Here is a 56951-nt window from a genome sequence, read left to right as displayed (position 1 = left end):
GGGCTTGCTGGAGCCGACGCCACGCGGATCGAAGCCGATCCAGTCGTAGGAGTCGCCCGCATGGTTGGGCACGTCCTTGCCCAGTACCGAAAGCCCGAGCCCGGAACCGCCGGGCCCGCCCGGGTTCACCAGCATGACGCCCTGCGACTGCGGCGTGGTGTGCTGCACGCGCGATACGGCGAGGGAGACCTTGGCGCCGGCGGGATCGGCGTAGTCCATCGGCACTTCGAGGAAGCCGCACTGGGCGCCGGCCTTCTGCAGGCTCGGGGAAGCGCAGGCGCCCCAGGCGATCGGTGCCGGCTGGAAATCGGGCGCGGCCGGGGCGGCGGCCGCCGACGGCACGGCCACCAGGCACCCGGCGAGCACGCCCGCCGACGCGATCGTGGAGAAGAGTTTGTTCACTTCGGTCCTTTTCGTCGACATTTCCACCGACTCCCGGTGGAAGCGAGCAACGGTTCGGACCAACCTCTCCGATCCCGGCGGTTTTCGCCACCCGACTTTCGTCTTCTCTTCCGGTTAGGCTCGCGAGGTGGACACCGTGGCGGATTTCGTGCGGACAGTGCGGACCGGACTGGCTTCGGCCGGGGATCCGGTGAAGGCGCCGGAAATGCGCCGCTACATGAAATCCGAGCTGCCGTTCCACGGGGTTCCGAAACCGGCGCGCGCCCGGCTCACGCGCCGCTGGTTCGCCGATTTCCCGTTGCCGGACAAGGAATCCTTCGTTTCCGCCGTCCGGGAACTGTGGCGGGAGGCCGGTTTTCGGGAGGAGCGGTACGTCGCGATCGACCTCACGGGCCACCGCCTCTATCAGCGCTGGCAGGACAGTTCCTTGCTGCCGTTGTACGAGGAGCTCATCGTGACCGGTGCCTGGTGGGATTACGTGGACGAGGTGGCCGTCCGCCGGGTGGGCCCGTTGTTGCGCGCGGAGCCGGAAATCCTGTTGCCGCAGCTGCGCCGCTGGGCGGTGGACGAAGACCACTGGCGCCGCCGCACGGCGATCATCTGCCAGCTCGGCGCGAAGCAGGACATCGACATCGGGTTGCTGGCCTTCGCGATCGAAGCCAGCATCGGCGAGCGGGATTTCTTCCTGCGCAAGGGAATCGGCTGGGCACTGCGGCAGCACGCCCGGATCGATCCCGCCTGGGTGCTGCGGTTCGTGGACGAGCACCCTGGGCTTTCCCCGCTGTCGGTCCGCGAGGCGCTCAAGCACGTGAAGGGCTGAAAGCAGGCTGCCGCGCCGTCCACTCAGGACGGCGCGGCAGACCGGAGAACTCAGCCGCGGAGCACGGCCCCGAACCGGGAAGCGGCCTCGGCGACGGCCTCGTCACGGGCCTTGGTGGCCTCTTCGACGGTGAGCGTGCGATCCGGCGCGCGGAAACGCAGCTTGTAGGCCAGCGAACGCTTGCCCTCGCCCACCTGGTCACCGGTGTAGGCGTCGAACAGGGCCACGTCCTCCAGCAGCTCACCGCCGCCGGCGGTGATCGCCTCGGCGAGATCGGCCGCCGGCACCTTGGCGTCCACCACCAGCGCCACGTCGAGCAGCACCGGCGGGTACGGCGACACCGACGGAGCCGGGCGCTTGTCCGGCAACGGGATGGCGTCGAGGTCCAGCTCCATCACGACCGTGCGCTTGGGCAGGCCGAGCGCTTCCACCACCTTCGGGTGCAGCTCACCGGCGTGCCCGACCGGCCAGTCACCGACGAGCAGCTCGGCGCAGCGGCCGGGGTGCCACGGCGGCAGGTCCGCGGCGCGCACCCGCAGCTCGACACCGGCGGCGGCGCCCACGGTGCGGGCCGCCTGGACGGCGTCGGCCCAGCCGGCCTGCCGGCCCTGGCCCCACCAGCCGGAGCGCTCACGCTCACCGGCGAGCACCACGGCCACGTGCAGCGGCTGCGGGGGCACCGCGGCCTCCAGTTTGCCCAGCTCTTCTTCGCTGGGCCGGTGCTCGACGCCCAGCTCGGGCACCGGCAGCGGGTTCGCCCCCGGCAGCACGACCTGTCCGATGTGGAACAGAGCGACGTCCTTGAACCCGCGGGAAACGTTGCGCTGCAACGTGTCCAGCAGACCGGGCAGCAGCGAGCTCGCCATCTGGTCCTTGTCCGCCTCGAGCGGGTTCTGTACCCGCACGGTCCGCCGGCGGACGTCGTCCTCGGCGAGGCCGAACGCGTCCCACGTGGACGCGGACATGAACGGGAAGGGCAGTACCTCGACGTACCCGGCGTCGGCGAGCGCGCGGGAAACGGTGCGGCGGCGGCGCTGGTGCTCGGTCAGCCCGGTGCCGGGCGGGGCGGGCGGCAGCGTGGACGGGATGCTTTCGTACCCCTCCAGCCGCAGCACCTCCTCCACCAGGTCCGCGGGCTGCAGCAGATCCCCGCGCCAGCTCGGCGGGGTCGCGATGACCTGGGCCGTGCCCTCGTCGGAGGTGCCGACACTGACCTTGCAGCCGATCTGGCCGAGCCGCCGCACGGTGACGCCGCGCTCGTAGCGCACGCCCGCGAACCGGTCCGGCAGGTCGATCGGCATGGTCACCGGCGCCATCGGCTCGACGTGCCCGACGTCGGTGCGGCCGGGCTGGATGCTGCCGTCGCCGTAGCGGCGCAGCAGCCGAGCGGCCAGCTCGACGGCGGCCGGGCACAGCTGCGGGTCGGTGAACCGCTCGAACCGCTTGGCGGCCTCGGAGAACAGCTTGTGCCTGCGGGCGGTGCGGCTGATCGAGGGCGGGTCCCAGTGGGCCGCTTCGAGCAGCACGTCGGTGCTCTCGGTGTTGATCTCGGTGCCGGCGCCACCCATCGTGCCCGCCAGCGAGATGACCCCGGAGTCGTCGGCGATCACCATGTCGTCCGGGTCCAGCTCGCGCTCGACGTCGTCCAAAGTGGACAGCTTCTCGCCCGGCTTCGCGCGCCGGACCACGAGGTCGCCCTTCACCGAGGAGGTGTCGAAGGCGTGCAGCGGATGCCCGAGCTCGAGCATCACGTAGTTGGTCACGTCCACGGCCAGCGAGATCGACCGGATCCCGGACAGCAGCAGCCTGCGCCGCATCCACCAGGGGGTGGGCGCGCCCGCGTCCAGCCCGGTGACCCGGCGCAGCACGAAGCGGGAGCAGCCCGTCTCGTCCTCGATGTGCACCGGCCACGCCTCGCCCTCTGGCTCCGGCAGCTCCAGCGAGGCCGGGTCGCCGAAGGGCACGTCGAGCGCGCACGCCAGCTCACGGGCGAGCCCGCGCACCGACAGCGCGTAGCCGCGGTCCGGCGTGGGGGCGAGCTCGAGCACCGTGTCGTCCAGGCCGAGGATCGCCAGCGCATCATCGCCGGGAGAGGCGGTGGCGGGCGGGAGCACGAGGATGCCGGTGTGGTCGTCCCCGAGGCCGAGCTCGCGGGCGGAGCAGATCATGCCGTCACTGACGCGGCCGTAGGTCTTGCGCTGCGCGATGGCGAACCCGCCGGGCAGCTCGGCGCCCGGCAGCGCCACCACCACGAGGTCGCCCTCGGCGAAGTTCGTGGCGCCGCAGACGATGCCGCGCGTCTTGATGCCGTGCGGGCCACTGTCCTCTTCGGACTCTTCGTCCTCGGGGGTGACCTCCTCGCCGGTTTCCACGCGGCAGTAGCGGATCGGCTTCTTGAAACCGGTCAGCTCCTCGATCTCGGCGACGCGGCCGACCACGACCGGCCCGGTCACCTCGCCGAGCCGGTGGATGCCGTCGACCTCGATCCCGATGCGGACGAAGGCGTCGGCCAGCTCCTGCGGTCCGACCTCGCCGGCGTCGAGATGCTCGGTGAGCCAGCTTACGGGGACTCGCACTATGCCTCCGTTCCGAAGGGAAGGGTGAACCGCACGTCGCCCTCGACCATGTCGCGCATGTCGGGGATGCCGTTGCGGAACTGCAGGGTCCGTTCCAGGCCCATGCCGAACGCGAAGCCCGAATACACTTCGGGATCCACGCCGCAGGCGCGCAGCACGTTGGGGTTGACCATGCCGCAGCCGCCCCATTCGACCCAGCCGGCACCGCCCTTCTTCTCCTCGAACCACACGTCGACCTCCGCCGAGGGCTCGGTGAAGGGGAAGAAGTGCGGGCGCAGCCTGGTCTTCGACTTGCTCCCGAACATCGCGCGGGCGAACGCGTCGAGGGTGCCCTTGAGGTGGGCCATGGTGATGCCCTTGTCCACCGCGAGGCCTTCGACCTGGGAGAACACGGGGGTGTGCGTGGAGTCCAGCTCGTCGGTGCGGTAGGTGCGGCCCGGGCACACGACGTACACCGGCAGGTCACGGTGCAGCAGCGTGCGGGCCTGCACCGGGGAGGTGTGCGTGCGCAGGACCAGGCCGGAGCCGGGCTCGCCGACGTAGAACGTGTCCTGCATCTGGCGGGCCGGGTGGTCCTTGCCGAAGTTCAGCGCGTCGAAGTTGAACCACTCCGCCTCGAGCTCGGGGCCTTCGGCGACCTCCCAGCCCATCGCCACGAAGACGTCGGCGACCCGCTCGCTGACCGTGGTGATCGGATGCCGCGCGCCGCGGGGCACGCGGTCCCACGGCAGCGTGACGTCGACAGCCTCTTCGCGGAGCACGCGCTCGTCCCGCTCCGCCTGGAGCGTGGCGCGGCGGGCGTCGAAAGCGCCCTGGATCGCCTGGCGCGCTTCGTTGACCCGCTTGCCCGCGTCGGCCTTCTCGGCCTTGGGCAGCGCGCCGATGGCCCGGCGGGCCACCAGCAGCGGCGAGTGGTCACCGAGGTGGGCCGGCTTGACCGCGGCCAGCTCGTCGAGGTCCTTGGCCTGCTCGAACTCCGTCTCGGCGCTCTTGACGGCGGCCTGCAGGGTTTCGGCCGTGAGGGCCTCGGCCGGCTTCGGGTCCTGCTTGTCGTTGGCTCCGGACATAACTCCTCAGCGTCCGCTGGAACGGTCCGCGGCTCGGCGCGAGCACACGTAGACGATTACCGGAGGATTCTAGGCGACAGCCCTCGGGTGAGGGCCGGTCACCCTCCGTTCGACCTGCGGGAGGCCATCGCGCTGGCGTACAGGCAGACCGCCGCGGCCGTGGCCAGGTTGAGGCTTTCCGCGGCGCCGTAGATCGGGATGCGGACGGCCTCGTCGACCGACTCCAGCACCTCCGGGGAAAGCCCGTGCGCCTCGTTGCCGAACACCCAGGCCACCGGCCTGTCCAGCGGCATCGAGTCCAGCTCCGTTTCGGCGTAGCCGTGCGCGCCCAGCAGCCGCAGGCCCGCGGCGCGGCACGCTTCGAGCGCCGCCGCGGTGTCACGCACGCGCGCCAGGGGCGGGTGGAACAGGCTGCCCGCGGACGCGCGCACGCACTTGCCGTTGTGCGGATCCACACTGTCCCCGGCGAGGATCACCGCGTCGGCGCCGGCGGCGTCCGCGACCCGGATGACCGTGCCCGCGTTGCCCGGGTCGGCGACGTCGGCCAGCACCGCGACGAGCCGCGCGCCGGGCGCCAGCAGGCCTTCGAGCGGGCGGTCGAGCAGGTCACAGACGGCCACGATCCCTTGCGGGGTCACGGTTTCCGACAGGCCGTCGGCCGCGCGCTCGGTGATCGCCGAGACGCGGATGCCCTGCTCCAGCGCGGCCGTGACGAGGCCGGGATGGGCCTGCGCGGCGCGCTCGGTGACGAACAGCTCCCGCGCGGCCTCGCGCTCCAGCGCGGCGCCGACGGCGTTCGCGCCCTCGGCCAGGAAGCGGCCCGCCTTCTCGCGTTCCGGACGGCGCGTCAGCCGCCGGGCAGCAACAACCCGGGGGGACCGCTGGGTGAACGGTTCCGCCCCGGGCTGCGAGTACTCGGCGCTCAGGCCGACTTCTTCTCTTCGCCGGTGCTCACGTGCTGCTTGGCGACCTCGGCCAGCGCGGTGAACGCGGCGGCGTCGTTGACGGCGAGGTCGGCCAGCACCTTGCGGTCGACCTCGACGCCGGCGGCCTTCAGACCCTGGATGAACCGGTTGTAGGTGACGCCGTTCTGGCGGGCGGCCGCGTTGATGCGGGTGATCCACAGCTGGCGGAAGTCACCCTTGCGGGCGCGGCGGTCCCGGTAGGCGTAGTTGAGCGAGTGGAGCGTCTGCTCCTTGGCCTTGCGGTACAGCCGCGAACGCTGGCCGCGGTAGCCGCTGGCCAGTTCGAGAGTTGCGCGACGCTTCTTCTGGGCGTTGACCGCCCGCTTGACGCGTGCCACGGGTCCATCCTGTCGATCTCAGGGGGCGCGATCTTCCGCCCCGGGGGGTTTACAAAGTCTGGGAGCGGCTCAGCGGCCGAGGAGGCGCTTCACGCGGCCGACGTCGTTCTTGGCGACCTCGGTGGTGCCCTCCAGGCGGCGGGTGACCTTGCTGGCCTTCTTCTCCATCAGGTGGCGGCGGCCGGCCTTCTGGCGGCGCAGCTTGCCGGTGCCGGTGACCCGGATCCGCTTGGAGGTCCCGCTGTGCGTCTTCATCTTGGGCATTGCTTGCTCTCTTTCATGGTGCAGCACACCGGATTCCCCGGTGTGCTGCGGACTTGCGTCGTCGGCTCGGCCTAGGACTCGACCGGCTCCCTGGCCGCCTTCTGCTTGGCCTTCGCGTTCTTGTGCGGCGCCAGCACCATGATCATGTTGCGGCCGTCCTGCTTCGGCGACGACTCGACGTAGCCGAGCTCCTGCACGTCGTCGGCGAGCTTCTGCAGCAGCCGGAAGCCGAGCTCCGGCCGGGACTGCTCGCGGCCACGGAACATGATGGTGACCTTGACCTTGTTGCCGGCGGAGAGGAAGCGGGACACGTGGCCCTTCTTCGTCTCGTAGTCGTGCTGGTCGATCTTCGGCCGCAGCTTCTGCTCTTTGATGACCGTCAGATGCTGGTTGCGACGTGAGTCGCGGGCCTTCTGCGCGCTCTCGTACTTGAACTTTCCGAAGTCCATGAGCTTGCAGACCGGTGGGCGCGCCTGCGGCGCGACCTCGACGAGGTCGAGATCCGCCTCCTGGGCGAGCCTGAGCGCATCCTCGATCCGGACGATCCCGACCTGCTCACCGTTGGGTCCGACCAGGCGGACCTCGGGAACGCGGATGCGGTCGTTGATGCGTGTCTCGGAGCTGATGTGGCCTCCTTGGTCCGAGTTCAGTTCTTCTGGCTTCTCGACCTGGTGCCCACATACCGAAGGCCCCGGCTCCGGTGCGAAACTCACCGGTACGCGGGGCCCTGCTTTCCGATCGCGCCCCATAAGCACGGACGCTTCGCCACGCTGTGGCGAGACCGGACCCGGCCACCTGAGGCGGCGACGCGGGTGGGAGCGGGGCTCCACTTGCGGCCCCCGATCGCTCGGAGGCTGGTCGCACGTGGAAGGGTACCAGACGTGCTTTCCAACGCTTCTGACCAGCCCGAAAATTCCCCCGGCGTCCGCGAGCTGCAGGACATCCCGAGCGTCGAGGTGATCAGCCGCGCCGCGGTCATGCTGATGTCGGCGGCGGCGGAGCGGCTCGGCCTCGCCGACGAGGACCCGGACTCCAGCCCCCGCCGCGACCTGGACGAAGCCCGCAGGCTGATCACCGCGCTGGCCGGGCTGATCACCGCCTCGGCGGAGTACCTCGGCATGCACGCGGCCCCGATGCGCGACGGGCTGCAGTCCCTGCAGAAGGCCTTCCGCGAGGCCTCGGCCGTGCCCGACGCGCCAGGCCAGGGCCCCGGCGAGAAGTACACCGGCCCGGTGCACTGACCCCGTCGTCAGTCGAGCACGGCGAGCGCGTCGATCTCCACGAGGAGCCCGGCGGGCAGGCCGACGTACACCGTGGTGCGGGCCGCGTAGGGCTCTTTCACCAGCTCGTTGTACACCTCGTTGAACTCCGCGAAGTGCGCCGTGTCGGTCAGGTAGACGCGCACCATGATCACGTCGTCGAAGCCGGAGCCGCCCTCCGCGAGGATCGCCTCCACGTTCGCGAACGCCTGGCGCGCCTGCTCGGCGACCGTCGGGCCCGCGGGCTTTCCGGTCGCCGGGTCGATGCCGACCTGGCCCGCGACCTGGAGCAGGTTGCCCTTGCGCACCCCCGGCGAGTAATGGGCGGCCGGTTTCGGCGCCTTCGCGGTGGTGATCGCGACCTTCGCCATCGACACTCCTTCATTCCACTGTGGACGGACACTTCCGCGCGGCGGCCGTTGACCCCGCACGGAAGCGATGCTACGGAGGGCTGGTGACCTTCTCCACCTGCTCCCTCGACCGCGCGGCGGTGGCCGCGCTCGGCGAAGAACGGCTCGACTGGCGGTTCAAGGCCGTGCCGTCCGATCTCTTCGGGCTCTCCCTCGCCGATGCCGCCGCGCGCCGACCGGACCTGTTCGCCGACGGCTTCCTCGGGCCGGTCGTCGTACTGGAGGCCGGCCCGCTCGAGCACAACCTCCGGACCATGGCCGCCTGGTGCGCCGAACGCGGGCTTCACCTTGCGCCGCACGGGAAAACGACGATGGCCCCGCAGCTGTTCGCCCGGCAGATCGCGCACGGCGCCTGGGGCATGACGGCCGCCAACGCCGGTCAGCTGCGCGTGTACCGGGCTTTCGGCGTCTCGCGCGTGCTGCTCGCGAACCAGCTCGTCGATCCCGCCGCGCTGCGCTGGCTGGGCGCGGAGCTGGACGCCGACCCGGGTTTCGAGTTCAGCTGCTGGGTGGACACCGTCCGTTCGGTCGAGCTGATGACGGACGCGCTTCGCGGCGCGTCGAGGCCGGTCGACGTGCTGGTCGAGCTGGGCGGCGAGCCGGGCCGCACCGGCGCGCGCGACGACGCCGCCGCGCTCGCTGTGGCCGAGGCCGTTCGCGACAGTCCGGCGTTGCGGCTGGCCGGTGTCAGCGGCTACGAGGGCGCGCTGGCGCACGACGCCACCGAACGCTCACGAGAGATCGTCGAGGCGTACCTGCGGCGGCTTCGCGAGTTCACGATCACTTTGGCGCACAAGGGTTTCTTCGCCGATGTGGACGAGGTGATCGTCACCGCGGGCGGCAGCGCCTACTTCGACCAGGTCGCCGACGCCCTCACCGGCTGGCCCGGCGAGCTGAGCGTGGCGCCGGTGCTGCGCAGTGGCTCGTACGTCACGCACGACGACGGCTTCTACCGCGGCATCTCCCCGCTGGGCGAGCGGCCGCGGATCACCGGCGCCCCTCCCCTGCGCTCCGCGTTGCGCGCGTGGGCGCAGGTCACCTCGAAGCCCACCGGCGAGCTGGCGCTGCTGACACTCGGAAAGCGGGACGCCTCCTTCGACGAGGGGATGCCCGAGCCGCAGCTGCACCGCCGGGACGGGGTCACCACGGAGCTGACCGGGCACCGCGCGACCGCGATGAACGACCAGCACACGTTCCTCGCGCTGCCGCCGGGCTCGCCGCTGGAGGTCGGCGACTGGGTCGGGCTCGGGCTCTCGCATCCGTGCACCGTGTTCGACAAATGGTCACTGCTTCCCGTGGTGGACGGGGAAACCGTGGTCGAGTTCGTCCGGACCTTCTTCTGATGGACGTCGTCCTCCGCGGCGCCCGGATCGCGGACGGCACCGGCCGCCCGCCGTTCCGCGCCGACGCCGGGATCCGCGACGGCCGGATCGTGCTCGGCGAGTCGCTCACCGGGCGCCGGGTGATCGACGCCGGGGATCTGGTGCTGGCGCCCGGGTTCGTCGACATGCACTCGCATTCGGATCTGCAGCTGCTGGCCGCGCCGGACCATCTGGCGAAGGTCTCCCAGGGCGTCACGACCGAAGTGCTCGGCCAGGACGGCCTGTCCTACGCCCCGGTCGACGACGCCACTCTCGCCGCGATGCGCCGTCAGCTCGCGGGATGGAACGACGACCCCGCCGGGTTCGACTGGAACTGGCGCTCGGTCGGCGAGTACCTCGACCGCCTCGACGCCGGGATCGCCGTCAACGCCGCGTATCTCGTGCCGCAGGGCACGGTGCGGATGCTGGCCGTCGGCGCGGACGACCGGCCGGCGACGGAGTCCGAAGTGGACACCATGCGCGACCTCGTCGCCACCGGACTCGCCGAGGGTGCCGCCGGGATGTCCTCGGGCCTCACCTACACGCCGGGGATGTACGCCGACGACGACGAACTGGTCGCGCTGTGCGAAGTCGTCGGCGCGCACGGCGGCTACTACAGCCCGCACCACCGCAGCTACGGCGCCGGCGCGCTGGAGGCGTTCGCGGAGATGGTCGACGTGTGCCGACGCGCCCGCTGCCCGCTGCACCTCGCGCACGCGACGCTGAACTTCCCGGTCAACAAAGGGCGCGCGCCGGAGCTGCTGGCCTTGCTCGACGAAGCGCTCGACAACGGCGCGGACATCACGCTCGACACATACCCGTACCTGCCCGGCGCCACGTACCTGTCGGCGCTGCTGCCCAGCTGGGCCGCTTCGGGCGGGCTCGACGAGACGCTACGACGGCTGTCCGATGTGGACGAACGGGAGCGGATCAGGGAGGCACTGGAGGAAACGGGGTCCGACGGCGCGCACGGCGTGGTGGTGGACTGGTCGGCCATCGAGATCAACGGCGTGCGGCGACGGGAGAACGCACACCTCGTCGGGCGCAGCGTCGCGGATTCCGCGCGGGACAAGGGAATCCGGCCCGTGGACCTGTTCTTCGACACCCTCGTCTCCGAACAGCTGGGCACGTCGTGCCTGATGCACGTCGGCAACGAGGAGAACGTGCGGGCGATCATGCGGCACCGTACGCACACCGGCGGCAGTGACGGACTGCTCGTCGGGGACCGGCCGCATCCGCGCGCCTGGGGCACTTTCCCGCGCTACCTCGGGCATTACGTGCGAGAGCTCGGCGTGCTCGGCCTCGCCGAGTGTGTGGCCCATCTGACCGGGCGCGCGGCGGCCCGGCTGCGCCTGCCGGACCGGGGTCTCGTCAAGGACGGCTACGCCGCGGACCTGGTGCTGTTCGATCCGGAGACCGTGGCCGACACGGCGACCTTCGACGACCCGCGGCAGCAGGCCGCGGGCATTCCGTACGTCTTCGTCAACGGGGTGGCCGCCCTCGACGACGGCCGCCCGACCGGGGCGCTCGCCGGGCGTTCGCTCCGCTGACACCACCTGGTCCGGGAAGGCCTCCCCCTCCCCGGACCGGGCGGCTCACTGCTGCGGGTAGCCCTGCTGCGGGGGCTGAAACTGCTGCTGTTGTTGCTGCTGCTGGTACTGCGCGGCCTGTTGCTGCTGCGCGGCGGCCTGCTGCTGTTGCTGCTGGATGCCCTCCTGGCCTTCGGGCACCACGTACACAGCGGTGCCGTAGGCGGCGATCTCGCTGGCGGTCTGGGCGATCTCGTTGCAGTCGAAGCGCAGCGCGAGCACCGCGTTCGCGCCGTGCTGCATCGCCTCCTGGGCGAGCCGGCCGAGGGCTTCGTACCGGGAGTCGGAGAGCAGTTTGGACAGACCCTTGAGCTCACCGCCCGCCATCGCCTTGAAACCGGCGCCCATCGTGGAGAACATGTTCCGGCTTCGCACGGTGAGGCCGAAGACCTCGCCGAACACGCGGACCACCTTGTAGCCCGGCAAATCGTTCATTGTGGACAGCATGATCGGGAACTGCTGAGGGTATGGCTGGCTCATGCGCCGGATGGTAACGGTCTCAGGTGGCCGCGTGGTACCAAACCTCCGGTCTGCCCACCTGTCCGTATCGAGGCTCACGCCGGACCAGGCCCGCGTCGGCCAGATGTTCCAGGTAGCGGCGCGCCGTCACCCGCGAAACGCCGGTGGCTTCGGCGGCCGCGCCCGCCGAAAGCGGCTGCTCACGCAGGGCGCGCACGATCGCGTCCCGCGTCTCGCCGCTCAGCCCTTTCGGCAGCGCGGGCGAGGGCGTGCGCAGCGCGGCGAGCGCGCGGTCGACGTCGCTCTGGTCGGCCGCCTCGCCTTCGCTGCCCCGGAACTGCGCGTAGCGGTCCAGCTTTTCTTTGAGTGAAGCGAAGGTGAACGGTTTGAGCAGATACTGCACAACCCCTGCGGACACGGCGGCCTTCACCACGGTGAGGTCGCGCGCGGAGGTCACCGCGATGACGTCGGCGGTGCTGCCCGCCGCGCGCAGGGCGCGGCAGACCGCGAGGCCGTGCGTGTCGGGAAGGTAGAAGTCGAGCAGGATCAGGTCGACGTGGTGCCGTTCGCAGAACCGCAGCGCCTCCGCGCCGGAATGCACCACCCCGGCGACGGTGAACCCGGCGACGCGCTCGACGTACTGCCGGTGCGCCTCGGCGGCCACCGGCTCGTCCTCGACGACGAGCACCAGGATCACGGCTTCTCCTCCCGCGGCAGGCGGACGGTGAACACGGCGCCACCGTCGTTGGCGACCTCGATTGTGCCGTGGTAGCGGCGGACGGCCTGATCCACCAGCGCCAGCCCGAGGCCGTGCCCGTCCTGCGGTTTGGTCGACCAGCCGCGGCGGAACACCTCGCTGTCGCGCACGCCCGGCCCGCTGTCGGCCACGCGCAGCAGCAGCCCGCCGTCCTCTTCCCGCGCGGTGACGGTGACCTTCGGCCTGGCGTGCGCCGCGTTGCCGATCGCCGCGTCGAGCGCGTTGTCGATCAGGTTGCCCAGGATCGTGACGAGGTCCCGGGGCGCGATGTCGAGCTCGTCCAACGCGGTGTCGGCGGTCAGCACGAACTCCGCCCCGCGCTCGCTCGCCTCGGCCGCTTTGCCCAGCAGCAGCGCGGACAACACCGGTTCGGACACCGCGCCGACGACGTGGTCTGTGAGCCGTTGCGCGATCTCCAGCTCCGCCGTCGCGAACTCGACGGCCTCCTCGGGTTTGCCGATTTCGACCAGCGACACCACGGTGTGCAGCCGGTTCGCCGCCTCGTGCGCCTGCGACCGAAGCGACTCCGCGAGCCCGCGCACGGTGTCGAGCTCACCGGTGAGCTGTTGCAGATCGGTGTGGTCCCGCAACGTGACGACCGTGCCCTGGGCCCGCTGCCCGGAGTGCACCGGGGCGGTGTTCACGACGAGCACGCGGGAGTCGGTCAGGTGGATCTCGTCGGTGCGGATCTCCTTGGTACGAAACGATTCCGCCAGGGTGTCCGGCAGGCCGAGGTCGTCGACGGCCCGGCCGGCAGGGTCGCCTTCGAGGCCGAGCAGGTCCCGCGCGCCCTTGTTGCACAACGCGATCCGGCCGTCGTCGTCGACGAGCACGAGCCCTTCCCGCACCGCGCGCAGCGTGGCCTCGTAGTAGGCGAACACGCTGCCCAGCTCGGCCGGGGCGAGGCCGCGGGTCTGTTTGTCGAGCCGCCTGCTGATCAGCACGCTGCCGGTGATCCCGACGGCGAGCACGGCGACGGCGGCGATGAACACCGGGACGAGGCGTTCGGTCAGTTCCGCCGAGATCGCCTGCACCGTGATGCCGACCGCGACGAGCGCGACCACGTGACCGCCGTCGAACACCGGGACCACGGCGCGGATCGACGGCCCGAGCGTGCCGGTGTAGGTCTCGGTGTACGTGCGGCCCTGGCGGGGCTCTTCGATCGTGCCGAGGTACCGGCGGCCGATCAGCTCCGGGTTCGGGTGGGTGTAGCGGATGCCGTCCGGGGTCATGATCGTGATGAAATCGACCCTGGTGTCCCCGCGCACGTCCTCGGCGAAGGGCTGCAGCTCGGCACTCGGGTCCGATGTGGACAGTGCACTGCGGACGGTCGGCGCGTCCGCGATCGTGCCCGCCACGGCGAGGACCTCTTCGGTGGCCCGGTCGTCGGCGGCGTGCGAGGCGTCCAGGTACGCCAGCCCGGTGCCGACCCCGACGAGGACGACCAGCATCGCCACCTGCAACAGCAGCAGCTGCCGGGCGAGGCTCCACCGCCGGTTCTTCATGCGTCGACGATAAGGCGCACACGCCGGACGGCCCCCGCTCGGGTCCGCGAACTCAATGACCACAACCTTTCCCACGACCGGGTGACGCCGGATAGTCCCCCTGAACCACTCCGCCGCCCCGTGCGCGGCGACACACACAGTTCAGGAGGCAAAGGTGCCGACCAACTCTGCCGCCGACACCGGCAAACGGCGTCGCGACGGGATGCACTACCTGTACCTCGCGGTGATAGCCGCGGTGGTACTCGGCGTGATCGTCGGATTCGCCGCCCCGGGCTTCGCCAAGGGGCTCGCCCCGCTGGGCACCGGGTTCGTGAACCTGATCAAGATGATGATCTCGCCGATCATCTTCTGCACCATCGTGCTGGGCATCGGCTCGGTCGCCAAGGCCGCCAAGGTCGGCAAGGTGGGCCTGCTGGCGATCGGCTACTTCCTCGCCATGTCCACGATCGCGCTCGTGATCGGGCTCGTGGTGGGCAACCTGCTGCACCCTGGCTCGGGCCTGCACCTCAACCCGGCCGACGCGGCCAAGGCACACCAGCAGGCCACCGGCGGCGAGGGCAGCACGGACTTCCTGCTCGGCATCATCCCCGAGTCACTGCTCTCGGCGTTCACCGAAGGCTCGGTGCTGCAGACGCTGCTGGTCGCCCTCCTGGCCGGGTTCGCGCTGCAGAAGCTCGGCCCCGCGGGCAAACCGGTCCTGCGCGGGATCGAGCACATCCAGAAGCTCGTGTTCCGCATCCTGTCGATGATCATGTGGGCCGCCCCGGTCGGCGCGTTCGGCGCGATCGCGGCGGTCGTCGGCGCCACCGGCTGGTCGGCGCTGCGCAGCCTGCTGGTCGTGATGCTCGGCTTCTACATCACCTGCGTGCTGTTCGTGTTCGTGGTACTCGGCGCGATCCTCTGGTTCGGCGCGCGGATCAGCGTGTTCAGCCTGATGCGCTACCTCGCGCGGGAGTTCCTGCTGATCGTGTCGACATCGTCCTCGGAGTCGGCGCTGCCGCGGCTGATCGCGAAGATGCAGCACCTCGGGGTGAGCCGGTCCGTCGCCGGGATCACGGTGCCCACCGGGTACTCGTTCAACCTCGACGGGACCGCGATCTATCTGACGATGGCCACCCTGTTCATCGCCTCGGCGCAGGGCAGCCCGCTCTCGATCGGCGAGCAGATCTCCTTGCTGGTGTTCATGGTCATCGCGTCGAAGGGCGCCGCGGGCGTCAGCGGCGCCGGCATCGCGACGCTCGCGGGCGGGCTGCAGTCGCACCGGCCGGACCTGGTCGGCGGCGTCGGGTTCATCCTCGGCATCGACCGGTTCATGTCGGAAGCGCGCGCGGTCACCAACTTCGCGGGCAACGCCGTCGCCACCGTGCTGATCGGGAACTGGACCAAGGAGTTCGACCGCGAGCGGGCCCACCTGGTGCTGTCCGGGCAGGAACCGTTCAACGAGACCATGGTCGACGACGAGAGCACCCCGGAACCGGCGCCGGAACGGGAAAAAGTACCAGCCTGAGCAGTCACGCCAGGCGCGCCCGCAGCCCGGCATGGCCACGCCGCATCATCAGGGCGTGGTTGAGCAGGAACACCGGGCGCGCCACCGGCGCGAGGCGGCGGAGCAACGGCTTCGTCGCCTCGACCTCTTGGCGGATCTGCAAAAGCGTGCCGCTCGGGCGGCGGTGCACCCGCGCCGACAGCGAGCCCCGCAGATCCCCGTCCAGCAGCACGGCCAGCCTCCCGGCGGGCTCGTCCTCCTCCGCCCGGGACATCCGCAGCACCAGCCGGTACGGCAGCGTCGCCTGGCAGACCAGTTCGGCGGTGTCCTCGTCGATCTTGCTCACCGAACGCACATCGGACCACCACCGCGGGTATTCGGCCAGGTCGACGACCGTCGCGAAGACCTTGTTCGCCGGGGCGGCGAGGAACCAGTCGTCCCGGAACAGGTAGCTGTTGAGCCGCACCACCCCAGTATGCGCGAAGCTCAGTAACCGCCACTGTCCGAAGTAGACGCTTCAGCCCTGCCGCCTGCCGGGGTGACCGCGAACCACCGGCCGTCCATGCCCTGGCCCGCCGCCTGGTTCGCGACGGTGTCCTTGACGTAGTGGTACAACGGCCAGCCCGCCAGGGTCACCTGCTGGCTGCCGTCCTCGCGGGTGGTGGCGCTGACCAGGTTCCGCGCGAGGCCCTGGCTGGTGATGGTGCTCGAGGACGTGAGCACCGGCCGCCACGTCTCGGCGCACGGCCCGTAACAGTGCGAGACCGGGGGCTGGGACGTGTCACCGTCGAAGCGGTACAGCACATGGCCCTGGGCGTCGGCCACCACCGCGCCCAGGGCATCGGTGGTGATCCCGTTCAGATCCGCCGGCGGCCCGGCCGCGGAGCCACCGCCCGTGCCGCATCCGGCCACCACCACGGCCAGCGTGGCGGCCACGGCGAGCGCGGCCGGGCGAGGAACCATCCGCACCTCCCGGCGCCGGCCCCGCGGTGCTTTTCCGGGGCCTGTCGGGAGATACGGATCCGGGGCCCCGGCGGTTCACGCGTCCGTCAGCACCGTTTTCAGGAACTGCCCGGTGTAGCTCTCCGCGACCTCGGCCACCTCCTCCGGGGTGCCCTCGGCGACGACCGTGCCGCCACCGGAACCACCCTCGGGCCCCATGTCGATGAGCCAGTCGGAGGTCTTGATCACGTCCAGGTTGTGCTCGATGACGATCACCGTGTTGCCCTTGTCCACCAGGCCGTTGATCACGCCGAGCAGCTTGCGGATGTCCTCGAAGTGCAGGCCCGTGGTCGGCTCGTCGAGCACGTACACCGTCTTGCCGGTGGACCGCTTTTGCAGCTCGCTGGCCAGCTTCACGCGCTGCGCCTCACCACCGGAGAGCGTGGGCGCGGGCTGGCCCAGCCGCACGTACCCCAGCCCGACGTCCACCAGCGTCTGCAGGTGGCGGTGGATCGCCTTGATCGGCTCGAAGAACTCCGCGGCCTCCTCGATCGGCATGTCCAGCACGTCGGACACCGTCTTGCCCTTGTAGTGCACCTCGAGCGTCTCGCGGTTGTACCGCGCGCCCTTGCACACCTCGCACGGCACGTAGACGTCCGGCAGGAAGTTCATCTCGATCTTGATCGTGCCGTCGCCCGCGCAGGCCTCGCACCGGCCGCCCTTGACGTTGAAGGAGAACCGGCCCGGCTGGTAGCCGCGCACCTTCGCCTCGGTGGTGGCCGCGAACAGCTTGCGGACGTGGTCCCACACCCCGGTGTAGGTGGCCGGGTTGGACCGCGGGGTGCGGCCGATCGGCGACTGGTCCACCCGCACGAGCTTGTCCACCTGGTCCAGCCCGCGCACCCGGGTGTGCCTGCCCGGCACCTGGCGGGCGCCGTTGAGCTTGTTCGCCAGCACCGTCGCCAGGATGTCGTTCACCAGCGTGGACTTGCCCGAGCCGGACACCCCGGTGACCGACACCAGGCAGCCCAGCGGGAACGACACGTCCACGCCGCGCAGGTTGTGCTCGCGCGCGCCGACCACCGTCAGCTGGCGTTTCTTGTTCGCCGGCCTGCGGATGGCCGGGACGTCGATGCCGCGACGGCCCGCCAGGTAGTCCCCCGTCATGGAACCCTTGGCGCGCAACAGCTTCTTGTACGGGCCGCTGTGCACGATGTGCCCGCCGTGCTCACCGGCGCCGGGGCCGATGTCGACCACCCAGTCACTGGAGCGGATGGTGTCCTCGTCGTGCTCGACGACGATCAGCGTGTTGCCGAGGTCCCGCAGCCTGGTCAGCGTCTCGATCAGGCGGTGGTTGTCCCGCTGGTGCAGGCCGATCGACGGCTCGTCGAGCACGTAGAGCACGCCGACCAGGCCGGAGCCGATCTGCGTGGCCAGCCGGATGCGCTGCGCCTCGCCACCGGAGAGCGTGCCCGCCGCCCTGTCCAGCGAGAGGTAGTTCAGCCCGACGTCGAGCAGGAACCGCAGCCGGGCCTGGATCTCCTTGAGCACCGCGCCCGCGATCATCGCCTGGCGGTCGTCGAGGGTGAGCCCGTCCAGGAAGGCGGAGGACTCCTCGATGGACAGCGCGCAGACCTCGGCGATGGAGCGGTCGCCGTAGTCGGCGTGCTCCAGGGTGACGGCGAGAATCTCCGGCTTGAGCCGCGCGCCCTGGCAGGCGGGACACGGCACCTCGCGCATGTAGCCCTCGTACCGCTCACGCATGTACTCGGACTCCGTCTGGTCCAGCCTGCGCTCGAGGAACGGGATCACGCCCTCGAAGTTCGCGTAGTACGAACGCTGGCGGCCGTAGCGGTTGCGATAGCGGACGTGCACCTGCTCGTTCACGCCGTGCAGCACGGCCTTCTGCGCCTTGGCGGGCAGCTTGCGCCACGGGGTGTCCATCCGGAAACCGATGGTCTCCGACAGGGATTCGAGCAGGCGCTGGAAGTAGTCGGCGCTCTGCCCGCCGGACCACGGCGCGATCGCGCCCTCTTCCAGCGAAAGCTCGTCGTCCGGGACGACGAGCTCGGGGTCGACCTCCTTGCGGATGCCGATGCCGGTGCACTCCGGGCACGCGCCGTACGGCGAGTTGAAGGAGAACGAGCGTGGCTCGAGATCCTCGATCGCGAGCGGGTGACCGTTGGGGCAGGCCAGGTTCTCGGAGAACCCGCGGATGCGGTGCGCGTCGTGCTCGGGGAGATCGACGAACTCGAGCTCGACCAGCCCGTCGGCCAGCCGCAGCGCCGTCTCCACCGAGTCGGTGAGCCGCTGTTTGGAGGAGGACTTGACCGAAAGCCTGTCCACCACCACGCCGATGTTGTGCTTCTCCTGCTTCTTGAGCTTCGGCGGATCCGTGAGCGAATGGACCGCGCCGTCCACCCTCGCCCGCGAATAGCCCTGCTGCTGCAGGTTCGCGAACAGGTCCAGGTACTCGCCCTTGCGGCCGCGCACGATCGGCGCGAGCACCTGGAACCGCGTGCCCGGCTCCATTTCGAGCACCTGGTCGACGATCTGCTGCGGGGTCTGTTTGCTGATCAGCTCGCCGCACTGCGGGCAGTGCGCCTTGCCCGCGCGGGCGTAGAGCAGCCGCAGGTAGTCGTAGACCTCCGTGATGGTGCCCACCGTGGAACGCGGGTTGCGCGAGGTGGACTTCTGGTCGATCGACACCGCCGGGGACAGCCCCTCGATGAAGTCCACGTCGGGCTTGTCCATCTGGCCCAGGAACTGCCGGGCGTACGCGGACAGCGATTCGACGTACCGGCGCTGGCCCTCGGCGAAGATCGTGTCGAAGGCCAGGCTCGACTTCCCGGAGCCGGACAGGCCGGTGAACACGATCATGCTGTCCCGGGGCAGGTCGAGATCGACGCCACGGAGATTGTGCTCGCGGGCGCCGCGAACAACGAGGCGATCAGCCACGCCAGGGTCCCTTCGCTGGAAAGTCTTGGGCCGGGAGACCGGCCGCATCCATGCTAGGACGACCCACCGACAGAAACGGGAGCCGGACCGTTCCCGCTGGTCCGCGAGCCGTCCGGGACGAGATCGTCCGGTGGCGTCCTCGGCGCGGGAGCGGCGCGCCGGGGCTGGGTGAGCCACCGGTGGGCCGGCCGTTCCACCAGCACGGTGAGCAGCCAGCCACCGAGGATAGCCGCCCCGAGCAGGACGGGCAGCCTGGCCCAGCCGTCGAACCCGGCGTCCTGCAGGACCCGCGCCAGTATGTAGCCCAGCTCCTGGTGCAGCAGGTAGACGCCGTAGGAGATGCCGGCGAGCCAGGTGATCGGGCGCGCGAGCGGGCGCAGGAACGTCCAGTCCGGCCCCTTGGCGGCGGCGCAGATCGCGACGAGCATCACCGCGAACCCGATGTCCGAAGGCATCCGGGCGGGGTCGGTGGGCAGCGGGACGCCGTCCGGGTACAGGTGCAGATCCTGCGCCCAGACCGCGGCGGCGAGCAGGAAAGCCAGGTGCCGCCCGGAAAGCCGGCTCCGCGACCACAGCCAGATCGCGATACCGGCGGCGAACACGTGCATCCGGTGCAGGCCGAAACCGAACACCACGCCGTACGCCCAGGGAGCGGGGTTGGTCACGCCGATCACCCAGAACCGCACGAACAGCGGGATGAGGATCAGGCCCCACACGAGCAGCCGGATACTGCGGTTCGAGCGGAACCACGGCGTGCCCGCCCACAACGCCGCGGCGGCGGCGAAAACCATGAGCTGCACCGGAAGCGTCCAGTACGAGCCGTCGAGCCAGATGAAGTACTGGTTCCAGCCCTGCGCCATGAACAGGTTCACCAGCAGGTCCTGCCCGACCGGGACGTACCACGACGAGGCCCACGCCACGTGGTCGGAGGTCGGGCCGAAGAGCGTGTCGAACCAGCCGCTGTCGAAGCTCTGGTGGTTGAACGCCGCGCCGGCGAAGCGCATCACCACGTACGTGAGCACCACGGCGATCAGGTACGGCGGCAGCAGCCGGGAGATCTTCTTCCACAGCCAGCGCCCGCTGTCGCCGCGGCGCACCGTCTGGCAGACGAAGAACCCGGAGATCACCATCAGCGCGGCGGCGCCGAACTGGCCGGTGACCTTGAACGGGTAGTTGTCGAGCTCGGTGTGCGCGAGCGGGCCCTGGTGCGTGATGTGGCCGAGCATCACGGAAACCACGGACACCACTCGGATGGCGTCCCAGCTGATCCGCCGGGACGGGGATTTCGCGGAACTCGGCACTGTCTTCCTGGAGATCGACTTCGGGCAAGCGGTCCCGAGATTAGGTTATGAATCTGAGACAAAGCTGAACGGGTGGAGCACGGCGTGGCGGGGCGGCTACCGTGTGCCGGGTGAACGTCGTGGAGGAATACACCGGGCACGTCGAACCGGGCGGGGACGCCGCGCGGCGCACGCTCGGCGCGCTGACCATCACCAAGATTTCCGTCGGGCCGATGGACAACAACGCGTATCTGCTGGTGTGCCGCGCGCAGAACGAGGCGCTGCTGATCGACGCGGCCGCCGACCCGGAGCGCATCTCGGATCTCATCGGGCACGGCCCCGACCGGCCGGCGCTGCGCACCGTCGTGACGACGCACCAGCACCCCGACCACTGGCAGGCGCTGGGCGCGGTGGCGGGTGCCAACGGCGCGAACACCGCCGCGCACCCCCTCGACGCGGAGCCGCTGCCGGTGCCGCCGGACTTCCTCGTGGAGCACGGCGACAAGCTGACGGTCGGCGACTGCGAGCTGGAGGTGATCCACCTGCGCGGGCACACGCCGGGCTCGATCGCCTTGCTGTACCGGGATCCCGAAGGCTCCCCGCACCTGTTCACCGGCGACTCGCTGTTCCCCGGCGGCGTCGGCAACACGCAAAACGACCCGGAGCGGTTCGCGTCGCTGATCGAGGACGTGTCGGAGCGGATCTTCGCCGTGCTGCCGGACGACACGTGGTTCTACCCCGGGCACGGGGACGACTCCACGCTCGGCGCCGAGCGGCCGAAGGTCGCGGAATGGCGTGAGCGCGGCTGGTGAGCCGCTCCCGGGCGGGGCGGGATCAGTAGGTGAGGTCGCCGCCGGGGGCCGATGATCCGCGGCACGCGTGAGTGCCAGTGCGATCCGTCGCGACGGGGACGGCCCTCGTTCCGGTGGCCGTTGCTATGTTCCTGGCATGGGGGAATCCTTCGTCGAGATCTATACGGACGGTGCCTGCAGCGGAAATCCCGGGCCCGGCGGCTGGGGAGCCGTGCTGCGGTACGGCAACCACGAGCGCGATCTCCACGGCGGCGACCCCGGCCCGACGACCAACAACCGCATGGAGCTGATGGCGGCGATCCAGGCGCTGGAGACGCTGACCCGGCCCTCGGCGGTGCAGCTGTACACCGACAGCACGTACGTCCGCAACGGCGTGCTTTCCTGGATGCCGCGCTGGAAGAACAACGGCTGGCGCACGGCGGCGAAGGAGCCGGTGAAGAACGCGGACCTGTGGCGCAGGCTGGACGAGGCACTCAGCCGGCACGAGGTGGACTGGCACTGGGTCAAGGGGCACGCGGGCCACCCGGAGAACGAGCGCGCCGACAAGCTGGCCGTGCTGGGGTGCAAGGAGGCCGCGGAGTTGCCGCCGGCTCCACCCGTGGCGCCGGAGCCGCCGGAGCCGCCCGCGCAGCCGGCGCTCCCCCTCGATGGCGAGGCACACGGGGGAGCGGCGCCCGCGCAGCCTTCATCCACGCAACCGGCACTTCCCCTCGGCGGCGCGGCACACACGGGGACGGCACCCGCGCCCCCTCTCGACGAGAAGGCCGTCAGGGAACCGGCGCCCGTGCAGCCCTCAACCGCGCAACCGGCACCTCCCCACCGCGGCGAGGCCCGCGCGGAACCGGCGCCCGTGCAGCCCTCAACCGCGCAACCGGCACCTCCCCGCGACAGCGAGGCCGCCGCAAAAACGGCGGGCCCGGCGCCGGATCAAGAAGACGAGTGCGTGCATCTGATGCCCGCCGGCTGGTGTGCCTTGTGCAAACCCCGCCCGCCGGGTGTGCTCGCCCGGGGCTACCGCACTCGCGGCGGGCGTGCTTACCACAATGACCCGCAGTGCGAGTGGCTGGCGAAGGGCCAGCGTTTCGCCGAGTACAAAAGGTTTTCCGCGCACGAACGCGAACCCGTGGCCTGGGCCGAGATCGATCCCAGCCGGGTCGAGCCGTGTGAAGCGTGTTGCACGGAGCGGTGGGTGCGCGCGCACCAGCGCTGAAAAAGCCCGTCACACCGCCACCGAAGCCAAACCCGGGAACCTGGCGCGCCGCAACTCCCGCTCGGTGTAGCGGGGGCATTTCCGGTGCCATTCCAGGATTCCCGACATCCAGTCCTGCAACCGCACCGCGTGGCGCCGCAGGCCTTCGCGGGCTGTCTCGTCCAGGCCGAGGTCCGCGCAGAGCTTGGGGACGTCGTTCGCCAGCACGTGTTCGAACTGGTCCATCCTCGCCCGCATCAGCCCGGCGACGATGTCCGCCGCCTCGCCGCGGCCGACGTCGAGGAAGTTTTCCACCACCAGCACCAGGTTGTGCACTTCGCCGTCGAACTCGATTTCCTTCTGGTACGAGTGGAGATCGTTGGCGAAGCAAGCGTAGTCCTGCGCCGCCGTGTCGAGCTCACAAAGCACCCGGGTGCGGAAAACCTCTTGCGGCACAACGTCATCGAGCGCGAGCCGTGAGAGGCTCATGGTCATCTCGGCACCGAACGTGCGGCGCCGCATCTCGACGTAGTCGATCGGGTCGGGGATGCGGTGCTGCGCCTGGTTCATCAGCTCCCACAACCAGCTCCGCGTCATCTCCTCGACCGAACGGCGGAACCGCGCCCGCGCGGCCTCGCCCATCGGGCCCGCCGTGCGCTGCCACAGATCGGCCAGGCCCCGTTCGAGCTGGTTCGCCGGGGGTGGGGTGGGGCCCGCGTCCAGCGGCATGAACGCGGGCAGCCGGTCGGTCGCCTGCTTGGCGGCGACCAGGTTCCGGCCCCCGCCGAAGACGACCGGGTAGTAGTCGTCCCCGTAACTGCCCCAGCTGAGCCAGTCCGTGGTCAGGCAGAGCTGGTCCTCCCCCGCATCAGGGTGGATCATCGCCGCGCAGTGGGCCACGTCGTTCGCGCGGAAGCGGTGCTCGTCCCAGATGCCGCCCGCCGCCACCCCGGGCAGCGAGTCGAAGAAACCCATTTCCCTGGCCCAGCCCACGGAATACTCCCGCGCCGCGCCGAGATGCGGGCTGGTCCGGAATTCGAAGGGCATGAACAACTCGGGCACCCGCAGCGGACCCACCGGCTGGTATGGCCGATGGGCGTTCTGACGCCCTTTCGCCCGCAGGCCAGGGGAAAACGTCAGCCTGACCGCCGAGGTGCCGAGACCATTCGGTCCATTGAGGACACTCGCACCCGCCGCTCCTTCGTTCATGTACCGGCTCGAACGCGTGTGCCACTCGTGACCGCCCGCCTGCCAGTCCTGCAGCCCTTTGACGTAGGCCGCGACGCCGGCCTGTTCGTGCGGCAGCGCGACGTGATCGGCCAGCAGGGCGGGCACTTCCGTGAGCGCGGTGTTCTCGAACTGTTGCAGGCGCGAGGTGAGCAGGTCGTTGACCAGTTCCGCCGCGTCCTGCGTCGGATAGCCCAGGAAATGCTCGAAAACCAGGACGGCGTTGGAGTTCTCACCCTCCTCCTGGACTTCGCGCTGGTACGAGAACAGGTCGTTGCGCAGGTGCACGGCGTCCGCGAAGGTGTCGGTGAGCACCTGGATCGGGCGGGTTTCCGCCAGCTGGTCCGGGATTTCGGCGCCGACGGCGTACTCGACGAGGTTGGCCGACCACGGCGCCCCGCCGACCTTCCGCCGCAGCTGGATGTACTCGATGGGGTTGGCTATCCGGCCGCGGTCGATGTTGTCCAGCTCCCACAGGGACTCGACCATCAGGTTGTGCGTGCTGGCGGTGAACCGCCGCCGCCAGTCGTCCGACATCGAAGGAACCGTGCGCTCCCACAGGTCCTTCAGCCCGGCCTCGGCAGGGTTTTCCGGCTCCGGCGGCTCTTCGCCGTCCATCGTCATGAACAGTTCCAGCCGGTCGAGGTACGCCTTCGCACCGGCCTGGTCACGGGAGTACTTGAACTGCTCGAGGAAATGGTCGTCGAAGAAGAAGACCCAGACGTACCAGTCCGTGACCAGCTCGAGCGCCGAGCCCGAACAGTCGGGATGGGTGTAGGCGCACATCAGCGCGTAGTCCATTTTGGACAGACGTGCCGCGTCCCAGACCACGCCGCCGCCCGGTTTCGGCGCGTCGAGCATCCCCATCCGCTCCGCCCAGGCGGCACTGTGCGCCCGCGCGCGTTCCAGGTTCGGATTGATCCGAGCCGGGTAGGGCAGGTAGAAATCGGGCAGCGTGAAGGCCTGCATGAGCGTGGTACTCCCCCGTGGACGAAATGCTTTCGCCCCCGAGATTCCCAGCCCCGCGCGGCCACGGCGAGGGCTATCCAGGCGGTGCGGCCGCCCTGTCCGGATGAACCAGCGGAGCACCCACAGTAGACGGTGCCTCTGCCGGCCCCCGCCCGATCCCAGGTGGACGGCGGGATGCGAACACCTTGTCACGTCCGCGGATCGCGGCCCGCGCAACGGCTCTGCCTGCGGCATTCACGGACCGTGAAGGCGCTTTCAATCCCGTCGGGCGCGGGCGGTGCACCTGAACGGCCCAAGGAAGCTCAGCCGAGGAACGGGCGGACCATCGGCAGCACGAGTTCGGGATGGCGGGGCAGTCCGGTGTGCGTGGTGTCCGGCAGGATCCCGAGCTGGGCGTCCGGGATGAGCCCGGCCATTTCGACGGCGTGCTCGAGCCGGATGAAATCGTTGTCCCCGAACAGAAGCAGCGTCTTCGCCGGGATCGCGCGCAGCTGCTCGGCGCGCCACCCTTCGATGACCGGTACGTTCTTCGACAGTTTTGCCGTCAGCTGCTCGAAATGCCCGGGATCGGGCGCCACACGCTCGTAGGACTTCCGCATCTCGGCGAAGTCGGCGTCGGTCGGCATGCGGCGGGAACCGGCCCACAGCGCGGGATCGAGGATCTCCTCGTGGTAGCCCTCCGCGCGGTAGTGGGTGGACGCCAGCACCAGCCGGCCGACCCGCTCCGGCGCGGTGATCACCAGTTGCAGCGCCACGAGCCCGCCGAGGCTGAACCCGAAGAAGTCCGCGCGTTCCAGCCCGAGGTGGTCGAGCAGCGCGAGCACGTCCGCCGCCAGCTCCGGCAGCGTCATCTCGCGATCGATGTCGGCCGTGCGGCCGTGGCCCTGCAGCTCGGCCGCGATCACCTGGCGATCCCGCGCGAGATCCGGGAGCAACGCGCCGAACGTCAGCTCCACCGTGTGCACCCCGCCGTGCAGCAGCACCAGCGGACGGCCCGCGCCGTGCACCTCGTAGTACATCTGCAGCCCGCGCACGGGCGCGTAATCACGAGTGGTCATACCTGGTCCGACCCGTGCGGCGGGCGGAACTCACCGGCGTTTCAGTATTCCCCGCAGGAAAGCCGCCTGTCCCGCGTGCTGCAGATCGTCGGAGAGCACGCTGACCAGCCGCACGCCGAGCGTCACCGGCGGATCCCACGCCTCGTCGACGACGCGGTCCAGCTGCGATTCCTTGAGGTTCTTCAGCCAGGCGACGGTCTGGTCGTGCACCGCGTCGTGGTAGCCGGCCAGCAGGTTCGCGGACGCGCGCACCGCCGCCACGTCCGCCGGGCGGTGGCCGTAGCCGGTGTCGGACTCGTCGAGCGGCAGGCCGAAGCGTTCGTGCCAGCCCTGCTCCGTCCACACCTGCGGGCCGTCTTCGAGGTCGGCGAGGTGATCGTCCTGGACCCTGGTGAGGTGCCAGACCAGCCAGGCGATCGAGTTCGTCCCCTCGTCCGGCCGCTCGGCCAGCCGGTCCACGTCGAGGCCCTTGACCGCCCCGTGCACCACCTGCTGGATCCTGTCGAAACCGTCGATCATCAGGTCGGCAACAGTCATACCGCCAAGCTAGTCCCTGGCGAGGAGCCCTGCCGCGACGAACTGGACGACCAGCAGGACCGCGATGGACTCGGCGGCGAGCAGCCCGATCAGCACGAGCACCTGGGTGACCCCGGCCTGCACCGGGCTCGCGCCGCCGAGCAGCACACCGACGTACGCGCCGGGCAGTGTGACGAGGCCGACCGTGCGGGTCTGGTCCAGTGCCGGGATCAGCGCCTGCCCCGCCGAGGGACGGCAGATCTCCAGCGCCGCGGCACGGCGCATGAAACCCAGTGCCAGCGCCGCTTCGTACTCCCCGTGCCTCGTCTTGAGCTCGTCGAGCGCGCGGCGCGCGGCCTGCGAAGTGGCCGACATCGCGCCGCCGATGACGATGCCCGCGATCGGCACGACCGAGATCGGTTTCCACGGCAGCACACCGGTTCCGAGCACCAGGGCCAGCACCGGCAGCACCCCGCCGCCGATCGCGACGGCGATCCCGCCGAGCCGCACCCCGACGCGGCGTGCCGAGGTCACCGCGGCGACGGCGAACATGAGGAGTACGAACAGCCCGGTCCACCAGCCGGAGCGCAGGATCGCGGTGATCACGAACGACACGGCGGCCAGCTGCGCGACGGCCCGCACCGCGGCGATCACGACCGCCCGGCCGCGCCCGAGTTCGCCCCGCCACACGACCACCGTGCCGAGCGCGGTCAGCGCCACGAGCACGATCGCGAGCATCGGCCCCAGCGCGATCGATCCGCTCACGGGCCTGCCGTCACTGTCAGCTCCGGCGCGTGGTGTGCCCGGCGGTACGCGACCGGGGACAGGCCGAGATGCGCGTAGAAATGCTTGCGCAGCGCGACAGGGTCACCGAACCCGGTCGCCTTGGCGATGCGCGTGACGGTCAGCTCGGTCGACTCCAGCAGCCTGCGCGCTTCGGCCAGCCTGCGCTGCAGCAACCATTGAAGCGGACTGACACCCACTTCCCCGCGGAAGCGCCGGGTGAACGTGCGCACGCTCATGTGCGCGTGGCGCGCCATGTCCTCCAGCGTCAGCGGTTCGGCCAGCCGGGCGAGCGCCCACTGCCGGGTGTCCGAAGTGGACCGTCCGGACTCCGCGGGCACCGGGTGCTCGATGAACTGCGCCTGCCCGCCCTCGCGCCACGGCGCGACGACGCATCTCCGCGCCGCCGCGGCGGCGACCTCCGCCCCGTGGTCTCGGCGGACCAGATGGAGGCACAGATCGAGGCCCGCCGCGCCGCCGGCAGAGGTCAGGATGCGCTCGTTGTCGACGAACAGCACGTCGGGATCCAGCTCGATGTCAGGGAACAACCGCGCGAAAGCGGCGCAGTAGCCCCAATGCGTGGTGGCGCGGAGACCGTCCAGCAGCCCGGCCGCCGCGAGCAGGAAGGCCGAGGTGCACAGGCTGACGATGCGGGTCCGCGGGCCGATGCGGGTGAGTGCCGCGGCGACCTCCGGCGGCAGCTCGCCGGCGTCCAGCAGCTCTTCACCGGGCTCCTGGGTGGCGACGACGACGGTGTCCGCGGTTTCCAGGAGCGACTCGTCCTCGTCGACGACGATCTCGAAACCTTCCTTGGCGCGCACGGGTTTCCCGCCGAGCGAGCACGTCGTCACCGAGTACAGCGGCGCGCCGTCAGCGCCGTAGGCCCCGCTGAACACCCGCGCCGGGATGCCGAGGTCCATCGTCACGACACCGTCGAGGGCGAGTACAGCGACACGATGGGTCATGGCCTGAATAGTACGACAGTTGGCTTTCCAGCCACTCCCCGCGCGGGCCCCGGCCGGGCCACACTGAAGATCATCAGCCAGGAAACCGAGTGGGGAGACCATGAGCGAGCACACCATGCGCGCGATCACGATCAGCGGATTCGGCGGCCCGGAGGTGCTGACGGCGCAGCGGATCGGGCGCCCCGAACCGCTGCCGACCGAGGTGCTCGTCCGCGTGCACGCCGCCGGGATCAACCCGGTGGACTGGAAAACCCGTGCGGGACAAGGAATGGCAGGGCTGCAGACGCTGCCGCTGATCCTCGGCTGGGACGTGTCGGGCGTCGTCGAGGAGGTCGGCTTCGGGGTCACGACGCTCGCGCCGGGCGACGAGGTCTACGGGATGCCGTGGTTCCCGCGCGCCGCGGGCGCTTACGCCGAGTTCGTCACCGCGCCGTCGCGCCAGTTCGCGCGCAAGCCCGCCTCGATCGGGCACACCGAAGCCGCGGCGCTGCCGCTGGCGGCACTCACCGCGTGGCAGGCGCTCGTCGACACGGCGGACGTCCAGCCCGGCCAGCGGGTGCTGGTGCACGCCGGGGCCGGCGGCGTCGGGCACCTGGCGGTGCAGATCGCGAAACACCTTGGCGCGCAAGTGATCGCGACCGCCCAGGAGCCCCGGCACGCGTGGCTGAAGGAGCTGGGCGCCGACGAGGCGATCGACTACACCCAGCGGCGGTTCGAGGAGGTCGCGGGCGAGGTCGACGTGGTCCTCGACCTGATCGGCGGCCACGACGCCACCAATGTGCGGTCGGTGGCGGTGACGCGACGCGGTGGCCTGGTCGTTTCGATCCCCAGCGGCGTTTCGGACGAGCTCGCCGCGGCGGCCGCGAAGGCCGGAGTGCGCACGAGCCCGCTGCTCGTCGAGCCGGACTCCGCCGCGTTGACCGCCATCGCGGGCCTGGTCGACTCCGGCGCCCTCCACGTCGAGGTCGAGCGTGCGTTCGCCCTGGAGGATGTGGCCGAGGCGCACCGTCTCGGCGAAAAGGGCCGGACGCGCGGGAAACTGGTCCTCGACGTGACCCGGTGATCGTTTCGGCGGGCCGGGAATCCGGCTGCGGGACGCGCCGCTACCCGACGGATTTCGCGCAGCGCACGACGCCCTGCGACTCGGCGACGGCGCGTTCGCTGACCGTGGCACCGTCGACGACGATGCGGCAGGTCAGCTTGCCCGGTCCGGAGTTCTGCGCGGAAAGGCTGTAATACTGCTCCTCGCCCTCGGCGCCGTGCCGCTGCACGGCGGCCGACCACGGGGTGGGGGCCTGCGCCACCTGGGCGATCGCGGAGCCGTCCGCGACGTAGGTGATGTTGAGCGCCGCGGTGGCGCCCTCGAGCTCGTACAGCACCGTGTGCGCGACCGTCCGCGCGGGCGCGGGCACCACCGGCGCGGCCGAGTCGCCGAGCGTGCTCGGGGCGGACGGGCCCGCCGAACGCTGCCCGGCGACGAGCACCGTGATCAGGCCGACGGCCACGACCACGGCGAACCCGGCCATCACCGCGGCCGAACCGGGACCGGGTCCGCGCCGCCGTTTCCCGGAAGCGGGCTGAACGGGAACAACACCCATGACGAGGGCTTCTCTCGACTCATCGCGCTTCCGCCGAGCGCGTCAACTAGTACTCGACGGCCGAGTGCGAATCGTTACCCCGGCGGGACCTGCGCGAGGTGTTTCACTCGTTTGGGGGGTGTCACATCGTCCTCAACCGACGCGGCCTGCCTCGTTGAGCAAGCTGAGCACGCGCCGTCCCGCGGGCGGGCACAGCGCGGCGTCGCCGGTGTCGAGCCAGCGCGCCTCGGCGATCTCGCGTTGCGGGCTGAGCGTGCCTTCGTGCTCGGCGGTGTAGCAGGTCATGTGCACGCGACGGCCGTCGGCGAACCCGTCGGCCTCCTCATCGAGCACCGTGAACAGCGAAAACGTCATCGGGTCGAGCCGGACTCCCAGCTCTTCGCGGATCTCGCGGCACAAGGCGGCCACGTCGCTCTCCCCCGGTTCGCGTTTCCCGCCCGGCAGATAGAACTTGTCCTTGCCTTCGGTACGCACGGACAACAGTTTGCGGTCGCGGACCAGGATCCAGGCGAGACTGTCGATCACGGACCCGACCCTAGACGGCCGCTATTCGCTGGTGTCGTCGATTTCCCCGGTCTCGACCCCGACCACGCCCTGCTGCCCGGCCAGCTCGCTGAGCAGGTCGTTCACCGAGCGCGGGCCGAGCAGCCGCATCCTCAGGTCGATGAGATGCCGGGCCTGCACCAGCAGCCTGCCGTGCTCGTCCTCTTCCTCGCGGTCCAGCTCCTGGCGTTCCGTGACCGCGTGCTGCACCGCGTAGCCCGAACGCGTGACCAGCTCCAGTACGGCCCGCAGCACGCCTTCGCCATCGCGGTAGGTGACCCGGACGGCCGTGGTCCCCGGGCTGCGCCGGGTGAGGACGCGGATCAGCGGCGGGTAGCCGTAGACGATGAGGAAGTGCGCGGCGGTGACCACCAGCGCCAGCACCGGCAGCCCGGCGGCGCACGCGCAGCCGACGGCCACGCTCATCCACACCACCGCCGCGGTGGTCAGGCCGCGGACCACGTCACGGCGGACGAAGATCAGCCCGCCGCCGATGAACCCGATCCCGGACACGATCTGCGCCGCGACCCGCGACGGGTCCAGCACGATGCGCCCCTCGGCCAGTACGTCGGTGAACCCGTACTTGCTGACCAGCAGGAACAGGGCGGCGCCGACGCCGACCAGCGTATGCGTGCGCAGGCCCGCGCTCTTCTGCTTGAGCTCGCGCTCGACCCCGATCAGCGAGCACAGCACCAGCGCCAGCAGCAGTTCCCACACCTGGGTCCAGCCCTGGCCCATCGGTTCGCCCCACTCCATCCCGCGACCACCTCCGTTCCGGTCACGGGAATTCCATCACGTTCCGGGCTTCTCGGCAGCCTTCTGTTCGGCGGCGAGGAAATGCGCGATGTCCACAGTGGACGGATACAGCGCGCGGTAGCGGGTGTAGAACTCCTCGTACACGCCCGCGCGGGCGGGGTCGGGCCGGACCGTGGTGGCGACCGGATTCCATTGCCGCACATCGGGTTCGGCGCCCGTGGCGACCGCGGCGAGCACCGCGTCGCCCAGCGCCGCGCCGATCGTCTCCCCCGGCACCTGCTGCTCGGCACCCGTCACGTCGGTCACGATCTGTGTCCACAACCCGCCCTGTGTACCGCCGCCGACGGCCACCAGCCGCCGCGAGCCGCCCCCGGCTTCGGCCATCACCTCGAGGTTGTGCCGCACGCCGTAGGCGATGCCCTCCAGCGCCGCGCGGTACAGCTCGCCGAGGCCGTGGTTCAGGGTCAGCCCGGCGATGATCCCGCGCGCGTCCGGATCGAACAGCGGCGTCCGCTCCCCCGCGAAGTACGGCAGCAGCAGCAAACCCCGGCTCCCCGCGGGCACTTCGGCGGCGCGCCGCACGAGATCGCCGAAGTCACCGGCACCGAGTTTGCGCAGCCAGTCGGTGATCGCCCCCGAGGTGGCCATCCCGGCGGCGAGCGAGTACGTGCCGGGCAGGACGCCGCGGGTCGTCCACAGTCCGGGATGGGGACGGGGATCCGCCAGTACCTGGATGAGGAACATCGTGGTGCCGTACATGACCATCGTGTCGCCGGGGTCGGACACGCCGACGCTCGCCGCCTCCGCCCACGCGTCCACGGTGCCCGCGGTGACCGGAAGCCCTTGCGGCAGGCCGGTTTCCGCCGCCGCGGCCGCTGTCACGGTGCCCGCGATCTCGGTCGGCCAGAGCAGCCGCGGCAGCTCGATACCGGGCGCGGTCAGCTCCGCCCAGTCGCGCGCCCAGTCCGCCGCGGCCAGGTCGTACATCGGGTCGCACTGACTGGCGGAATGGTGGTCCAGCACGTATTCGCCGGTCAGCCGGTGCACGACGTACGAACTGGCCATGAGGAACAGCCGGGTGCGCTCGAAGACTTCGGGCTCGTTCCGGGCGAGCCAGCGCCACTTCGGCCCCACCGCCTGCGAGGACAGGGGCGTGCCGGCGCGCGCGAGGATCTCGTTGGCACCGATTTCCGCGGTCAGCTCGGCGATTTCCCGCTCCGCGCGGGTGTCCACGCCGTACAGGATCGCGGGCCGCAGCGGACGGCCGTCGGAGTCCGCGGGCAGCAGCACGGGCCCGATGCCACTGACCGAGAGCCCGGCGAGCGCGCGCCCGTCCGCGGCGGTCACCAGCTCCCGGCTCAACGCCAGGAAGTCCTGCCACCACACGGTTTCCGCGTCGTGTTCCACCCAGCCCGGATGCGGGTACGAGGTCTCGTGCGCCCGCGAAGCGCGCGCGAGGATCTCGCCGCGCGGGGTGACCAGCACCCCTTTGGAACTCGACGTTCCGAGGTCTATGCCCAGAAAGAGGCTTTCAGCCACGTGTCCACTCGTCCAACCGCACGCCCAGCAGGTTCGCGGCCGAGCGTAGTTCGGCACGGACGTCGCCCGGCACCGCGTGGATGTGGTTCGCGCCGAAGTTGCGGAGGAACACCTCGCCGGGCGCGTCCAGCCGGGCGAAGGCGTGCGGCCATTCCGGCGTGGACTGCCGCATCAGCGCCTCGTTGGTCTCGTCGTCGTAGCTCTCGAACTCGCCGAGCATCAGCTGCAGCCGGTATTCGCCCGCCTGCCGCGTGAGCCGGGCCAGCGTCATCTGCCCTGGCGCGGCGATGTGCTGCACCGAAGCGCCGCCCGCGGGGAAGAAGAACACCTCGGGGTAGAGGTTCACCTTCGCCAGGTTCTCCGCCGGGTCCTCGCTGCGCGCGGCGAACCACGTGGCGTGCTGGCCGGAGTTGCACAGGTCCCAGATGTCGCGGTCGGCGTGGTAGTGCCGGACGTCGGCGAACAGCACCGGGGTGCCGGTGATCCGGTGGAACAGCTGCATGGTCAGCGCGCCGTCCATGTCCGCCTCGGTGGCGGTGACGTGCACGTCCTTGGGCCCGTTCCAGTCGTACGGGTCGTTGAGGAAGGCTTCGGTGACGTCCATCGTGGCGAAGTGCTCGGTCAGCTCGGGCTGGCCCTTGATGCCGGAGAAGTCCAGATCGCGTTCGGCGATGATGTCGCGGATCGCCAGGTACGACCGGATCTGCCGCTCCAGGAGTTCCGGGGTCAGCTTCTTGCCGTCGTAGTGCACGCCCGCCGCGTGCGTCTCGAGCCATTGCCGCGCCTTCGCCGCTTCGCTCGCGTCTGCCTTTTCCGCGCGCAGCACGAGTTCGTACTGGTCGATCTCCTCGACGTCCACACCGAACTGGCGCATCCACTGGTCCGTGTTCGCGACGGCGGTGTTCATGCCCATCGGGCGCCCGCCGAAGCGGCCGAAGGTGGATCCGCGCAGCGAAGCGACCGCGGCGGCGGCGCGCGCTTCCACGCCGACGCTTTCCGCGAGCTCCGCGTCGTCCGGCGCTCCCCACAGGCGGGTGTGCGTGCGGCCGATCTGGTCCAGCGCGCCGCCCGCGGCGAGCATCCCGACCAGCCCCGGCTCGGTCGGGTCCGTACTCGCGACGAGGATCAGCGGGCTCCGGGTGGCGTCCGCAGCGAGCATCGTGAAATGCGGGAAGCTCCACACCGCGTAGTAGAAGATCGTGACGTCCACGCCTGCCGCGGCGACCTCGCGGGCCACCGAGGTGGCGAGCGTGTTCGTGGCGACGAGGCCGGAACCCGCCACGACTTCGTGCCCGGCAGCGGTGAGTGACGAGACCAATGCGTCCTGTTTGGACTGGATGAACCCGGCGTTGCGCGCGTGCACATGGTCGCGGCCATCGGAAATACTGATGACGCCGATGCGGGCCACGGTGCCTCCCTCAGGCGGGTAATCGATTACTCGGGACGCTATTCTGGCCGGCGGGTGGTGTCAATACGCCGAGGGAAGGAGTCACCGTGGCGACCATCAGTGACGTGGCCAGGAAGGCCGGCGTCTCCACGGCGACCGTCTCCAGGGCGCTGAACGGGAAGTCCACAGTGGACCCCGCGCTGGTCGCCAGGGTCCGGGCGGCGGCCGCGGAGCTCGGGTACCACCCGAACGGACTGGCCAGGAACCTGCGTAGACAGGAAACGGCCGTGCTCGCGCTGATCATCTCGGACGTGGAGAACCCGTTCTTCACCTCGATCGCGCGCGGGGTCGAGGACGTGGCGCAGACGGCCGGATACTCGGTGGTGCTGTGCAATTCCGACGAAAGCGCGGACAAGGAACGCCGCTACATCGACGTGGCGTTGCAGGAACGGGTCGCCGGGGTGGTGCTCTCCCCCACCGACGTGTCCTCCAGCATCGAACGCCTGCGGCAGCGCGGCACCCCGGTGGTCGCGGTGGACCGGCCGCTCGCGGAGTCCACCAGCGACCAGGTGCTCGTGGACACCCGGCTGGCCGCGTGCGAGGCGACCGGGCACCTGATCACGGCGGGCTACCGGCGGATCGGCTGCGTGACCGGCCCGGCCGGTGTGCGCACCGCCGACGACCGGCTGGCCGGTTACCGGGACGCGCTCGAAGCCGCGGGCGTCGGGCTGCGGCTGGAAAGCCGGGCGGAGTACCGGGCTTCCGGCGGCAGGCAGGCGACACGGGAACTGCTCACGGAATCGCCGGACGCGTTGCTGGTGGCCAACAGCGCGATGGCGATCGGCGCGCTGGAGGCACTCGGTGCGGCCGGGCTCCGGCCGGGGCGCGACGTCGGCGTGGTCGCGTTCGACGACGTCCCGTGGGCCACGCTGATCGACCCGCCGCTCACCGTCGTCGCGCAGCCCGCCTACGAAATCGGGACGGAGGCGGCGAAACTGCTGCTGGCCCGGATCGCGGACCCCTCGCTGCCGCCCGCCGCCACCACGCTCGGAGCGCGGCTCATCGAGCGCGGCAGCAGCCGGCGGGGGTAGCCCGGCAGGCATGTTCGCCCCCGGCGCGGGCGAGTTGGCCGCTCCCGTTGGCGTGTTTGCCCTTCCCGTCCGCGTGTTGGCCCCCGGCGCGGGCGAGTTGGCCCGGTCGCTCACCGCCGACAGTGGCCATGCCCCGCGAGCGGCCAACACACCGCCGCGAACGGCCAAGACACCGCCGGGAAGAGCCAACACGCCAACGGGAGGGGCCAACACAGCGGCGGGAGCGGCAAACACGGCGGCGAGCCGGATCAGTTCTGGGCGTTGAGTTTCGCGTAGACCTGTGCCGCGTTGTCCTTGGTCACGAGCTGGGTCGAGAGCGTCTGCGTCTTCGGCACCTGCTGGCAGTCCACGAGGATCTGCTTCGCCGCGGCGATCGCCTCCTTGCCGCCGGTCGGGTACACGAAGGTCGCCGACAGGCGGCCCGCCTCGACCGCCTTGATGCCGCCGGATTCGATGGGCAGCCCGTCGATCCCGGTGATCGGCAGGTCCGCGCGCGCGGCGTTGGTCGCCGCGATCCGGGCGCCTTCGGCCATCGGGTCGTTCTGCGAGTAGATCGCCTGGATGTCCGGGTTCGCCTTGAGGATCGCGTCGGCCTGCTGCTGTCCTTTGTCCCGCAACCAGTCCGCGTCCTGCGTCGCGACGATGTCGATGTGGTGACCCTGGATGCCCTGCGCGAACCCGTCGCCGCGTTCCTTGGCCGGGGTGGATCCGGCGAGCCCGCGGATCTCCGCGATCTTCCCGCCCTGGGGCAGCAGCACGGTGGCGAAGTACTGCCCGGCCTGGCGCCCGATGTCCACGTTGTCCGCGCCGATGAACTCCGTGTATGCATCGCCGTCGACCTTGCGGTCCAGCACGAGCACCGGGATTCCCTTGTCGAAAGCGCGTTTCACGGGCGCGGTGAGCGGGGTCGCCTCGTTGGGGCTGATGATCAGCAGGTCGATCTGCTGGGTGAGGAAGTTGTCCACCTGCTCGACCTGTTTCGAGTTGTCCTGCGCGGCGTCGGCGAAGTTCACCGTGAACTGCGGGACCGTCGCGGCGGCGGCGCGGATGTCGTCGTCCATCCGCTGCCGGTAGGGCTCGGCGACGTTGGCCTGGCTCATCCCGATCGTGTACTTGCCGTCGGCACCGCATTTCGCCGGCGCCTGCTGCCCGCCGCCGCTGCCGCCGGCGTTCTCGTGCGTGGTGCCGCAGGCGGCCAGCAGCAGGCAGGCGCCGAGCGCCAGGATCGACTTCTTCGTCATCTCCGGTGAACCCCTTTTCGTTGTCAGGAAACCGAAGCCGGCCGCAGCCGCTGCAGCCCGGCGGCGAGCACGATGACCAGTCCGATGATCAGCAGCTGCACGTTGGTGTCGACGTTGTTGAGCGCGAGGATGTTGCGCAGCACGCCGACCAGCAGCGCGCCGGCGACGGTGCCCACCACCGAACCGCGCCCGCCGGTGAGATCGGTGCCGCCGATGACCACCGCGGCGATCGCGTCCAGCTCGTACATCGAGCCGTCGTTGGGGCCGCCGAAGTTCAGCTGCCCGGCGTGCACGATCCCGGCCAGCGCCGCGAGCAGCCCGCACAGCCCGAACACGATGATCTTCACGCGGGTGACCGGCACCCCCGAGAGCCGCGCGGCCTTTTCGTTGCCGCCGATGGCATACACGTGCCGCGAGAACGAGCTGACCCGCAACAGCAGCACGGCCAGCGCCGCGACCACGATGAAGATCAGCGCGGGAATCGGCACCAGCCCGTCGAAAGTCCGTTCGCCCAGCAGCGAAAACGCCACCGGTGCCTGGTTCGGCCCGTCGCCGTAGGTGATGGTGATGCCCTGCCCGCCGGACCAGATCCGGGCGAGGCCGCGGGCGATCTGCATCCCGGCGAGGGTGACGATGAACGCCTGGATGCCGAACCGGGCGATCGTGATCCCTTGCAGGAGGCCGAATCCGAGCCCGATCGCGAGCACGGCGAGCACCGCGGGCAGCAGCCCGAGGTCGTTGTTCACCAGCAGCACCGCGGAGCCGACGCTGGCCAGCCCGAGCACCGAGCCCACCGACAGGTCGATTCCGCCGATCAGGATCACCAGCGTCATCCCGACCGCCAGGATGCCGATCTCCGAAATGGACCGAACGACATTGAACAGGTTCTGCGAATCGAGGAAGAGCAGTTCCCCGTTCTTGCTCGGCGAATACAGCACCGCCGCGAGGAACACCAGCACGAGCCCGAACAGGCTCTGGAACTTGAACAGCGTCGAGAGCAGATCCCGGCGCCGCGGCAGCGTTTCGGCGAGTTCGGCGGTCATCCGGCTCCTCCTGCGGCGTGCTCCGGCGCGCCGAGGGGTTCCTCGAGCGCGGCCTCCCCCATCGACGCGGCGAGCAGGTCGGCCTCGGCCACCGCCGCGGTGTCCAGCTCACGCACGCTGCGCCCATCGTGCAGCACGACGACCCGGTCGCACACGCCGATGAGTTCCGCCGGTTCGGACGAGGCGAGCAGCACGCCCAGCCCGCGTTCGGCGGCGTCGCCGAGCAGCCGGTAGATCTCGGCCTTCGCGCCGACGTCCACCCCGCGCGTCGGTTCGTCGAGCAACAGCAGCGAAGGCTCGGTGAGCAGGTTCCGGCCGAGCACCACCTTCTGCTGGTTGCCGCCGGAAAGGGCGCCGACCGGCGCCTGCAGCGACGCGAGCTTCACCCCCAGCCGGTCCGTGGAAGCCCGTGCCGCCCGGCGCTCGGCCCGGCGGGGCACCCAGCCCAGCCGGGCGATCCTGTCCACAATGGACAGGACGGTGTTCGCGAGCACGGAGTGCTCGAGCGCGAGCCCGGCCACGCGCCGGTCCTCGGGCACGAACGCGATACCCGCGCGCAGCGCCCTCCGCGCCCCGCGCGGCCGGATCTGCTTGCCGCGCAAGAGCACCCGGCCGGACCAGGCGCCCTTCGTGCCGATCCCGTACAGCGTCTCCAGCAGCTCCGTCCGGCCGGACCCGAGCAGCCCGGCCAGCCCGACGATCTCCCCTTCGGCGACGGTGAGGCTGACCCCGGCCGGGTCCCTCCTGCCCGGCCGGGGCCGCCGCGACCGCACCGCCAGGTCCTCGACCCGCAGCAGCTCCCTGCCCTGCTGCGAAGCGGACCCGTCCGCGGTGCGGAACATGAGGTGCACCGGCCGCCCGACCATCGCCTCGGACGCCTGTGCCGCGGTCAGCTCGCGCGCGGCGAACTCGGCCACCACCTCGCCGTTGCGCAGTACCGTCGCCCGGTCGGCGATCCGGCCGATCTCGGCCATCCGGTGCGAGATGTAGACGATCCCGGCGCCGGCCCGGCGCAGCTCGGCGATCACCCCGAACAGCCGCTCGACCTCCGGCGCGGACAGCGCGGACGTCGGCTCGTCCATGATCAGGATCCGGGCGTCGAGCGCGAGCGCCTTGACGATCACCACCAGCTGCTGTTCCCCGGTGCGGAGTTCGCCCACCGGGCGGCGCGGGTCGAATTCGACTCCGGCCCGCGCGAGCAGCGCCGCCGTCTCGCGCCGCATCCGGCGGCGGTCCAGCGTGCCGAACCGGGTTTTCGGCTCGCGGCCGAGGAAGACGTTCTCCGCGACCGAAAGCGCGGGCACGAGATCGAGTTCCTGGTGGATCATCGCGATCCCCGCCCGCTGGGCGTCGGCGGGGCCGGAGAACCGCACGGGCTCCCCGTCGATGGTGATCTCCCCGTGGTCGGCGGCGACCTCCCCGGAAAGCACCTTCATCAGGGTGGACTTGCCCGCGCCGTTCTCGCCGAGGAGCGCGTGGACCTCGCCGGCGCGCACGGAAAACGCGACGTCGTGCAGCGCGCGCACGCCACCGAAGGATTTGCCGACTCCTCGCATCCCGGCGAGCGGAGCGACGTCACTGTCCATTCGCACCCCCGCGCCAGTGGTGAGAAATCGATTACTTGGCGAAGCTAGAGTGACGCAGGCCACGTGTCAAGCACACCCTGGTGACTACAGCCCCTGGACAGAGCGCCGGGGACTTGCCACACTGAGCCACATCCGCCTACAGCCGGTGTTTGACTATGTGCGCTCTGTGTGTGAACTTGAGTAATCCGCGCGAAAAGGCGCACGAACCCGCACACCTGCGCTATTCTGGGCGCATGACGCTCGCGCTGGAGAACGTGCTCGCCAAAGCGGGACTCCGGGTCGACGCCGCGGAATTCCTCACCCTCGTCGAGGACGTGGCGCGCCGGCTTTCCCCGCAGAACCCCGATCCGGGGCAGTACTTCTCCGCCGGGCAACGATCCGCGCTCGCCGACGTGGGCCTCGATCTTTCCCCCCGCCAGGACGGGGAACCGGACTACCGCGCCCGCACCGTCGCCGCGCACGCCGTGCTGGCCGAATCCTCGCTCACGGTCGCGGAGGCGGCGCACGCGCTCGGCATCGACCCGAGCCGCATCCGGCACCGGCTGGCCGCCCGGCGGCTCGCGGGCTGGAAGAGCCAGAACGGCTGGCGCCTGCCCGCGTGGCAGTTCGCGGGCAAGGACGTCCTGCCCGGACTCGACGTCGTGCTCGCCGCCGTGCCCGCGGACCAGCCCGCGCTCGTGGTGGCCGCGTTCATGACCACGCCGCAGGACGATCTGGAGATCAACGGCGAGCCGGCCTCCCCGCGGGAGTGGCTGCTGGCCGGGGGCGACCCGCGGCTCGCGGCAAGGCTGGCCGGCACGCTCGGCACGGCGTTCTGACCACGCACGAAGGACGGTAACCGCAGCAAATGGCACGGCTCCCCCTGCCGCCCGCGCGTGCCGTCCTGGTCGACGAGCTGCACCCGGAGGACATCGTCGCGGTGCACCCGGCGACCAGGCTGGTCCGGATCTTCACCGCGCACGGCAACCATCCCCAGCGCTGGGATTCCTTTCGCTACACCGGTCCGCTGCCGCACGGCCGGTTCGACCCGCAGCGCCCCGGCAAGGCGGGCGCGCCGTCGGCCGACAGCGGGAACGGCGTGGTGTACTTCGGGCTTTCGGTGCGCACCAGCGTCGCCGAGGTGTTCCAGACATCGTCCATTGTGGACCGGAAGACGCGCGGGCCGCGGCTGGTCGTGGTGCGCCCGACGCGCACCCTGCGGCTGCTCGACCTGTCCGGCCTGTGGCCGACGCGGGTCGGCGCTTCGCAGGAGATTTCCAGTGGCCCCAAGCGGATCACGCAGGCATGGGCGCGCGCGATCCGCTCGGCCTTCGGGGATCTGGACGGGCTCTGGTACCGCTCTTCGATGGACGGCGGCGATCCCGCGCTGTGCCTTTGGGACCCGCCGGCCGGCACCGCGCTGCCCGCCGAGCCGGACGTCCTGCTGCCGCTGGACCACCCGGGCCTGGACATCCCGCTCGGGCGGGTGTGCGAGGAACTGAACTACGTCCTGCTGAACTGAAGCGGCCGCTGGAGCCTGGTGGCACTACCCCAGATGCCGCTGCCACCAGTCGAGGACGGCTTCGAAGCGCTGGATCCGGTGGCGTGGCTTGCCGGAGCGGCTCAGCTCGTGGCCTTCGCCGGGGAACAGCAGCAGCTCCGTCTCCACGCCGTTGCGCTTGAGCGCCACGTACAGCCGCTGCGCCTGCTCCAGCGGGCAACGCCAGTCCTGCTCCGAATGCATGATCAGGAACGGGATCCGGATCCGGTCCGCGTAGGTGAGCGGGCTCTGCGCGAGCTGCGCCTCCCGGTCCGCGCCGATGTACGCGTCGACGAACGACCAGCCGATGTCCGAGCTGCCCTGCATGGAATCCCACGCGTTCACGGCCCGCTCGCTCCACGCGGCGCGGAACCGCTCGCCGTGGCGCGCGGCGAGCCAGGTGGTCATGAACCCGCCGTACGAACCGCCCATGACGCCGACACGGGACGCGTCAAGGCCCGGCTGTTCGAGCGCGGAATCCAGCAGCGCCAGCACATCGTCGGCGTCGACCGTGCCCAGCGCGTGCGAGATCGCCTTGCCGTGGCGCTGTCCGTAACCCGCCGAACCGCGCGGGTTCGGCAGCACCACGGCGTATCCCGCGGCGGCGTACACCTGCGCCTCGTCGAACAGGCCCCAGTCATACGCCGCGAACGGCCCGCCGTGCACGACCAGCAGCACCGGATGCGGGCCGGGTCCCTCCGGCCGCACGAGCCAGCCGTGCACCGGGTAGCCGTCCGGCGCGGTGGCCGTCAGCTCCTCGGCCTCGATGATTCCCTTGTCCCGCAACGGTTTCGACCAGTCGGTGAGCACCTCGGCGCTGGTTTCGCCGAGCAGCGCGACCTCACCGGCGCTGTGCTGGTCCGCGATCACCGCCGCGATCCTGTCCCCGTGCACGGTGAACGAGCGCACCGCGGCACGCTCCGCCGTCAGCCGCGGGAGGTCGTCCAGCGCGACGGACTTCGCGTCGAGCGGTACGAGCCGCAACTCCACCGCGCCGCGGTTCAGCACCGCCACGACGATCCCGCCGCCATACGGCGCGGGCTCCCCGGCGGCGCCCACGCAGTGCACCGTCTCCTCGTCGGTCGCCCGGACCGGGGTCGCGGACCGGCCGTCCAGCGGCGCCGACCACAGGCCGTGGTTGCACGCCTCGTCCCGCGGCCACTCGAACTCGGGGCCGGTGAACCAGATCCGGTCGCCCGAGGCGGAAATGCTGTCCACGCCACCCGCGGAGCGCACCACTACCACCGGCGTGCCGCCCGCTGCGGGCACCGCGTAGATGTCGGTCTCCCTCGTGCCCTCGCCGCCCCAGTCCCGCGGGCCCACGAACAGCACCCGCTCGCCGTCCGGGGTCCAGGCCGGGGCGGAGACGTCGGCCCGGTCGTCGGTCAGCGGGACCGGTTCGGCCGCCGGCTCGGCGCTGTCGACCACGAACAGCCGCTCGCGGCGGTCACCGAGGAAACCGACGCCGTCGAGCCGGTAGTCGAACCGCGTGATGCGCCGCGGCGCCTCCTCGTCCGGCTCCGGCCGCTCCCCGTCCAGGCCCGGCACGCCGTACCGGCCGGGCTCGGGAACCCTTGCGGTGAAAGCGATCCGGCGTGAATCCGGGGCCCACACCGGCGCGCCCGCGCCGAGCGGGAGGTCGGTCAGCGCCCGCGCCTCCCCGCCGCTGGTGGGCATCACGTGCAGCTGCGGCTTTCCCTGGGCCTCCCGGCGCAGGAACGCGACCTGGGCGCCGTCCGGGGAGATCGCCGGCGCCGAATCGTGGTCGTGGTGGGTCCACTGCCGGGCACCGTCGGGCCCGACGCGCCACAACGCGCCGCGGTAGGTGTTCTCGCCGGTGTGCGGGCTCGTGACCGCGGTCAGCAGGAGGTCGCCGTGCAGGGCGGGTTTACCGGGGACGACCAGGAGTTCGATGTCCGGGGGACGCATGAAAACCCAACCTACTCGCGCGTTCAGCCGGCTAGGAACTGGGCGCCGCCGCGGTGTCCTTCCGCGACTTCGCGAGGCTCGCCAGCGTGGTGACCGTCAGCACGACCACGATGACCCCGAGGGAGATCCAGTTGTTGATGTCCAGCCAGTCCGGCACCACGTGGTACTCGTGCAGCGCGTGCAGCACCAGCTTCGCGCCGATGAAACCGAGGATCACCGCCAGCCCGTAGGACAGGTACACCAGCTTGTTCACCAGCCCGCCCAGCAGGAAGAACAGCTGCCGCAGGCCCATCAGCGCGAACGCGTTGGCGGTGAAGACCAGGAACGCCTCCTGGGTGATGCCGAAGATGGCCGGGATCGAGTCGACCGCGAACAGCAGGTCGGCGCTCCCGATCGCGACGATCACCAGGAACATCGGCGTCATGTGCCGTCGCCCCTCGCGCCGGACGAACATCTTGTGCCCGTCGTACTCGTCGGACACCGGGTAGATCTTGCGGACCCAGCGGGTGACCGCGTTCTCGTGGTACTCCTCCTGCTCGCCGTTGCCGCGCAGCATGTTGACCGCGGTCCAGACCAGTACCGCGCCGAACACGAAGAACACCCAGACGAACTGCGCGATCAGCGCCGCGCCCACCGCGATGAACACGCTCCGCATCCCCAGCGCGAGCAGGATGCCGATCAGCAGCACCCGGTGCTGGTGGATCACCGGCACCTTGAACGAGGCCATGATCACCATGAAGATGAACAGGTTGTCGACCGACAGCGAGTACTCGGTGATGTATCCGGTGAAGAACTCGACCCCGGGATCGTGCCCGGCGAAGATCCACACCCCGGCGCCGAACAGCACGGCGCAGGACACGTAGAACACGACCCATTTGGCCGCTTCCTTGGTGGTCACCTCGTGCGGCTTGCGGTCCACCACCACGAGGTCGATCGCGATGAGGACGAGCAGGCCGGCGATCGTCGCGACCCACAGCCACACGGGAACAGTCATTTACGCAAACCTCCGGATAGCGCGCACAGCAGCTAGCCGGAGGTCTCTTCCGCCGGTGGAACCGGCCGACGGTGCCGGGGATCCCGAGGGATCGCCGTGCTGACGACACCGCCGCGAAGGAATACTCCCCTCCACGTCACGAACCATCATCGCGGATCCTCCGGCGAAGTGCCAGCTTAGGTAAGCCTTATCACCGGTGGAGCTGGGGACTCGGAGCTCGTTCTCAGGAAACTTCACCTACGGTCATGGGGTGCCCCGAATCCCGTTCCCGCACACCCGCCGCGGCCGCTGGCTGAGCGCGGGCGTCGTGGTGCTCGTCCTGGCCGCCGTTGTCGTCGTCTGGACCCGGTCCGGCAACGACGCCGCGCCGGTCGCGCACCGCGAACAGACGCTCTCCGTGCCCGCGGATCCCGGCTCCGCGGCACAGGTGCGCCTCGACACGACCGTGTACTTCCCGGCGACCACCCCCGCGCCCGCCGTCCTGCTGCCGCACGGGTTCGGCGGCAGCAAGGCGAGCGTCGACGGGGAAGCGCAGGAGCTCGCGCGGCGCGGTTTCGTCGTGCTGGCGTGGTCCGCGCGCGGCTTCGGGCACAGCACCGGCCAGATCGGGCTCAACGACCCGGACCACGAAGTCGCCGACGCCTCACACCTCGTCGACTACCTCGCCACCCTGCCGCAAGTCCGCCAGGACGGGCCCAACGACCCCAAGGTCGGCGTCGCGGGCGCGTCCTACGGCGGGGCGCTGGCGCTGCTGCTCGCGGGACAGGACAAGCGGGTCGACGCCATCTCACCGGAGATCACCTACAACGACCTCGCGCAGGGGCTGGTCCCGAACGCGGCGAGCACCACCCCGCCCGACTCGGCCACGCCTGCCGCGGGCGCCTTCGCCGCCGACGGCGTGTTCAAACGCTCCTGGGCCGGGCTCCTGTTCTCCGCGGGCTCGGGTTCCTCGGCGGGCGGGCTGAGCACCGACGCGCCGGAGCCGGGACAGGAGTCGGACAGCAGCAGTAGCCAGAGCGGCAGCAGCCAGGGCGGCTCGTCCTCCACGGCGGGCGGCGGCGCGAGCGCGCAACAGCAGCTGCCCTCCGCGGACAGCGTGTGCGGGCGGTTCACCGCCGAGGTCTGCCGGGCGTACACCGAACTGGCCACCACCGGGAAGGCCGGCCCGCAGACGGTCGCGCTGCTGCGGCGGGTCTCCCCCGCGTCGGTGACGAACCGGATCACCGTGCCGACTTTGCTGGTGCAGGGCGAAAACGACACCCTGTTCGGGCTCGACCAGTCCGACGCGAACGCCCGGCAGATCGCCGCGGCCGGCGGCAAGGTGCAGCAGATCTGGTACGCGGGCGGCCACGACGGCGGGCAGCCGGGGCCGAGCCTGCGGGCGAAGATCGCGGACTGGATGTGGTTCCAGCTGACCGGCGAAGGCGGCAACCCGGTCACCGGATTCTCCTACGACGTCCAGGGTTCCCTGCGCGCGTCCGGATCGCCGTCGGTGCGGATCCAGAACGCCCCGGCGTACCCCGGGGTCGAAGGCGGCCGGACGCAACGGGATTCGTTCGCCCTGACCGGCGACGAACAGACGATCGTCAACCCGCCCGGCGGCGTTCCCGCGTCCGTCAGCGGGATCCCGGGGCTGAACTCGCTCGCCGGATCCTCCCGTGTGACCGGACTGTTCGGAGTGGACATGCCAGGGCAGTCCGCGAGCTTCACGTCGCGGGCGCTGGATTCGCAGCTGCTCGTCGCGGGTTCGTCCACGGTGCGGCTGCGGGTTTCCGGCACCACCCCGGACGCGGTGCTGTTCGTGAAGCTGTACGACCTCAACCCCGACGGCACCCGCACGTTGCCGGCCAACAATGTCGCGCCGATCCGCGTGGCGCTCAACGGCGGCACGTCCGAGGTCACCGTGACGCTGCCCGGCGTGGTGCGGCCGATCGAATCCGGGCATGCGCTGCAGCTCGTGGTGACGACCACCGACCAGGCCTTCTCGACGCCGGTTTCCCCTGCGACGTATCAGGTTTCGCTCGTCGGCGACCTCGCGGTGCCGGTGATCCCCGGTACCGCGGTCGGCGCGGGCTGGCCGGTCGGCAACCTGCTGGGCATCGCCGGGGTGCTGGTGGCCGCGCTGCTGGTGGCCCTCATCGCCGCGATCCGCAGGCGCCGCGCGCACCAGGCCGACCCGGAGCTGGACGCCGTGCCACTCGTCATCGACGGGCTCACGAAGTCCTATCCCGGCGGGCTGACCGCGGTGCAGGACCTGTCGTTCCGGGTGGAACCCGGCCAGGTACTCGGTCTGCTGGGCCCCAACGGCGCCGGGAAGACCACCACGCTGCGGATGCTGATGGGGCTGATCACCCCGAGCGCGGGCGAGATCAGGGTGTTCGGCCACCGGGTCACGCCCGGCGCCCCGGTGCTGTCCCGGATCGGGTCCTTTGTGGAGGGTTCCGGGTTCCTGCCGCACCTGTCCGGCGAAGCGAACCTCCGGCTGTACTGGGACGCGACGGGACGTCCCGCGGAGAAGGCGCATTTCACCGAGGCGCTGGAGATCGCCGGGCTCGGCGACGCGGTGCGCCGCAAGGTGCGCACGTACAGCCAGGGCATGCGGCAGCGGCTGGCGATCGCGCAGGCGATGCTGGGGCTGCCGGAGCTGCTCGTACTCGACGAACCGACCAACGGGCTCGACCCGCCCCAGATCCACCAGATGCGCGAGGTGCTGCGGCGTTACGCCGCCACCGGCCGGACTGTGCTCGTGTCGAGCCACCTGCTGGCCGAGGTCGAGCAGACCTGCACGCACGTCGTCGTGATGCACCGGGGCAAGCTGGTGGCCTCGGGACCGGTGGCCGACATCGCCGCCGCGGGCGGCGAGGCCACGTTCCGCGTGGACGACGCCGAAGCCGCGGCGAGCGCGCTGCGGTCGTTCGACGGAGTGTCCACTGTGGACGTCGAAGGCGATCTGGTGCACGCCGATCTCGACGGGATGCCGCGCGCCGACGCCGTGGCCGCGCTCGTGCGGGCCGGCGTGGCCGTGGAGCAGGCCGGGCCGAGACGGCGGCTGGAAGACGCGTTCCTGCGCTTGGTGGGTGAGGACGGATGAGCGGAACCGACCCGGACGCCGGGGTCCACACGGACCCGGCGGCGCTGGACGAACTGACCGAAGCGGCCGGACGCGAGCACACCGGCGTGGGCCAGGACGGCGCCGTCGAGGGCTACCGCGCGAGCCGCACCCTGCGGCTGGGCGTGGAGCTGCGGCGGCAGCTGAAGCGCCGGCGCACCCAGCTGGTGCTCGGTTTCGTGGTGCTGCTGCCGTTCATCCTGGTGGTGGCGTTCGAGATCGGGCAGTCCAGCCCGAACCGGCGCTCCGGCGGGTTCGTCGACCTGGCCACCGCGAGCGCGCCGAACTTCGTGGTGCTGGCGCTGTTCGTGGCAGGCGGGTTCCTGCTGCCCACGATCGTCGCGTTGTTCTTCGGGGACACCATCGCCAGCGAGGCGTCGTGGTCGAGCCTGAAGTACCTCCTGGCGATTCCGGTGCCACGGCACCGCGTGCTGCGGCAGAAGGCCGTCACGTCGGGGCTGCTTTCGATTCTCGCGCTGGTGCTGCTGCCGTTGATCTCGCTGGTGGTGGGGCTCCTCTGGTACGGCGCGGGGGACGCGATCAGCCCGACCGGGGACGCGATCCCGTTCGGCCGCAGCCTGATCGTGATCGCGTTGTCCGTGGTGTACATCGTGATCCAGCTGGCGTGGGTGGCCGGGCTGGCGCTGCTGCTGAGCGTGTCCACCGACGCCCCGCTGGGCGCGGTCGGCGGCACGGTGCTGGTCGCGATCCTTTCGCAGATCCTGGACCAGATCACCGCCCTCGGCGGGCTGCGGGACTACCTGCCGACGCACTACGCGTACGCGTGGATGGATCTCATCGCCACCGACATCGACTGGACGAACATGGCGGCGGGCGTGCTTTCCGCGGTCGTCTACGGCACGGTGCTCACGCTGCTGGGCGCCCGCCGCTTCGCGACGAAGGACATCACCAGCTGAGTTTTCTAGACTTCCCTTCGTGACCTCGATCAGGATCGAAAAGACCGGGCCCGTCGCCGTCCTGCGCCTCGAACACGGCAAGGCGAACGCGCTGGACACCGGGCTGTGCCGCGAACTGGCGGCCAAGGTGGACGAATCCGGGGCGCGGGCGCTGGTGCTCGCCGGGAGCGCCAAGGTGTTCTCGGCCGGCGTGGACCTGCGGCGGATCCGCGACGGCGGCGCGCCGTACGTGCGGGAGTTCCTGCCCGCGCTCTCGGACGCTTTCCTCGCGGTGTTCGGCTTTCCCGGCCCCACGGTCGCCGCCGTCACCGGCCACGCGATCGCGGGCGGCGCGGTGCTGGCGGCGGCGTGTGACCGGCGGGTGATGGCCTCGGGCGCCGGCCGGTTCGGACTGACCGAACTGGCGGTCGGGGTGCCGTTCCCGCTCGTCGCGATCGAGGTGCTGCGCTGCGCCTACGGGGATCCGGTGCTGTCGGAGCTGGCGCTGTCGGGCCGGACGTACGCGGCGCCGGACGCGCTCGCGCGGAACCTCGTGCACGAACTGGCGGCGCCGGACGCGGTGGTTTCGCGGGCCACGGAAGTCGCGCTGGAGCTGGCGGCCGCGCCGGAAGGGGCGTTCGCGCACACGAAAGCACAGCTGCACCACCCGTTCGACGAGCGGATCGGTGAGCAGCGCGCGGCCGACGACGGTCCCGTCGAAGCGATGTGGAGCTCGCCGGAAACGCTGGCGTCGATCGGGGAATATGTGCGGCGGGTGCTCGAACGGGGCTGAGCGGGCGTACGATCGCCGGATCTCGTCCCCGCTCCGCCTGGAGGCGCCGATGCCTCGTCCCGTCCACTTCGAGATCCACGCGACGGAGCCGGAGCGCGCGATCACGTTCTACACCACCGTTTTCGAGTGGTCCTTCGAACGGTGGGGCGAAAATCCCTACTGGCTGATCAGCACCGGGCACGGGCCCGGCATCGACGGCGGGCTCGTGCAGCGGCAGGGCCCGCCGCCCGTCACCGACGCGCCGGTAAACGCTTTCCCGAACACCATTCAAGTGTCCGACCTGGACACGTTCACGCGCCGCGTGACGCAGGCCGGCGGAACGGTGGTGGTGCCGAAGACGTCGATCGCGGGCATCGGCTGGCTCGCGTACTGCCAGGACACGGAGGGCAACATCTTCGGGCTGATGGAAAACGGCGGCTGATTCCCGCCAGCGGAGGGCGCGCGCCCTCGGCACGGTGGAGCGCGTGACCCAGGAGATTCCCGCGCACAGCGCGATCGAGCCCGGCATCCTGTACTTCGGCACCCCGGTGGTCCTGGTGTCGACCGAGAACGAGGACGGCACTGCGAACCTGGCCCCGATTTCGTCGGTGTTCTGGCTCGGCTGGCGGGCCGTGCTCGGCATCGCGCGCTCGTCGCGGACGACGGAGAACCTGCTGCGCACCGGCGAAGCGGTGCTGAACCTGCCCTCGGCGGCGCTCGCGCCCGAGGTGGACAGGCTCGCCCTCACGACCGGCTCCGATCCCGTGCCGCCGGGCAAACAGCGACGCGGGTACTTCCACGTCGGGGACAAGTTCGGCCGGGCGGGGCTGACGCCGGTGGCGTCGGAGACGGTCGGGGCGCCGCGGGTCGCGGAATGCCCGGTGGCGATGGAAGTGGTGATCGAGGAGACCCACCCCGTCGGGGCGAGCGTGCGGGCAGCGGGCGTTCCGGCGGGGCCGTCCGGCATTCTCGCGGTCGAGGCGCGGGTGCAGCGGGTCTTCGTGCACGACGAGATCCGGGTGGCGGACAAGGAAAACCACATCGACCCCGACGCGTGGCGGCCGCTGATCATGAGCTTCCAGCAGCTTTACGGGCTGGGGCCGCGGGTGCACCCCTCTACGCTCGCCCGCATCCCGGAGGAGCGGTACCGCGGCCCGGACATCGACCGGGCGCGCGAGACTCCCGCCAAAGACGGCGCTTCAGCGGCCTGACCGGTTTTCCTGCGGGAGAGCGCCCCGGGCTGCCACGATGCCCGTCATGGTGACGGAACTCGGGGACCTCGTCGGGAAACGGCTGCTGTTCAGTGTGCGCTACGTGGCGGACGACGGTTCGCCGCTGCGGGAGCTGGAGGAGTGCGGGGTGGTGACCGCCGTGGACGACTCCGTGGTGACCATCGCGCTGCCACGGCACGACGAGCCGTTCACCCTGCCCGCCGAGCCGGATGCCTACGACCACGCCCGGCCCGGCGAATACCGGCTGCGCACCACCGGCGAGGTGGTGGTGGACCCGGACTTCACTTCGGTATGGACGGTGCGGGCTCCTGCACCGGAGGCTCCTGCCGAGGAGGGGGCGGCGGCGCCGGAAGCCTGATGTCGGCGGTGATCGGCTTGCCGTCGAAGTCTTCGAGGTTCCGGCGGGCCGACCTGTCGAGACCACGGCGGCAAAGTGGCCAGGCGAGGTCGCCGCGGCGAGCCCGCGCCGCCGGTTCGCCGCCGCCGACGCGGCCGGTGGCGGCCACCAGCCGCCGAGCACGGCCCGGCATCGGGCCTCCGGCAGGCCCGATGCCGCGCTCCCTACTTCACCCCGGCGGCGTCCATTCCGCGCAGTTCCTTCTTCAGCTCCGAGATCTCGTCCCGCAGCCGGGCCGCCAGTTCGAACTGCAGGTCGCGCGCGGCCTGCATCATCTGGTCCGTCATGGACTGGATGAGATCCGCCAGCTCCGCCCGCGGCATGGTGGACACGTCCCGGTCCACGAGCACGCCCGAGGACCGGCCGCCGCCACCCTGCTCGGGTTTCTTGCCGCGCGAGGCGTTGCGACCCGAACCGCCGACTTCGACCTCCCGCTCGGAATCCTCGGCCTCGGTGTAGACGCGGTCGAGGATGTCGGCGATCTTCTTCCGCAGCGGCTGCGGGTCGAGCCCGCGCTCCTCGTTGTACGCGACCTGCTTGGCGCGGCGCCGGTTCGTCTCGTCGATCGCGTACTGCATCGAGTCGGTGATCTTGTCCGCGTACATGTGGACCTCACCGGACACGTTCCGCGCCGCGCGCCCGATCGTCTGGATCAGCGAAGTCCCGCTGCGCAGGAAACCCTCCTTGTCCGCGTCGAGGATCGCGACCAGCGACACCTCCGGCAGGTCGAGCCCCTCCCGCAGCAGGTTGATGCCGACCAGCACGTCGAAATCGCCCGAGCGCAGCTGCCGCAGCAGTTCGACGCGGCGCAGCGTGTCCACCTCGGAATGCAGGTACCGCACCCGGATGCCCAGCTCCAGCAGGTAGTCCGTGAGGTCCTCGGCCATCTTCTTGGTCAGCGTGGTGACCAGGACGCGCTCGTCCTTCTCGGCGCGCTCGCGGATCTCGTGCACCAGGTCGTCGATCTGGCCCTCGGTCGGCTTCACGACCACCTTCGGGTCGATCAGCCCGGTGGGCCGGATGACCTGCTCGACGAACTCGCCACCGGCCTGCCCCATCTCGTACGGGCCCGGCGTGGCCGACAGGTACACCGTCTGCCCGATCCGCTCCGAGAACTCCTCCCACGTCAGCGGGCGGTTGTCCGTTGCGCTCGGCAGCCGGAACCCGTACTCGACCAGGTTCCGCTTGCGGGACATGTCGCCCTCGTACATCCCGCCGATCTGCGGCACCGTCTGGTGCGACTCGTCGATCACCAGCAGGAAGTCGTCCGGGAAATAGTCGATCAGGGTGGCCGGGGCGGACCCGGCCGGGCGGCCGTCGATGTGCCGCGAGTAGTTCTCGATGCCGGAGCAGAACCCGACCTGGCGCATCATCTCGATGTCGTACGCCGTGCGCATGCGCAGCCGCTGCGCCTCCAGCAGCTTGCCCTTCTTCTCCAGGTCCGCCAGCCGCTCCTCCAGCTCGGCCTCGATGCCCTGGATGGCCTTCTCCATCCGCTCCGGGCCCGCGACGTAGTGCGTGGCGGGGAAGATCCGGACCTCGTCCACCTCGCGGACGATGTCCCCGGTGAGCGGGTGCAGGTAGTACAGCTTGTCGATCTCGTCGCCGAAGAACTCGACCCGGATGGCCAGCTCCTCGTACGCCGGGATGATCTCCACCGTGTCCCCGCGGACGCGGAAGGTGCCGCGGGCGAAGGCGATGTCGTTGCGCGTGTACTGCACGTCGACCAGCGCACGGAGGAAGACGTCCCGGTCGACCTCGCCGCCGACCTCGAGCTTCGTCGAGCGGTCGAGGTAGGACTGCGGGGTGCCGAGGCCGTAGATGCAGGACACCGAAGCGACCACGATGACGTCACGCCGGGAGAGCAGGTTCATCGTGGCGGAGTGGCGCAGGCGCTCCACGTCGTCGTTGATGGACGAGTCCTTCTCGATGTACGTGTCCGTCTGCGCGATGTACGCCTCGGGCTGGTAATAATCGTAATAACTGACGAAGTACTCGACCGCGTTGTGCGGGAACAGCTCGCGCAGCTCGTTGGCGAGCTGGGCGGCCAGCGTCTTGTTCGGCGCCATCACCAGCGTGGGCCGCTGGACCCGCTCGATCAGCCAGGCCGTGGTGGCCGATTTCCCGGTGCCGGTGGCGCCCAGCAGCACGACGTCCTTCTCGCCCGCCTTGATCCGGCGTTCGAGCTCGTCGATGGCCGCCGGCTGGTCACCGGCGGGCTGGTACTCGCTGACCACCTCGAACCGGCCGCCGCTGCGGGGGATGTCGGAGACCGGGCGGAACTCGGACTGGGCGAGCACGGGGTGTTCGGTTGCGAAAGCCACGGCTCCAGCGTACGAGCACCCACCGACAATTTCCGGCGCGGCGCCGCCGGCTCAGTGCGGCAGGCGCCGCGCCCGGCGGGCCGAGCGGGTCAGGCAGGCCTCGCAGGGCATTCCGCAGATCCGGTCGAGTACCTCGGCGTCACCGGGCACGATGAACTCGCCGCAGAGCGCGGTCAGGTATTCGGGAATGGGGCCCGCGTCGGGAATCGGGACGATGTGACACACCCGTTTACGCTCGCCCGCCACGCCACGACGGAGGCGGACGACCGCCACCACTTCGGTCGGCTCGGCGTGGATGACGTTCCCCATACTCGGATCGTAAACCGGAATAATCGCGATCGCTTCGTGCCAACGGCCCAACGATCACTCCGCTGACTGGTACGAAAGACCGAAAACCCCACCTGACCGGGACGCCTGACCCCCTCGGCGCGCACCCGGCGAAAAATCGGAAACCGCCGGATCCACCGAACGGGTTAATGCGGCGCGAGTAATCCGGAAGATCAACAGCGCCCGCCGGGCACCCGGTTTGCCCTTCGGCGCACGAGTTGGCCGCTCCCGTGCACATGTTGGCCGCTCCCGCGCACGAGTCGGCCGCCCCCGCGCACGAGTTGACCGCCACCGCGCACATGTTGGCCGCCACCGTGAACACGTGTTGGCCGCCACCGCGCACGAGTTGGCCGCCCCTGTGCACGTGTTGGCCGCTCCCGCGCACGAGTTGGCCGCCCCCGTGGACGTGTTCGCCGCCCGGTTTTTGCATCGCGGGGCGGAAAGAGAGGTTTCTCCGTGCGTCAGTCGGCGACGAGCACGGCCGAGCCGAGCCTGTCGCACAGCTTCAGGGCCAGCTCCACGTCCAGGCGATGCCCGCCGACCGGGCGTCCCAGCGCCTCCTCCGCCTTGCGCACGCGGTACTGCACCGAGTTCTTGTGCATGGTGAGCCGCGCGGCGGCGGCCGTGTAGCTCGAACCGCTCTCCAGGAAGACCCGCAGCGTGTCCCGCAGGCGTTCGTGCGCCTCGTCGTCGGTGGCCAGCGCGCCGAGGGTGTCCACGACCCAGCCGCGGGCGGCCGCCATGTCGGAGGTCATCAGGGAAAGGGCGCCGACGTCGCGGAAGGTCAGCAACCGGTCGCAGTCCTCGCCCGCCGCCGTGGCCAGCGCGTGCACCCGCAGCGCCTGGCGGTGGCTCCGGCGGAATCCCTCGATCCCCTCCCCCGGATCGCCCGCGACCAGCCGGACCTTGGGATCCGTCCGCTCCAGGACCTTGCGCACCTGCTCCTCGTCCGGCAGCACCGGGCGCTCCAGCGGATACCAGACCCAGGCGCACAACGAGTCGTACGGAACGACCAAAGGCGGGCCGGAGGCGGGCAGTGTCCCGCCGATTTCGGTGGCCACCCCTTCGAGCGTGCCCAGCACGTTGCCCTGCCCAGGCTCGGCGGAGAACCAGATGATCGCGGCGAGCTGGCCGCCGCGCAGCCGGTGGCCCAGCGCCTGCTCGCTGGCGTCGACCTCGTGACCGCCGCCGGCCAGCAGTGCGCGCACCCTGGCCGCGCGCACGGCGCTGCGGTTGAGCAGCCAGCGATCGCGTTCCTCTTGGTACGCCGAGACGACCTGCTGGGTCACGCGGTCGATGAAGCTGAACGTGACGGTCAGCGCGCGGCTCATCATCGCGCCCAGCAGCTCGCGGTCCATGGCCTGCTGGGTGGCCTCGTGCAGGGCGTGGTTGAGGATCGCCGTCTGGCCGAGGTAGTAGGCGCGGATGAGGTCGATGACGGGGGTGCCGCGCTGAGCCAGGCGCCGCGCGTACTCCATCGCCGCCGCGGGCGCCTCGACCCGCGCCGGGTCGATGCCGTGCTGGAAGATGCGCAGCGCCGTGTCGATGTTCTGGTACAGGCTGGCGGAAAGCAGGCTGACGACGCTCTCGTCGTCGTACACCAGATGCGGCAGCTCGCGCGCGTAGAGGGCGACGAGGTCCGCGGTCAGCTCGTCGATCTGGCCGCCGAGCCCGCGCGCGAGGCGGGCGACGTGCTCGTAGACGACCGCTTCCTCCACCATCCGATCATGCTATCGCCGTTACACTCGTGTCCGGCCTGTAAACCCGCGAAGATGTCGGACATGGCAGCTGACGCGGAGACGATCCACCCGCCGAAGACAGAGGTCTTCGATGTCGCGAACCGGACGAACGTCGACCCCAAGGGACACGTGCGGGCGGTCGAGGAGTACCGCGTCGAGCCGTTCGGCCTCTACGTCGCCCGCCCCGCGCCCGGCCGCCCGAACTTCCGCTACCTGGAATCCTGGCTGCTGCCCGCGCTCGGCCTGCGGCTGACGGATTTCTGGTTCAACCCCGGCTACGAACGCGACCAGGACTTCTACGTCGACGTGGTGGACGTCGAGGTCGACGGCGACGTCTGGCGGTCCACGGATCTGTACCTCGACCTGGTGGTCCGCGAAGGGCGCGGGCTCGAGGTGCTCGACACCGACGAGCTGCTCGCCGCGGCAGGCGCCGGGCTGCTCAGCCCCGCGGCCGCCCGCCGCGCGCTGGAGATCACCTACACCACCGTGGCGGGGCTGGCCGCGCACGGGCACAAGCTCCGGGACTGGCTGTCCACAATGGACATCGAGCTGACCTGGAAACGCCGCTGACACACCGGGGGTTTCAAACTAGCACAGGTGTGTTACTTTGAAACCATGGTGCGCACGATCGACCAGGACGCCCGGCGGCGGGAAATCGTCGACGCGGTGTGGCGGCTCCTGGAGCGGAGCGGGTTCCAGGGCGCGTCGGTGCGCGGGGTGGCCGCCGAAACCGGGTTGTCGGCGGGCTCGATCCGGCATTTCTTCCGCACCCAGGCCGAATTGCACGAGTTCGCGCTGACGTCGCTGTCGGAACGCGTCGCCGCCCGCGTGCGCCAGGCCGCCGAGGAGCCGGACGTGCGCAGGCGGGTTTCGGCGATGCTCGCGGAGTTCCTGCCGCTGCGCGACGACACCGCGCGGGAACTCGGCATCTGGCTGGAGTTCGTGCACCACGCCAAGTTCGACCCCGCGCTGGCCGCCGTGCTGCGCAAGCAGAACGCCGAGATGCAGCAGTTCTTCCGCCGCGTCGTGGCCGATCTCCGCGAGTTGGGGAGCCTGGGGCAGGCGGGTGACCTCGACGAGGTCGCGGCCGGGCTCGCCGCGTACGTCAATGGGCTCACGCTCAACCTGCTGACCTCGCCCGAGCTGATCACGCGCGAACAGGCCGCGCGGCTGCTCGAGGCTTACCTGTTCGGTGCCGGAACCTGAGGGGGAACCAGGATGGCCACCGCGATCACCACGACGAAAAACCGGACGCCGCTGGGGGTCACCGCGGGCGCGGTCGGGCTCCTGCTGGTCAACAGCCTCGCGGTCCAGCTGGCCGGCACCTGGCAGGTGGCGGCGGGCGCCTCGACCACGGTGCTGTTGTTCGTGCTGGCGTGGGCGTGCCGGGGCCGCTGGGACGCGGCGACGGATCTGGTGCTGGCGCTGGGGGCGCTGTCGGTGTTCGGCTGGGTTTCGGCTGCGCTGACCGGTTCCTGGGCCGGCACGCTTCCGGTCGCGGTGGCTTTCCTGGTCGTCAACGCGTTCAAGCTCTCGTCGGTGGCGTTGCTCGCGGTGATCGCGGCGCGCCGGCGCTGGTCGCGGGAAAACCTGCTCATCCGCGTCGGCAGCCTCAACGCGCGGAGCCCGGTTCCCTTGCTGCGCTGGGGTTTGCTCGGGCCGATCGTGATCGTGGCCGTGCTGGTCCTGTTCCTGTCGGATCCGGCCGTGCTGGCGAAAGCCGGTCCTGGCACGGTCCGGCTCGTGCTCGCCTGGTTGCCGGTCATGCTGGCCGGCGCGGTGGTGAACGCCCTGTGCGAGGAGTTGTTGTACCGCCACGCTTTGATCGGGACCGCCCGGCCGCTGCTCGGGACCGCGGGCGCGGTCGTGATGTCGTGTGCCGTGTTCGGGGCCGGGCACATCACGGGAAGCCCGGGTGGTTTGACCGGTGTGCTTTTCACGGCCGCGTACGGCGCGGTGTGCGCGGCGGCGATGCTCCAGAACCGGGGTATGGCCTGGAACCTGGTCATCCACGTCTTCGGTGATCTCGGCGCTGTGTCGGCCCTGCTCATCGCCGCGGGGTAGCGTCCGGGGCATGCCGATCTACACCCACGGGCACCACGAGGCGGTGCTCCGCTCGCACAGCAACCGGACGGCGGAGAACTCCGCCGCTTACCTTGTCCCGCACCTGAAAGCGGGCCAGTCGCTGCTCGACGTGGGGTGTGGGCCGGGCACGATCACCGCGGACCTGGCTGGGCTCGTGGCGCCCGGCGAGGTGACCGCGATCGAGCCGGAGTCCTCGGCGCTGGCGCTGGCCGAACACACGGCTGCGGAGCGGAAGGTGGCGAACGTCCGGTTCGAGACGGCGGATGTGCACGCGCTGGAGTTCGCGGATGACCGGTTCGACGTCGTGCACGCGCACCAGGTGCTGCAACATGTGCACGACCCCGTGCAGGCGCTGCGCGAGATGGGGCGGGTGTGCAAACCGGACGGCGTGGTCGCCGCGCGCGACGCCGACTACGCGGCGATGACGTGGTACCCGGAAAACCCGGCGCTCGATGCCTGGCTCGCGTTGTACCGGCGCACCGCGCGGCACAACGGCGGCGAGCCGGACGCGGGACGGCGCCTGTTGTCGTGGGCGCGGGAGGCGGGTTTCAGCGACGTCGTGCCCACCGCGTCCGTGTGGTGCTACGCGACTCCCGAAGCGCGCCAATGGTGGGGCGGGATGTGGGCCGACCGCATCGTCGACTCGGCGATCGCCGGGCAAGCGATCTCCTACGGCTACGCGACGCGCGCGGACCTGGAGCGGATCTCGGCGGGCTGGCGGGAGTGGGCCGCCACGGAGGACGGCTGGTTCACCATCCTCCACGGCGAGATCCTCGCGACGCCCTGAGTGCCGGGGGTGGTGGCGAGTGGCCACCCGGCGACCACCACCCCACCTTCCGCCGCCCGGCAACGCGAAGCGAGCCGTCCCACCGACCACACCCCTCCAC

At 70.7% G+C, this 56951-nt stretch carries 53 protein-coding genes and 1 pseudogene (1 of these 54 running past the window's edge); 21 read left to right on the top strand and 33 right to left on the bottom strand.

Annotated features, from left to right (window positions below):
* A protein-coding gene (locus FPZ12_RS25815; RefSeq protein ID WP_144748053.1) for an alpha/beta fold hydrolase crosses the window boundary here: on the bottom strand, window positions 1–402 show its 5' portion. The gene continues 1188 nt to the left of window position 1, outside the view; the window shows 402 of its 1590 coding nt (coding positions 1–402); its start codon is at window positions 400–402; its stop codon lies beyond the left edge, outside the window.
* 127 nt (window positions 403–529) lie between these two features.
* On the opposite strand from FPZ12_RS25815, the gene FPZ12_RS25810 reads away from it, so the two are divergent.
* The gene (locus FPZ12_RS25810; RefSeq protein WP_144748035.1) at window positions 530–1222 is read left to right on the top strand and encodes a DNA alkylation repair protein; all 693 of its coding nucleotides are present in this window, start codon (window positions 530–532) and stop codon (window positions 1220–1222) included.
* A gap of 50 nt (window positions 1223–1272) precedes the next feature.
* On the opposite strand, the gene pheT is transcribed toward FPZ12_RS25810, so the two are convergent.
* The 6 genes from pheT to infC form a co-directional block, all read right to left on the bottom strand.
* Complete coding sequence (gene pheT / locus FPZ12_RS25805) at window positions 1273–3798, bottom strand: phenylalanine--tRNA ligase subunit beta (RefSeq protein WP_144748034.1); 2526 nt, start codon at window positions 3796–3798, stop codon at window positions 1273–1275.
* On the bottom strand, window positions 3798–4865 hold the full coding sequence (gene pheS, locus FPZ12_RS25800; protein ID WP_144748033.1) for a phenylalanine--tRNA ligase subunit alpha: 1068 nt from the start codon (window positions 4863–4865) through the stop codon (window positions 3798–3800). The genes pheT and pheS overlap by 1 nt, the downstream gene beginning before the upstream one ends.
* 98 nt (window positions 4866–4963) lie before the next feature.
* Window positions 4964–5791 (bottom strand): TrmH family RNA methyltransferase, encoded by an 828-nt coding sequence (locus FPZ12_RS25795; RefSeq protein ID WP_208026005.1) that lies wholly within the window; start codon window positions 5789–5791, stop codon window positions 4964–4966.
* Window positions 5788–6168, bottom strand: a complete 381-nt coding sequence (gene rplT, locus FPZ12_RS25790; RefSeq protein WP_144748032.1) for a 50S ribosomal protein L20 — start codon at window positions 6166–6168, stop codon at window positions 5788–5790. Before rplT ends, FPZ12_RS25795 begins: the two co-directional genes overlap by 4 nt.
* Before the next feature lie 69 nt (window positions 6169–6237).
* Window positions 6238–6432, bottom strand: a complete 195-nt coding sequence (gene rpmI / locus FPZ12_RS25785; protein WP_144748031.1) for a 50S ribosomal protein L35 — start codon at window positions 6430–6432, stop codon at window positions 6238–6240.
* 71 nt (window positions 6433–6503) lie between these two features.
* Entirely contained in the window at window positions 6504–7082 is a 579-nt protein-coding gene (infC, locus tag FPZ12_RS25780; protein WP_144748051.1) for a translation initiation factor IF-3, read from the bottom strand.
* A 231-nt stretch (window positions 7083–7313) separates the two neighbouring features.
* Here infC and FPZ12_RS25775 point away from each other — a divergent pair, with 231 nt between their 5' ends.
* Entirely contained in the window at window positions 7314–7673 is a 360-nt protein-coding gene (locus tag FPZ12_RS25775) for a DUF1844 domain-containing protein (protein ID WP_144748030.1), read from the top strand.
* An 8-nt stretch (window positions 7674–7681) separates the two neighbouring features.
* Here FPZ12_RS25775 and FPZ12_RS25770 read toward each other — a convergent pair whose 3' ends face one another.
* The gene (locus tag FPZ12_RS25770) at window positions 7682–8062 is read right to left on the bottom strand and encodes a RidA family protein (RefSeq protein ID WP_144748029.1); all 381 of its coding nucleotides are present in this window, start codon (window positions 8060–8062) and stop codon (window positions 7682–7684) included.
* A gap of 83 nt (window positions 8063–8145) precedes the next feature.
* Between FPZ12_RS25770 and FPZ12_RS25765 the strand changes: the two genes are divergently transcribed.
* Complete coding sequence (locus tag FPZ12_RS25765; RefSeq protein ID WP_144748028.1) at window positions 8146–9444, top strand: amino acid deaminase; 1299 nt, start codon at window positions 8146–8148, stop codon at window positions 9442–9444.
* The gene (locus tag FPZ12_RS25760) at window positions 9444–11012 is read left to right on the top strand and encodes an N-acyl-D-amino-acid deacylase family protein (protein WP_144748027.1); all 1569 of its coding nucleotides are present in this window, start codon (window positions 9444–9446) and stop codon (window positions 11010–11012) included. Before FPZ12_RS25765 ends, FPZ12_RS25760 begins: the two co-directional genes overlap by 1 nt.
* A gap of 45 nt (window positions 11013–11057) precedes the next feature.
* On the opposite strand, the gene FPZ12_RS25755 is transcribed toward FPZ12_RS25760, so the two are convergent.
* Genes FPZ12_RS25755 through FPZ12_RS25745 form a run of 3 tightly spaced genes read right to left on the bottom strand, consistent with a single transcriptional unit; the run spans window position 11058 to window position 13772 of the window.
* Window positions 11058–11531 (bottom strand): YbjQ family protein, encoded by a 474-nt coding sequence (locus tag FPZ12_RS25755; protein ID WP_144748026.1) that lies wholly within the window; start codon window positions 11529–11531, stop codon window positions 11058–11060.
* A 19-nt stretch (window positions 11532–11550) separates the two neighbouring features.
* Window positions 11551–12207 (bottom strand): response regulator, encoded by a 657-nt coding sequence (locus FPZ12_RS25750; protein ID WP_144748025.1) that lies wholly within the window; start codon window positions 12205–12207, stop codon window positions 11551–11553.
* Window positions 12204–13772: a sensor histidine kinase gene (locus FPZ12_RS25745; RefSeq protein ID WP_144748024.1), complete on the bottom strand. Its 1569-nt coding sequence runs from the start codon at window positions 13770–13772 to the stop codon at window positions 12204–12206. Before FPZ12_RS25745 ends, FPZ12_RS25750 begins: the two co-directional genes overlap by 4 nt.
* A 202-nt stretch (window positions 13773–13974) precedes the next feature.
* Here FPZ12_RS25745 and FPZ12_RS25740 point away from each other — a divergent pair, with 202 nt between their 5' ends.
* Window positions 13975–15279 (top strand): cation:dicarboxylate symporter family transporter, encoded by a 1305-nt coding sequence (locus tag FPZ12_RS25740; RefSeq protein ID WP_144748050.1) that lies wholly within the window; start codon window positions 13975–13977, stop codon window positions 15277–15279.
* A 4-nt stretch (window positions 15280–15283) separates the two neighbouring features.
* Here the strand turns inward: FPZ12_RS25740 and FPZ12_RS25735 are convergent, their stop codons facing one another.
* From FPZ12_RS25735 to FPZ12_RS25720, 4 genes are all read right to left on the bottom strand, one after another.
* Window positions 15284–15724: an SRPBCC family protein gene (locus tag FPZ12_RS25735; RefSeq protein ID WP_144748023.1), complete on the bottom strand. Its 441-nt coding sequence runs from the start codon at window positions 15722–15724 to the stop codon at window positions 15284–15286.
* Between the two features lie 20 nt (window positions 15725–15744).
* Complete coding sequence (locus FPZ12_RS25730) at window positions 15745–16221, bottom strand: COG4315 family predicted lipoprotein (protein ID WP_144748022.1); 477 nt, start codon at window positions 16219–16221, stop codon at window positions 15745–15747.
* 75 nt (window positions 16222–16296) lie between these two features.
* The gene (gene uvrA, locus FPZ12_RS25725) at window positions 16297–19158 is read right to left on the bottom strand and encodes an excinuclease ABC subunit UvrA (protein WP_144748021.1); all 2862 of its coding nucleotides are present in this window, start codon (window positions 19156–19158) and stop codon (window positions 16297–16299) included.
* 53 nt (window positions 19159–19211) lie between these two features.
* Window positions 19212–20459, bottom strand: a complete 1248-nt coding sequence (locus FPZ12_RS25720) for an acyltransferase family protein (protein WP_243770024.1) — start codon at window positions 20457–20459, stop codon at window positions 19212–19214.
* Between the two features lie 110 nt (window positions 20460–20569).
* On the opposite strand from FPZ12_RS25720, the gene FPZ12_RS25715 reads away from it, so the two are divergent.
* On the top strand, window positions 20570–21250 hold the full coding sequence (locus tag FPZ12_RS25715) for an MBL fold metallo-hydrolase (RefSeq protein ID WP_144748020.1): 681 nt from the start codon (window positions 20570–20572) through the stop codon (window positions 21248–21250).
* 136 nt (window positions 21251–21386) lie between these two features.
* Window positions 21387–21827 (top strand): annotated as a pseudogene (gene rnhA, locus FPZ12_RS46620) (ribonuclease HI); the annotation flags it as partial.
* 642 nt (window positions 21828–22469) lie between these two features.
* Here rnhA and FPZ12_RS25705 read toward each other — a convergent pair.
* The 5 genes from FPZ12_RS25705 to FPZ12_RS25685 form a co-directional block, all read right to left on the bottom strand.
* On the bottom strand, window positions 22470–24635 hold the full coding sequence (locus FPZ12_RS25705; protein ID WP_144748018.1) for a terpene synthase family protein: 2166 nt from the start codon (window positions 24633–24635) through the stop codon (window positions 22470–22472).
* A gap of 302 nt (window positions 24636–24937) precedes the next feature.
* Window positions 24938–25693 carry an alpha/beta fold hydrolase gene (locus FPZ12_RS25700; protein ID WP_144748017.1) on the bottom strand — a complete coding sequence of 252 codons (756 nt, stop codon included), beginning with the start codon at window positions 25691–25693 and terminating at the stop codon, window positions 24938–24940.
* Between the two features lie 30 nt (window positions 25694–25723).
* Window positions 25724–26230: a mycothiol transferase gene (locus FPZ12_RS25695; protein WP_166462904.1), complete on the bottom strand. Its 507-nt coding sequence runs from the start codon at window positions 26228–26230 to the stop codon at window positions 25724–25726.
* 9 nt (window positions 26231–26239) lie between these two features.
* Complete coding sequence (locus FPZ12_RS25690; protein WP_424923642.1) at window positions 26240–26947, bottom strand: ABC transporter permease; 708 nt, start codon at window positions 26945–26947, stop codon at window positions 26240–26242.
* 23 nt (window positions 26948–26970) lie between these two features.
* Complete coding sequence (locus tag FPZ12_RS25685) at window positions 26971–27957, bottom strand: GlxA family transcriptional regulator (RefSeq protein ID WP_144748015.1); 987 nt, start codon at window positions 27955–27957, stop codon at window positions 26971–26973.
* Between the two features lie 115 nt (window positions 27958–28072).
* On the opposite strand from FPZ12_RS25685, the gene FPZ12_RS25680 reads away from it, so the two are divergent.
* Complete coding sequence (locus FPZ12_RS25680) at window positions 28073–29020, top strand: NADP-dependent oxidoreductase (protein ID WP_208026004.1); 948 nt, start codon at window positions 28073–28075, stop codon at window positions 29018–29020.
* A gap of 40 nt (window positions 29021–29060) precedes the next feature.
* On the opposite strand, the gene FPZ12_RS25675 is transcribed toward FPZ12_RS25680, so the two are convergent.
* The 5 genes from FPZ12_RS25675 to FPZ12_RS25655 all read right to left on the bottom strand — a co-directional run bounded on the left by FPZ12_RS25675 (window position 29061) and on the right by FPZ12_RS25655 (window position 33801).
* A complete protein-coding gene (locus tag FPZ12_RS25675) occupies window positions 29061–29555 on the bottom strand; it encodes an MmpS family transport accessory protein (protein ID WP_243770023.1) in 495 nt (164 codons plus the stop codon).
* A gap of 132 nt (window positions 29556–29687) precedes the next feature.
* Entirely contained in the window at window positions 29688–30080 is a 393-nt protein-coding gene (locus tag FPZ12_RS25670) for an NUDIX hydrolase (RefSeq protein WP_144748013.1), read from the bottom strand.
* A 21-nt stretch (window positions 30081–30101) separates the two neighbouring features.
* Window positions 30102–30854, bottom strand: coding sequence for an MgtC/SapB family protein (locus FPZ12_RS25665; protein WP_144748012.1), 753 nt, complete (start codon window positions 30852–30854; stop codon window positions 30102–30104).
* A 36-nt stretch (window positions 30855–30890) separates the two neighbouring features.
* The gene (locus FPZ12_RS25660; protein ID WP_144748011.1) at window positions 30891–32393 is read right to left on the bottom strand and encodes an FGGY-family carbohydrate kinase; all 1503 of its coding nucleotides are present in this window, start codon (window positions 32391–32393) and stop codon (window positions 30891–30893) included.
* Window positions 32386–33801: an L-fucose/L-arabinose isomerase family protein gene (locus FPZ12_RS25655; RefSeq protein WP_144748010.1), complete on the bottom strand. Its 1416-nt coding sequence runs from the start codon at window positions 33799–33801 to the stop codon at window positions 32386–32388. Before FPZ12_RS25655 ends, FPZ12_RS25660 begins: the two co-directional genes overlap by 8 nt.
* Window positions 33802–33887: 86 nt before the next feature.
* Here FPZ12_RS25655 and FPZ12_RS25650 point away from each other — a divergent pair, with 86 nt between their 5' ends.
* A complete protein-coding gene (locus FPZ12_RS25650; protein ID WP_144748009.1) occupies window positions 33888–34871 on the top strand; it encodes a LacI family DNA-binding transcriptional regulator in 984 nt (327 codons plus the stop codon).
* Window positions 34872–35119: 248 nt separating this feature from the next.
* Here the strand turns inward: FPZ12_RS25650 and FPZ12_RS25645 are convergent, their stop codons facing one another.
* From FPZ12_RS25645 to FPZ12_RS25635, 3 genes are read right to left on the bottom strand one after another with little or no spacing between them, the layout of a single operon-like run.
* Window positions 35120–36112, bottom strand: coding sequence for a substrate-binding domain-containing protein (locus tag FPZ12_RS25645; protein ID WP_144748008.1), 993 nt, complete (start codon window positions 36110–36112; stop codon window positions 35120–35122).
* A 23-nt stretch (window positions 36113–36135) separates the two neighbouring features.
* Window positions 36136–37155: an ABC transporter permease gene (locus tag FPZ12_RS25640; RefSeq protein WP_144748007.1), complete on the bottom strand. Its 1020-nt coding sequence runs from the start codon at window positions 37153–37155 to the stop codon at window positions 36136–36138.
* On the bottom strand, window positions 37152–38741 hold the full coding sequence (locus FPZ12_RS25635; RefSeq protein WP_144748006.1) for a sugar ABC transporter ATP-binding protein: 1590 nt from the start codon (window positions 38739–38741) through the stop codon (window positions 37152–37154). Before FPZ12_RS25635 ends, FPZ12_RS25640 begins: the two co-directional genes overlap by 4 nt.
* 233 nt (window positions 38742–38974) lie before the next feature.
* Here FPZ12_RS25635 and FPZ12_RS25630 point away from each other — a divergent pair, with 233 nt between their 5' ends.
* Both FPZ12_RS25630 and FPZ12_RS25625 read left to right on the top strand, forming a co-directional pair.
* Entirely contained in the window at window positions 38975–39559 is a 585-nt protein-coding gene (locus FPZ12_RS25630) for a MerR family transcriptional regulator (protein WP_144748005.1), read from the top strand.
* Window positions 39560–39588: 29 nt separating this feature from the next.
* Window positions 39589–40242: an RES family NAD+ phosphorylase gene (locus FPZ12_RS25625; RefSeq protein WP_144748004.1), complete on the top strand. Its 654-nt coding sequence runs from the start codon at window positions 39589–39591 to the stop codon at window positions 40240–40242.
* Window positions 40243–40266: 24 nt separating this feature from the next.
* On the opposite strand, the gene FPZ12_RS25620 is transcribed toward FPZ12_RS25625, so the two are convergent.
* The gene (locus tag FPZ12_RS25620; protein ID WP_144748003.1) at window positions 40267–42189 is read right to left on the bottom strand and encodes a S9 family peptidase; all 1923 of its coding nucleotides are present in this window, start codon (window positions 42187–42189) and stop codon (window positions 40267–40269) included.
* Between the two features lie 31 nt (window positions 42190–42220).
* Window positions 42221–43183, bottom strand: a complete 963-nt coding sequence (locus FPZ12_RS25615; protein WP_144748002.1) for a TerC family protein — start codon at window positions 43181–43183, stop codon at window positions 42221–42223.
* 250 nt (window positions 43184–43433) lie between these two features.
* Here FPZ12_RS25615 and FPZ12_RS25610 point away from each other — a divergent pair, with 250 nt between their 5' ends.
* From FPZ12_RS25610 to FPZ12_RS25585, 6 genes are all read left to right on the top strand, one after another.
* On the top strand, window positions 43434–46274 hold the full coding sequence (locus FPZ12_RS25610) for an alpha/beta fold hydrolase (RefSeq protein ID WP_144748001.1): 2841 nt from the start codon (window positions 43434–43436) through the stop codon (window positions 46272–46274).
* On the top strand, window positions 46271–47209 hold the full coding sequence (locus tag FPZ12_RS25605) for an ABC transporter permease (RefSeq protein ID WP_144748000.1): 939 nt from the start codon (window positions 46271–46273) through the stop codon (window positions 47207–47209). Before FPZ12_RS25610 ends, FPZ12_RS25605 begins: the two co-directional genes overlap by 4 nt.
* Before the next feature lie 19 nt (window positions 47210–47228).
* Window positions 47229–47981, top strand: coding sequence for an enoyl-CoA hydratase/isomerase family protein (locus FPZ12_RS25600; protein ID WP_144747999.1), 753 nt, complete (start codon window positions 47229–47231; stop codon window positions 47979–47981).
* 49 nt (window positions 47982–48030) lie between these two features.
* A complete protein-coding gene (locus FPZ12_RS25595) occupies window positions 48031–48402 on the top strand; it encodes a VOC family protein (protein ID WP_144747998.1) in 372 nt (123 codons plus the stop codon).
* Window positions 48403–48508: 106 nt separating this feature from the next.
* A complete protein-coding gene (locus FPZ12_RS25590) occupies window positions 48509–49171 on the top strand; it encodes a flavin reductase (protein ID WP_166462905.1) in 663 nt (220 codons plus the stop codon).
* A 46-nt stretch (window positions 49172–49217) separates the two neighbouring features.
* On the top strand, window positions 49218–49550 hold the full coding sequence (locus FPZ12_RS25585) for a hypothetical protein (RefSeq protein WP_144747996.1): 333 nt from the start codon (window positions 49218–49220) through the stop codon (window positions 49548–49550).
* A 203-nt stretch (window positions 49551–49753) separates the two neighbouring features.
* Here FPZ12_RS25585 and uvrB read toward each other — a convergent pair whose 3' ends face one another.
* The 3 genes from uvrB to FPZ12_RS25570 all read right to left on the bottom strand — a co-directional run bounded on the left by uvrB (window position 49754) and on the right by FPZ12_RS25570 (window position 53961).
* Window positions 49754–51913 carry an excinuclease ABC subunit UvrB gene (gene uvrB, locus FPZ12_RS25580; protein WP_144747995.1) on the bottom strand — a complete coding sequence of 720 codons (2160 nt, stop codon included), beginning with the start codon at window positions 51911–51913 and terminating at the stop codon, window positions 49754–49756.
* Window positions 51914–51964: 51 nt separating this feature from the next.
* Complete coding sequence (locus FPZ12_RS25575) at window positions 51965–52222, bottom strand: hypothetical protein (RefSeq protein ID WP_144747994.1); 258 nt, start codon at window positions 52220–52222, stop codon at window positions 51965–51967.
* Window positions 52223–52701: 479 nt separating this feature from the next.
* On the bottom strand, window positions 52702–53961 hold the full coding sequence (locus FPZ12_RS25570; protein WP_144747993.1) for a PucR family transcriptional regulator: 1260 nt from the start codon (window positions 53959–53961) through the stop codon (window positions 52702–52704).
* 60 nt (window positions 53962–54021) lie between these two features.
* Here FPZ12_RS25570 and FPZ12_RS25565 point away from each other — a divergent pair, with 60 nt between their 5' ends.
* From FPZ12_RS25565 to FPZ12_RS25550, 4 genes are read left to right on the top strand one after another with little or no spacing between them, the layout of a single operon-like run.
* On the top strand, window positions 54022–54549 hold the full coding sequence (locus FPZ12_RS25565) for a ribonuclease FAU-1 family protein (protein WP_144747992.1): 528 nt from the start codon (window positions 54022–54024) through the stop codon (window positions 54547–54549).
* 45 nt (window positions 54550–54594) lie between these two features.
* Complete coding sequence (locus FPZ12_RS25560; RefSeq protein ID WP_144747991.1) at window positions 54595–55185, top strand: TetR/AcrR family transcriptional regulator; 591 nt, start codon at window positions 54595–54597, stop codon at window positions 55183–55185.
* A gap of 12 nt (window positions 55186–55197) precedes the next feature.
* Window positions 55198–56043 carry a CPBP family intramembrane glutamic endopeptidase gene (locus FPZ12_RS25555; RefSeq protein ID WP_144747990.1) on the top strand — a complete coding sequence of 282 codons (846 nt, stop codon included), beginning with the start codon at window positions 55198–55200 and terminating at the stop codon, window positions 56041–56043.
* Between the two features lie 10 nt (window positions 56044–56053).
* On the top strand, window positions 56054–56851 hold the full coding sequence (locus tag FPZ12_RS25550; RefSeq protein WP_144747989.1) for a methyltransferase domain-containing protein: 798 nt from the start codon (window positions 56054–56056) through the stop codon (window positions 56849–56851).
* The last annotated feature ends 100 nt before the right edge of the window (window positions 56852–56951 follow it).

This window comes from Amycolatopsis acidicola, assembly GCF_007713735.2.
In the GTDB taxonomy this organism is placed as follows: Bacteria; Actinomycetota; Actinomycetes; order Mycobacteriales; family Pseudonocardiaceae; genus Amycolatopsis_E; species Amycolatopsis_E acidicola.
This window is presented reverse-complemented; position numbering and strand designations above follow the sequence as displayed.

Bases quoted from the DNA above. Each gene is read 5' to 3' on its own strand.
- FPZ12_RS25680 (WP_208026004.1), top strand. From the start codon at position 28,073: ATGCGCGCGATCACGATCAGCGGATTCGGCGGCCCGGAGGTGCTGACG.
- FPZ12_RS25755 (WP_144748026.1), bottom strand. From the start codon at position 11,531: ATGAGCCAGCCATACCCTCAGCAGTTCCCGATCATGCTGTCCACAATG.
- FPZ12_RS25615 (WP_144748002.1), bottom strand. From the start codon at position 43,183: ATGACTGTTCCCGTGTGGCTGTGGGTCGCGACGATCGCCGGCCTGCTC.
- FPZ12_RS25745 (WP_144748024.1), bottom strand. From the start codon at position 13,772: ATGAAGAACCGGCGGTGGAGCCTCGCCCGGCAGCTGCTGCTGTTGCAG.
- FPZ12_RS25635 (WP_144748006.1), bottom strand. From the start codon at position 38,741: ATGGACAGTGACGTCGCTCCGCTCGCCGGGATGCGAGGAGTCGGCAAA.
- FPZ12_RS25675 (WP_243770023.1), bottom strand. From the start codon at position 29,555: ATGGGTGTTGTTCCCGTTCAGCCCGCTTCCGGGAAACGGCGGCGCGGA.
- FPZ12_RS25555 (WP_144747990.1), top strand. From the start codon at position 55,198: ATGGCCACCGCGATCACCACGACGAAAAACCGGACGCCGCTGGGGGTC.
- FPZ12_RS25685 (WP_144748015.1), bottom strand. From the start codon at position 27,957: ATGACCCATCGTGTCGCTGTACTCGCCCTCGACGGTGTCGTGACGATG.
- FPZ12_RS25705 (WP_144748018.1), bottom strand. From the start codon at position 24,635: ATGCAGGCCTTCACGCTGCCCGATTTCTACCTGCCCTACCCGGCTCGG.
- FPZ12_RS25760 (WP_144748027.1), top strand. From the start codon at position 9,444: ATGGACGTCGTCCTCCGCGGCGCCCGGATCGCGGACGGCACCGGCCGC.
- FPZ12_RS25605 (WP_144748000.1), top strand. From the start codon at position 46,271: ATGAGCGGAACCGACCCGGACGCCGGGGTCCACACGGACCCGGCGGCG.
- FPZ12_RS25770 (WP_144748029.1), bottom strand. From the start codon at position 8,062: ATGGCGAAGGTCGCGATCACCACCGCGAAGGCGCCGAAACCGGCCGCC.
- FPZ12_RS25560 (WP_144747991.1), top strand. From the start codon at position 54,595: ATGGTGCGCACGATCGACCAGGACGCCCGGCGGCGGGAAATCGTCGAC.
- FPZ12_RS25595 (WP_144747998.1), top strand. From the start codon at position 48,031: ATGCCTCGTCCCGTCCACTTCGAGATCCACGCGACGGAGCCGGAGCGC.
- pheS (WP_144748033.1), bottom strand. From the start codon at position 4,865: ATGTCCGGAGCCAACGACAAGCAGGACCCGAAGCCGGCCGAGGCCCTC.
- FPZ12_RS25565 (WP_144747992.1), top strand. From the start codon at position 54,022: ATGGCAGCTGACGCGGAGACGATCCACCCGCCGAAGACAGAGGTCTTC.
- FPZ12_RS25550 (WP_144747989.1), top strand. From the start codon at position 56,054: ATGCCGATCTACACCCACGGGCACCACGAGGCGGTGCTCCGCTCGCAC.
- FPZ12_RS25630 (WP_144748005.1), top strand. From the start codon at position 38,975: ATGACGCTCGCGCTGGAGAACGTGCTCGCCAAAGCGGGACTCCGGGTC.
- FPZ12_RS25730 (WP_144748022.1), bottom strand. From the start codon at position 16,221: ATGGTTCCTCGCCCGGCCGCGCTCGCCGTGGCCGCCACGCTGGCCGTG.
- FPZ12_RS25620 (WP_144748003.1), bottom strand. From the start codon at position 42,189: ATGCGTCCCCCGGACATCGAACTCCTGGTCGTCCCCGGTAAACCCGCC.
- FPZ12_RS25665 (WP_144748012.1), bottom strand. From the start codon at position 30,854: ATGGAGTGGGGCGAACCGATGGGCCAGGGCTGGACCCAGGTGTGGGAA.
- FPZ12_RS25695 (WP_166462904.1), bottom strand. From the start codon at position 26,230: ATGACTGTTGCCGACCTGATGATCGACGGTTTCGACAGGATCCAGCAG.
- FPZ12_RS25700 (WP_144748017.1), bottom strand. From the start codon at position 25,693: ATGACCACTCGTGATTACGCGCCCGTGCGCGGGCTGCAGATGTACTAC.
- FPZ12_RS25645 (WP_144748008.1), bottom strand. From the start codon at position 36,112: ATGACGAAGAAGTCGATCCTGGCGCTCGGCGCCTGCCTGCTGCTGGCC.
- FPZ12_RS25625 (WP_144748004.1), top strand. From the start codon at position 39,589: ATGGCACGGCTCCCCCTGCCGCCCGCGCGTGCCGTCCTGGTCGACGAG.
- FPZ12_RS25570 (WP_144747993.1), bottom strand. From the start codon at position 53,961: ATGGTGGAGGAAGCGGTCGTCTACGAGCACGTCGCCCGCCTCGCGCGC.
- FPZ12_RS25640 (WP_144748007.1), bottom strand. From the start codon at position 37,155: ATGACCGCCGAACTCGCCGAAACGCTGCCGCGGCGCCGGGATCTGCTC.
- FPZ12_RS25690 (WP_424923642.1), bottom strand. From the start codon at position 26,947: ATGCTCGCGATCGTGCTCGTGGCGCTGACCGCGCTCGGCACGGTGGTC.
- FPZ12_RS25740 (WP_144748050.1), top strand. From the start codon at position 13,975: ATGCACTACCTGTACCTCGCGGTGATAGCCGCGGTGGTACTCGGCGTG.
- FPZ12_RS25575 (WP_144747994.1), bottom strand. From the start codon at position 52,222: ATGGGGAACGTCATCCACGCCGAGCCGACCGAAGTGGTGGCGGTCGTC.
- rpmI (WP_144748031.1), bottom strand. From the start codon at position 6,432: ATGCCCAAGATGAAGACGCACAGCGGGACCTCCAAGCGGATCCGGGTC.
- FPZ12_RS25585 (WP_144747996.1), top strand. From the start codon at position 49,218: ATGGTGACGGAACTCGGGGACCTCGTCGGGAAACGGCTGCTGTTCAGT.